Annotated in this window: 51 protein-coding genes and 2 tRNA genes (2 of these 53 running past the window's edge); 29 read left to right on the top strand and 24 right to left on the bottom strand. The window is 68.3% G+C overall.

From position 1 onward, the window contains the following. The 14 genes from A9977_RS05815 to A9977_RS34165 form a co-directional block, all read left to right on the top strand. Positions 1 to 469: the 3' end of a RecT family recombinase gene (locus A9977_RS05815; protein ID WP_183023933.1), read on the top strand. It extends 671 nt beyond the left edge of the window; only the last 469 of its 1,140 coding nucleotides appear in the window; the start codon falls outside the window, past its left edge; it ends in the stop codon at positions 467 to 469. Continuing rightward, positions 466 to 1,152 carry a YqaJ viral recombinase family protein gene (locus A9977_RS05820; RefSeq protein ID WP_183023934.1) on the top strand — a complete coding sequence of 229 codons (687 nt, stop codon included), beginning with the start codon at positions 466 to 468 and terminating at the stop codon, positions 1,150 to 1,152. Before A9977_RS05815 ends, A9977_RS05820 begins: the two co-directional genes overlap by 4 nt. Before the next feature lie 32 nt (positions 1,153 to 1,184). After that, the gene (locus tag A9977_RS05825) at positions 1,185 to 1,856 is read left to right on the top strand and encodes a hypothetical protein (RefSeq protein WP_183023935.1); all 672 of its coding nucleotides are present in this window, start codon (positions 1,185 to 1,187) and stop codon (positions 1,854 to 1,856) included. A gap of 5 nt (positions 1,857 to 1,861) precedes the next feature. Continuing rightward, a complete protein-coding gene (locus A9977_RS05830; protein ID WP_183023936.1) occupies positions 1,862 to 2,026 on the top strand; it encodes a hypothetical protein in 165 nt (54 codons plus the stop codon). Next, entirely contained in the window at positions 2,023 to 2,907 is an 885-nt protein-coding gene (locus A9977_RS05835) for a hypothetical protein (protein ID WP_220811539.1), read from the top strand. The genes A9977_RS05830 and A9977_RS05835 overlap by 4 nt, the downstream gene beginning before the upstream one ends. After that, positions 2,904 to 3,134 carry a hypothetical protein gene (locus A9977_RS05840; RefSeq protein ID WP_183023937.1) on the top strand — a complete coding sequence of 77 codons (231 nt, stop codon included), beginning with the start codon at positions 2,904 to 2,906 and terminating at the stop codon, positions 3,132 to 3,134. The genes A9977_RS05835 and A9977_RS05840 overlap by 4 nt, the downstream gene beginning before the upstream one ends. Positions 3,135 to 3,143: 9 nt before the next feature. Further along, positions 3,144 to 3,728, top strand: a complete 585-nt coding sequence (locus tag A9977_RS05845; RefSeq protein WP_183023938.1) for a hypothetical protein — start codon at positions 3,144 to 3,146, stop codon at positions 3,726 to 3,728. Next, entirely contained in the window at positions 3,725 to 4,309 is a 585-nt protein-coding gene (locus tag A9977_RS05850; protein WP_183023939.1) for a hypothetical protein, read from the top strand. Before A9977_RS05845 ends, A9977_RS05850 begins: the two co-directional genes overlap by 4 nt. Then, on the top strand, positions 4,306 to 4,563 hold the full coding sequence (locus A9977_RS05855) for a hypothetical protein (RefSeq protein ID WP_183023940.1): 258 nt from the start codon (positions 4,306 to 4,308) through the stop codon (positions 4,561 to 4,563). Before A9977_RS05850 ends, A9977_RS05855 begins: the two co-directional genes overlap by 4 nt. Beyond that, entirely contained in the window at positions 4,560 to 5,105 is a 546-nt protein-coding gene (locus A9977_RS05860; RefSeq protein WP_183023941.1) for a hypothetical protein, read from the top strand. Before A9977_RS05855 ends, A9977_RS05860 begins: the two co-directional genes overlap by 4 nt. Continuing rightward, positions 5,102 to 5,350 carry a hypothetical protein gene (locus tag A9977_RS05865; protein WP_183023942.1) on the top strand — a complete coding sequence of 83 codons (249 nt, stop codon included), beginning with the start codon at positions 5,102 to 5,104 and terminating at the stop codon, positions 5,348 to 5,350. Before A9977_RS05860 ends, A9977_RS05865 begins: the two co-directional genes overlap by 4 nt. Further along, positions 5,347 to 5,913, top strand: a complete 567-nt coding sequence (locus A9977_RS05870) for a DUF551 domain-containing protein (protein WP_183023943.1) — start codon at positions 5,347 to 5,349, stop codon at positions 5,911 to 5,913. The genes A9977_RS05865 and A9977_RS05870 overlap by 4 nt, the downstream gene beginning before the upstream one ends. 292 nt (positions 5,914 to 6,205) lie before the next feature. After that, on the top strand, positions 6,206 to 6,442 hold the full coding sequence (locus tag A9977_RS05875) for a DUF4224 domain-containing protein (RefSeq protein WP_183023944.1): 237 nt from the start codon (positions 6,206 to 6,208) through the stop codon (positions 6,440 to 6,442). Next, the gene (locus tag A9977_RS34165; RefSeq protein ID WP_259651830.1) at positions 6,439 to 7,470 is read left to right on the top strand and encodes a tyrosine-type recombinase/integrase; all 1,032 of its coding nucleotides are present in this window, start codon (positions 6,439 to 6,441) and stop codon (positions 7,468 to 7,470) included. The genes A9977_RS05875 and A9977_RS34165 overlap by 4 nt, the downstream gene beginning before the upstream one ends. A gap of 99 nt (positions 7,471 to 7,569) precedes the next feature. Here the strand turns inward: A9977_RS34165 and A9977_RS05885 are convergent. From A9977_RS05885 to A9977_RS05910, 6 genes are all read right to left on the bottom strand, one after another. Continuing rightward, positions 7,570 to 7,645: transfer RNA gene (locus A9977_RS05885), tRNA-His, on the bottom strand. A gap of 28 nt (positions 7,646 to 7,673) precedes the next feature. Further along, entirely contained in the window at positions 7,674 to 9,578 is a 1,905-nt protein-coding gene (locus A9977_RS05890) for a SurA N-terminal domain-containing protein (RefSeq protein ID WP_183023945.1), read from the bottom strand. A 329-nt stretch (positions 9,579 to 9,907) separates the two neighbouring features. Next, positions 9,908 to 9,983: transfer RNA gene (locus A9977_RS05895), tRNA-Val, on the bottom strand. Positions 9,984 to 10,008: 25 nt separating this feature from the next. Then, positions 10,009 to 10,281, bottom strand: a complete 273-nt coding sequence (locus tag A9977_RS05900; RefSeq protein WP_183023946.1) for an HU family DNA-binding protein — start codon at positions 10,279 to 10,281, stop codon at positions 10,009 to 10,011. Between the two features lie 308 nt (positions 10,282 to 10,589). Then, positions 10,590 to 11,675, bottom strand: a complete 1,086-nt coding sequence (locus tag A9977_RS05905) for a tartrate dehydrogenase (RefSeq protein ID WP_183023947.1) — start codon at positions 11,673 to 11,675, stop codon at positions 10,590 to 10,592. A gap of 2 nt (positions 11,676 to 11,677) precedes the next feature. After that, a complete protein-coding gene (locus tag A9977_RS05910; protein WP_183023948.1) occupies positions 11,678 to 12,592 on the bottom strand; it encodes an alpha/beta fold hydrolase in 915 nt (304 codons plus the stop codon). Positions 12,593 to 12,666: 74 nt separating this feature from the next. Here A9977_RS05910 and A9977_RS05915 point away from each other — a divergent pair, with 74 nt between their 5' ends. After that, positions 12,667 to 13,593, top strand: coding sequence for a LysR family transcriptional regulator (locus tag A9977_RS05915; protein WP_183023949.1), 927 nt, complete (start codon positions 12,667 to 12,669; stop codon positions 13,591 to 13,593). Here A9977_RS05915 and A9977_RS05920 read toward each other — a convergent pair. Genes A9977_RS05920 through uvrC form a run of 3 tightly spaced genes read right to left on the bottom strand, consistent with a single transcriptional unit; the run spans position 13,590 to position 17,042 of the window. Further along, positions 13,590 to 14,483: a DMT family transporter gene (locus A9977_RS05920; RefSeq protein ID WP_183023950.1), complete on the bottom strand. Its 894-nt coding sequence runs from the start codon at positions 14,481 to 14,483 to the stop codon at positions 13,590 to 13,592. The two genes, A9977_RS05915 and A9977_RS05920, sit on opposite strands and share 4 nt — an antisense overlap. After that, positions 14,480 to 15,046: a CDP-diacylglycerol--glycerol-3-phosphate 3-phosphatidyltransferase gene (pgsA, locus tag A9977_RS05925; protein WP_183024135.1), complete on the bottom strand. Its 567-nt coding sequence runs from the start codon at positions 15,044 to 15,046 to the stop codon at positions 14,480 to 14,482. The genes A9977_RS05920 and pgsA overlap by 4 nt, the downstream gene beginning before the upstream one ends. A gap of 46 nt (positions 15,047 to 15,092) precedes the next feature. Beyond that, positions 15,093 to 17,042 (bottom strand): excinuclease ABC subunit UvrC, encoded by a 1,950-nt coding sequence (gene uvrC / locus A9977_RS05930; RefSeq protein ID WP_183023951.1) that lies wholly within the window; start codon positions 17,040 to 17,042, stop codon positions 15,093 to 15,095. A gap of 169 nt (positions 17,043 to 17,211) precedes the next feature. Here uvrC and A9977_RS05935 point away from each other — a divergent pair, with 169 nt between their 5' ends. Both A9977_RS05935 and earP read left to right on the top strand, forming a co-directional pair. Continuing rightward, positions 17,212 to 19,230 (top strand): gamma-glutamyltransferase family protein, encoded by a 2,019-nt coding sequence (locus tag A9977_RS05935; protein WP_183023952.1) that lies wholly within the window; start codon positions 17,212 to 17,214, stop codon positions 19,228 to 19,230. 85 nt (positions 19,231 to 19,315) lie between these two features. Next, positions 19,316 to 20,419 (top strand): elongation factor P maturation arginine rhamnosyltransferase EarP, encoded by a 1,104-nt coding sequence (gene earP, locus A9977_RS05940; protein WP_183023953.1) that lies wholly within the window; start codon positions 19,316 to 19,318, stop codon positions 20,417 to 20,419. Here earP and A9977_RS05945 read toward each other — a convergent pair. Next, a complete protein-coding gene (locus A9977_RS05945) occupies positions 20,416 to 21,192 on the bottom strand; it encodes a fumarylacetoacetate hydrolase family protein (protein ID WP_183023954.1) in 777 nt (258 codons plus the stop codon). The genes earP and A9977_RS05945 overlap by 4 nt on opposite strands. Before the next feature lie 176 nt (positions 21,193 to 21,368). Here A9977_RS05945 and efp point away from each other — a divergent pair, with 176 nt between their 5' ends. From efp to A9977_RS05965, 4 genes are all read left to right on the top strand, one after another. After that, positions 21,369 to 21,923 carry an elongation factor P gene (gene efp / locus A9977_RS05950; RefSeq protein WP_183023955.1) on the top strand — a complete coding sequence of 185 codons (555 nt, stop codon included), beginning with the start codon at positions 21,369 to 21,371 and terminating at the stop codon, positions 21,921 to 21,923. A 388-nt stretch (positions 21,924 to 22,311) separates the two neighbouring features. After that, positions 22,312 to 23,370, top strand: coding sequence for a YncE family protein (locus tag A9977_RS05955; RefSeq protein WP_259651831.1), 1,059 nt, complete (start codon positions 22,312 to 22,314; stop codon positions 23,368 to 23,370). Positions 23,371 to 23,407: 37 nt separating this feature from the next. Continuing rightward, positions 23,408 to 24,505, top strand: a complete 1,098-nt coding sequence (locus A9977_RS05960) for a YncE family protein (protein WP_183023956.1) — start codon at positions 23,408 to 23,410, stop codon at positions 24,503 to 24,505. Positions 24,506 to 24,592: 87 nt separating this feature from the next. Beyond that, a complete protein-coding gene (locus A9977_RS05965; protein WP_183023957.1) occupies positions 24,593 to 25,459 on the top strand; it encodes a TIGR00730 family Rossman fold protein in 867 nt (288 codons plus the stop codon). Between the two features lie 12 nt (positions 25,460 to 25,471). Here the strand turns inward: A9977_RS05965 and A9977_RS05970 are convergent, their stop codons facing one another. From A9977_RS05970 to pncB, 8 genes are all read right to left on the bottom strand, one after another. Then, entirely contained in the window at positions 25,472 to 26,122 is a 651-nt protein-coding gene (locus A9977_RS05970) for a TetR/AcrR family transcriptional regulator (protein ID WP_310936092.1), read from the bottom strand. 10 nt (positions 26,123 to 26,132) lie between these two features. Further along, positions 26,133 to 26,588 (bottom strand): hypothetical protein, encoded by a 456-nt coding sequence (locus A9977_RS05975; RefSeq protein WP_183023958.1) that lies wholly within the window; start codon positions 26,586 to 26,588, stop codon positions 26,133 to 26,135. 82 nt (positions 26,589 to 26,670) lie between these two features. Continuing rightward, a complete protein-coding gene (locus tag A9977_RS05980) occupies positions 26,671 to 28,200 on the bottom strand; it encodes an MFS transporter (protein WP_183023959.1) in 1,530 nt (509 codons plus the stop codon). Between the two features lie 112 nt (positions 28,201 to 28,312). After that, positions 28,313 to 29,476 (bottom strand): MFS transporter, encoded by a 1,164-nt coding sequence (locus tag A9977_RS05985; RefSeq protein WP_183023960.1) that lies wholly within the window; start codon positions 29,474 to 29,476, stop codon positions 28,313 to 28,315. Next, the gene (gene rmuC, locus A9977_RS05990; protein WP_310936093.1) at positions 29,473 to 30,834 is read right to left on the bottom strand and encodes a DNA recombination protein RmuC; all 1,362 of its coding nucleotides are present in this window, start codon (positions 30,832 to 30,834) and stop codon (positions 29,473 to 29,475) included. The genes A9977_RS05985 and rmuC overlap by 4 nt, the downstream gene beginning before the upstream one ends. A gap of 15 nt (positions 30,835 to 30,849) precedes the next feature. Beyond that, entirely contained in the window at positions 30,850 to 31,845 is a 996-nt protein-coding gene (locus A9977_RS05995) for a D-glycerate dehydrogenase (protein WP_183023961.1), read from the bottom strand. A gap of 20 nt (positions 31,846 to 31,865) precedes the next feature. After that, positions 31,866 to 33,269 carry a sodium:proton antiporter gene (locus tag A9977_RS06000; protein ID WP_183024139.1) on the bottom strand — a complete coding sequence of 468 codons (1,404 nt, stop codon included), beginning with the start codon at positions 33,267 to 33,269 and terminating at the stop codon, positions 31,866 to 31,868. Between the two features lie 26 nt (positions 33,270 to 33,295). Next, positions 33,296 to 34,507: a nicotinate phosphoribosyltransferase gene (pncB, locus tag A9977_RS06005; protein WP_183023962.1), complete on the bottom strand. Its 1,212-nt coding sequence runs from the start codon at positions 34,505 to 34,507 to the stop codon at positions 33,296 to 33,298. Positions 34,508 to 34,707: 200 nt separating this feature from the next. Between pncB and A9977_RS06010 the strand changes: the two genes are divergently transcribed. Beyond that, positions 34,708 to 34,941: a CsbD family protein gene (locus A9977_RS06010; protein WP_183023963.1), complete on the top strand. Its 234-nt coding sequence runs from the start codon at positions 34,708 to 34,710 to the stop codon at positions 34,939 to 34,941. 54 nt (positions 34,942 to 34,995) lie between these two features. Beyond that, entirely contained in the window at positions 34,996 to 35,400 is a 405-nt protein-coding gene (locus tag A9977_RS06015; RefSeq protein WP_183023964.1) for a hypothetical protein, read from the top strand. A 52-nt stretch (positions 35,401 to 35,452) separates the two neighbouring features. On the opposite strand, the gene A9977_RS06020 is transcribed toward A9977_RS06015, so the two are convergent. Then, positions 35,453 to 35,902, bottom strand: a complete 450-nt coding sequence (locus A9977_RS06020) for a thioesterase family protein (RefSeq protein WP_183023965.1) — start codon at positions 35,900 to 35,902, stop codon at positions 35,453 to 35,455. A gap of 222 nt (positions 35,903 to 36,124) precedes the next feature. Between A9977_RS06020 and A9977_RS06025 the strand changes: the two genes are divergently transcribed. Together A9977_RS06025 and A9977_RS06030 are read left to right on the top strand one after the other, a co-directional pair. After that, complete coding sequence (locus A9977_RS06025; RefSeq protein WP_183023966.1) at positions 36,125 to 36,682, top strand: phasin family protein; 558 nt, start codon at positions 36,125 to 36,127, stop codon at positions 36,680 to 36,682. Between the two features lie 144 nt (positions 36,683 to 36,826). After that, complete coding sequence (locus tag A9977_RS06030) at positions 36,827 to 37,585, top strand: 3-hydroxyacyl-CoA dehydrogenase (protein ID WP_183023967.1); 759 nt, start codon at positions 36,827 to 36,829, stop codon at positions 37,583 to 37,585. Positions 37,586 to 37,685: 100 nt separating this feature from the next. Here A9977_RS06030 and A9977_RS06035 read toward each other — a convergent pair whose 3' ends face one another. Next, entirely contained in the window at positions 37,686 to 38,564 is an 879-nt protein-coding gene (locus A9977_RS06035; protein WP_183023968.1) for a YihY/virulence factor BrkB family protein, read from the bottom strand. An 89-nt stretch (positions 38,565 to 38,653) separates the two neighbouring features. On the opposite strand from A9977_RS06035, the gene dnaG reads away from it, so the two are divergent. The 3 genes from dnaG (at position 38,654) to A9977_RS06050 (ending at position 44,767) form a co-directional block, all read left to right on the top strand. Then, the gene (dnaG, locus tag A9977_RS06040; RefSeq protein ID WP_183023969.1) at positions 38,654 to 40,729 is read left to right on the top strand and encodes a DNA primase; all 2,076 of its coding nucleotides are present in this window, start codon (positions 38,654 to 38,656) and stop codon (positions 40,727 to 40,729) included. Between the two features lie 335 nt (positions 40,730 to 41,064). Then, positions 41,065 to 43,416: an RNA polymerase sigma factor RpoD gene (gene rpoD / locus A9977_RS06045; RefSeq protein ID WP_183023970.1), complete on the top strand. Its 2,352-nt coding sequence runs from the start codon at positions 41,065 to 41,067 to the stop codon at positions 43,414 to 43,416. 118 nt (positions 43,417 to 43,534) lie between these two features. Beyond that, entirely contained in the window at positions 43,535 to 44,767 is a 1,233-nt protein-coding gene (locus A9977_RS06050) for a multidrug effflux MFS transporter (RefSeq protein WP_183023971.1), read from the top strand. Positions 44,768 to 45,010: 243 nt separating this feature from the next. On the opposite strand, the gene phhA is transcribed toward A9977_RS06050, so the two are convergent. Further along, positions 45,011 to 45,907 (bottom strand): phenylalanine 4-monooxygenase, encoded by an 897-nt coding sequence (phhA, locus tag A9977_RS06055; RefSeq protein WP_183023972.1) that lies wholly within the window; start codon positions 45,905 to 45,907, stop codon positions 45,011 to 45,013. Between the two features lie 2 nt (positions 45,908 to 45,909). Beyond that, positions 45,910 to 46,998, bottom strand: a complete 1,089-nt coding sequence (gene hppD / locus A9977_RS06060) for a 4-hydroxyphenylpyruvate dioxygenase (protein ID WP_183023973.1) — start codon at positions 46,996 to 46,998, stop codon at positions 45,910 to 45,912. A gap of 121 nt (positions 46,999 to 47,119) precedes the next feature. On the opposite strand from hppD, the gene A9977_RS06065 reads away from it, so the two are divergent. Next, positions 47,120 to 47,602, top strand: a complete 483-nt coding sequence (locus tag A9977_RS06065) for an Lrp/AsnC family transcriptional regulator (protein WP_183023974.1) — start codon at positions 47,120 to 47,122, stop codon at positions 47,600 to 47,602. Between the two features lie 27 nt (positions 47,603 to 47,629). Here the strand turns inward: A9977_RS06065 and A9977_RS06070 are convergent, their stop codons facing one another. After that, positions 47,630 to 51,856, bottom strand: a complete 4,227-nt coding sequence (locus A9977_RS06070; protein ID WP_183023975.1) for an OmpA family protein — start codon at positions 51,854 to 51,856, stop codon at positions 47,630 to 47,632. A 62-nt stretch (positions 51,857 to 51,918) separates the two neighbouring features. Continuing rightward, positions 51,919 to 56,800 carry the 3' portion of an SdrD B-like domain-containing protein gene (locus tag A9977_RS06075; RefSeq protein ID WP_183023976.1) on the bottom strand. 3,107 nt of this gene lie beyond the right edge of the window, so only the last 4,882 of its 7,989 coding nucleotides appear in the window; the start codon falls outside the window, past its right edge; the stop codon is at positions 51,919 to 51,921.

Raw genomic sequence — 56,800 nt, forward strand, 5'->3', positions numbered from 1 at the left:
GCCGCGTGACATGGGCCCGGCCGAGGTGGTGAAGCCGACGATCCCCGACGAACTGCTGACCGCCGCCGAGGCTGCAGCCCAGCGCGGCGTCGCCGCGTATCAGAAGTTCTGGACCGACACCGGCAAGGACAACCGGAAGACGCTGGATGCCGAACACACGCGGCTCAAGGGCATCGCAGCCCAAGCGGACAAGGACCGAACCCTGGACAACGCGGCGTCGACGCCGGCTGCGCCCGCTGCCCCTGTCTCTACCGCAGCGCCCGCAGCAGCAGCTGATGCCGCCGTCTCCGACAAGCCCGACGACGGCCTGGTCGTCAGCTATGCGCACGTCATGGAACGCATGACGAAGGCCAAGACCCCGGACGCATTGAACGAAGCGGCCGACCTCATCAAGAGCGTCACCAACGGCGCCCAGCGCGCCGAGCTGCAGGGCAAGTACGACGAACTCATGAAGGAGATGGACCTGTGAAATTCATCGAATGCCAACAAGGGACGCCCGAGTGGCTCCACGCGCGCGCCGGCGCCATCACTGCCAGCTGCTTCGCAGAGGCGATCAGCGTTCTGCAGCGCGACGGTGCCAAGCGCAAGAAGGGCGAGCCCACCGCAGCGGCCGAGAAGTACGCCGGCGACGTCGCCATCGAGCGCATCAGCGGCAAGCCCTACGGCGAGCCGCCGAAGGCCTGGGTGTTGAACCGCGGCCACGAGATGGAAGTGCTGGCGCGCGCGGCGTACGAGACGCGCAGCGGCATGCTGGCCATGGAATCAGGCATCTGCAAAACCGATGACGACTGGTTCGGCTACAGCACCGACGGCCTCGTGGCCGACGACGGCCTGATCGAGATCAAGTGCCCGATCGCGAGCGACAAGATCATCGAGATGCTGGAGACCGGCGACATCTCCGAGTACCGCCACCAGATGCAGGGCGGCATGTGGATCACCGGCCGGAAGTGGTGCGATTTCATCATGTACGTGCCCGACCTAGAAAGTGTCGGCCGCGACCTGTTCGTCAAGCGTGTGCACCGCGATGACGAGTTCATCGACGACATGGTCGAGAAGCTGATGGCCTTCCGCGCCACCGTCGAACGCACCGAGGCCTTCTTCCGTACCGCGCCTGCGAACGACGCGAACTGGCCCTTCCCCGCTACCGCCTGACCCGGCCTCCACCACCTCACCGAAAGCCCCCCATGCTCGAACTCCTTGAACCCACCACCATGAAGCTCGCCAACGTACAGGCGCGCGTCGAGAAGCACGGCGATGAAGACGTGATGGCCATCGACTTGTCGGTGGTGTGGAACACCAACAACCGCAGCCTGACCGCCATCCAGAAGGAACTGCGCAACTGCCTGTTCTGCGACCGCCGCCAGGGCGACGACGGCGACCAGACCGAGATGGATCTGCCCGTCGACGAGATGCCCAACATCCGCGTGCCGGGCATGGACTACCCGGTGAAGCTGGACTTCCAGCAGGTCGGCGCGCGCGTCGAGGTCGCCTACGGCATCAGCGAGGTCTCGGCCATCGTGCTGAACCTCTGCAAGGTCGGGAAGATGCGCGTCACGCCGATCGAAGGTGGTAGCGCCGAAGTGAAGTTCTCGATCTCGTCGTCGGCCGACATCGACGACCACATCATCGGCACGCTGTCGGTGCTGCAGCAGCGCGAGATCTCGATCAAGCTGACGATGCCCGAAGTCGAGCAGCCGTCGGCGCCACTGACCGAAGACGATGTCTTCCCGGGCCTGGCCGGCGGCCCGCTCGACAGCGCCAAGAGCACGCCGAAGCTCACCAAGGCGCAGAAGGCCGCGGCTGCGAAGAGCGCGACGGAAGAGTTCCTGGGCGCGCACAAGGATGGCGAGGAGTGATCTTCATGGCCAAGCACAAGATCATCTCCGCCTACATCCGCTCACGCGAGCTGGCGCCCGGCCACGACCAGGCATGTGCGGCCGTGGCCCAGTCGCTCGGCCTCGAAACCGACACAGTGCGCGCCGTCGTCGACGAGCACCTGGCGCTGAGCCACGAGGAGCTGGCTTGACCAAGCTCACCAAGCAGCAATCGAAGCTGCACCAGCAGGCTATGGAGCTGGTGCATTCCGATAAAACGCTGAGCTGGGAGGATCGATCCTTCATCCTCGAGCACTATTTCGAAGCTCAAGGCCAGCTCAACGCCCTGGCCGGCGCATTCTTCACGCCTCACGGCCTTGCCCGCGACCTGTCTATCGAGGTGTGCTGCGGCAGCGGTCGGTTCAGCTTGGTCGACCTGTGCGCGGGCATCGGCATGCTGTCTTTTGCCTGCGAGCACAAGGACGCGGACATTACCTGCGTCGAGTTCTGCGAGGAGTACGTGTCCGTCGGGCGCCGCGTGGTGCCGTCGGCCAACTGGATTCACGCCGACGTTTTCACCGCAGAGCTGGGACGCTACGACTTCGCCGTCAGCAATCCGCCATTTGGCGCGATCAAAGGCGATCAGTTCGCCGGTCGCTATAGCGGTGGGCAGTTCGAATACAAGGTGATCGAGCGCGCCTCCTTGGTGGCAGACCACGGGGTCTTCATCCTGCCACAGCAGTCAGCACCATTCCGGTACTCGGGGGAGCGCGGTTATCGAGAGGAGATGACCGACAAGTGCCGCAAGTTCTGGCAACAGACTGGCATCGAGATGCAGCCGAGCTGTGGAATCGATACCGCCTACTACATTGGCGACTGGAAGGGCGTGAGCCCCATGTGCGAGGTCGTCTGCTGCGACTTCACGAACACGGAAACCATGCCGAAGGCCAATGGCGGCAGTCTGGTTTCTGCAGCAGAAGATTCGCAAGCTCATCAATTGGGTCTCGACCTGTTCGGCGAGTCCACGACAACTCGGCGCCAACGACTCGACCGCAAGGCCGAGGTCCGGCGGCGCGCAAGGACAGCGCTATGACCACCCCAGGTTTCATCGCCCTGTCCAGCGCCGTAGCGCGCACGAAGGACCAAATCTACCGCACGCACTGCGCTGCGACTGCTGGCGTGCCGCCGGTGGCCGTGCGCGCCTCCATGCGCTGCGTGCGCTGCTCGGGCCTGCTTACATACACCGTCTCGGCCATCGACGGCCGCACCACTGGCCGGTGCTCGAGCGCTGGCTGCCTGAACTGGGCGCTCTCCGCCTGAAAGAACCCAATGCCCAACACCAATGAACGAGATGCGCTGATCGCCGCGCTGAAATTCCACCCGAGCGCGTCGCACGTCAGCCCCGACTTCCGCGACCTGTTCAACAAGACGCTCGACCAGCACGCCGTCGCTCTCGCTGCCACCGCCCCCAATGCCGGGGCTCCGCTGGCCGATTCTCAGATCGTCATGCAAATCCTGAATGGCGGCGGCTGGGAGCTTTATCGCGCGGAGCCATGGGAGGCCCTCACCGACGAGGCCAACGCGGAGAAGGCATGGTTCGTCAAGCGCACCCGAGCTCCATTTTGTGACCAGCAGAGCATGCGCCAGTGGGCAGGTCCAACTGCCTTGTCTGCTTTCGCTACCGCGTTCTCTGCGCTGGGCCTCGTGATGCCGGCCGCCGCACCCGCGCAACAGGCCGGGGCTCCGCTGCCACTGGCGCCCAGCGAGGCGGCGCGCAGTTTCCGGCTGCTGCTAACCGCCGAGATCGGCGCGTCCATCGACGTTTCCGGAGACATCGCTCGCCAAGAGGCGCAAATCGACATGGCAGACCACCTGCTGGTCAAGTTCAACGAACTGTTCCCGGAGGCATCATGAGCGTTCCCGATTGGATGATCGACACACCGCAAGCATCGGTGGACGACTTGGCGGCGCTGGTTCGCAGACTCGCCCGGTCGCTCCGCAAAGCCGCGCCAGACAACGCTTTGCCAGACCAGGCACTGGACTACTTGCGCCGGCACGGCCTCGAAGCCTCAATCCTCCGCGCCACCCCACCCCAGGCCACACTCCCCGCCAGTGAGACGGTGGAGTTGGTTGCGAGCTATCGTGCGACCGCTGATGGCTTTGAAAAGATCACCACCCGCGCCCAGGCCCAGGCAGATGCGGCAGAGCCGGTGGGGGCGGACCTCTGGTATCTGCAAGACACCCGGCAATTCGTTGGCAACGATGTGCTGTGGTGGGCGAAGGACGGCAGGGGCTACACCACCGACCTGAGCAAGGCCCACGCCTTCGGTGCAGCGGAAGCGGCTCGACAGGAGGCGGCACGCGGCGTGGATCGCGCTTGGCCCAAGGCCTACATCGACGCCAAGGCCCGGCCTGCCGTCGACTTTCAGCACATCAACCACGCTGAGGCCCTTGCAGCCCAGGCCCCTGCTGTGCGGGGAGGTGAGCAGCAATGAACCTCTACCCCGAAACGATCACCAGCGAGGCAGCGCAGGCGGCCATGGAGGCTCACTCCAACATGGCACTGCTGGGTGCGATCACTGCCCTTTGCTCGAACAGTCTCAGCCACGGGGGCCGCATGCGCGCGGTCGAAAACCGAATCATGGCCATCTGCCACAAGGAATCCATCGCGCAACTCAAGATCATGGACCGGGCGCAAGGCCGGACTCAGGCACCCAGTGCAGCACTGCAGGCGGAGCAACCCAAATGAGCCGCAGCGGATACATCGACGACTACGACTATGAAGGCACTGGCGGCCTGTGGCGCGGCGCGGTCACACGGGCCATCAAGGGCAAGCGCGGACAGGCTCTGCTGCGCGAGACGCTGGCAGCACTCGACGCCATGCCGACGAAGGCCCTGGCGGCCGAGTCGCTGGTCACGGCGGATGGAGAGTTCTGCACGCTGGGCTCGGTGGGCGCGGTGCGCGGCCTGGACATGCTGAAGCTCGACCCCGAGGACTGGAATGCGGTGGCGAAGGCATTCAACGTCGCCCCTGCACTGGTGCGCGAGATCGTCTACGAGAACGACGAAGCCGGGGAGCACCTCGACGGGTGGCACTACATCGATGTTGAGGTCTATGGGCCTGTGCGCCCCTTCTATCCAGAGTACGGATCGCATCGCCATCCCCGCCGTGTCCAGTACTCCGAAGAAGAGGTGGCTCAGCGTCGATGGGCACGCATGCGCGCGTGGGTCCAAAGCCAAATCACGCCCACTCAGGCACCCAGCGCAGCGAAGAAAGAAGGCCAGCCATGACGACCACGATCAAGAAACGGGCCCCGATGCTCTGGATGCTCGTGAAGGTTCCTCAAATCACCGACGTTGGTAGCGGTGTCGACAAGACCGCTGGCAGCCTGCGCGCATGCATACGCGACAGCCATTTCGGCGGAGAGAAGGCTGCTGTTCGCAGGCTGACGAAAACCGAAGTGAAAGCCCTGCAATTTGTCGATGACAACAGGGCTCGAACGTGCACCGCAGACGACACCGAGGAACAGCCATGACCGCAGCACACGACACCCAGGCGCTGCTTCGGCAGGCACTGACTGCCCTGGAGTCTTGCGGCGCCGGCGCCGTGGAGGATGGCGGCCAGCAATGGTTCGATGACAAGCTGGTGGACGCGGCGCACGATGCCATTGAAAGCTATCTCGCCTCCCGCCTCCGGGAGCAGGAGGGGCATCCCGCGCCAATCGCTTGGGAAGCGACGACCTCGGCGTACATCAAGTTCATCACCCAGGAGCGCTACAGCCGCTTCGCGCCCGCCGTCCAGCGCTGGTACAAGCCCTACCGCTGCTCTTCCTGCGCCACCCTTGTCGCAGGCTCTCAAGCTGTGCAGGTGCCCGAGTGGAGGCCGATCGACAGCGCACCAATGGACGGAACCGCGGTGCTGGCCTTCTGGCAGCCGAGCATGTCCGACGTGGACGACCGCTGCTACGCGGTCACCCGTTTCGACGGCGCATGGCTCGACATGGAGGACGAAGAACTGAGCTACCGCGACCCGACGCACTGGCAGCCTCTCCCTGCCGCCCCTCTACAGCCTCTGGCTGGCGGGGAGGTGGGGAAGTGAGCTGCGAGTACTGCACCGACCCTGACGGCGCCCCATGCTTCCCGGCGTATGGCCTTGGGCCTCATCGCCATGTGCCCTATGGCAGCCCGCTGGGCCGCACCGTCATGCTGCCTGGCACCGAGCGCCCGGGCTTCACGCCGGACGCGGGCGACCCGTGCTACGGCACGCACTGGTGCCCGCACTGCGGCGACGGGAAGCCTGCTGCAGCCCTCGCACCCCACTCATCCAAAAGCAAGGGGGGCGTACCACCCATGGGTGGTATTTCCGATTCACCACCTGGAGGTAGTACGGCATGAGCGACCTGGTCCTCGCAGACGAAGAGCTGCGCACCGTGACGCACCTCAAGCAACCTGCGGCACAGGCGCGCTTCCTGGACCGCATGCGCGTACCCTACCGGCGCCGCGCCGACGGCACACTGCTGGTCGGCCGGTCGGCCATGGAGCGGGCCATGCTGGCCGACATCCCGCCGCCGGCGCGCGCACCGGCGAAGGCCGACACTTCCGGAATGAACTGGAGCATCCCTGCATGAATCGACCCCGCGACCGAGCTTCAGCCCTGGGCCTGCTGCCGCGCATGGAGGCGCGCCCGCTGAAGAATGGCGGTTTCGCGTACCGCTATCACCCCGTCGGAGGCGCCCCAATCCCGTTGGGACGCGACCGCGCGGCCGCGCTGCAGCAGGTGCTGGACCTCAACGGGCGCGCCAGCGACCAGGGCACGATCGGCCGGTTGTGGCGCCTGTACGAGCTCGGGCCGGACTTCAAGCGGCTGGCCGACGCGACGAAGGTGCAGTACCGCGACAACTGGAAGCAGCTGGCCAAGGTCTTCGAGAACAGCCTGGCCGTGGCCATCAAGCCGCCGCACGTGGTGCGCTACCTGCGCACCGAGCGCGCGTCAGCGCCGATCGTGGCCAACCGCGAGGTCGCGCTACTGTCGAACCTGTTCAACCTGGCCGTCGAGCTGGGCGAGGTCGACCGCAACCCCTGCAAGGAGGTGCGCCGCAACCCAGAGGAATCGCGCGACCGCCTGGTCGAGAAGAAGGAGCTGGACCCGTTCGTCGCGTGGGCCCTGCAACAGGGGCCGAGTGCGATGGTGCTGACCAGCATGGCGCAGTTCTCGGCGCTGGCCGGCAACCGGCGCGCCGAGTTCCTGGCGCTGCATTGGCCGCAGGTCGACGACGAGGTGATCCGCCTGCAGCGCGCAAAGCAGCGCAGCAAGAAGACGAAGCGGGAGCTCGTGGGGATGAGCGACGCGCTCCGGGTGGTGCTGGACCGCATGCGCGCGATGCCTGCCTACTCGCCGATGGGACCGGTCTTCGCCGCGCCGCGCACCGGGCGCGCCTACACCGAGAGCGGCTTCAAGACGATGTGGGGCCGGCTGATGGACAAGGCGCTGGAGGAAAAGGTCATCGAAACGCGCTTCACATTCCACGACTTGCGCGCGCACTACACGACCTATTTCAAGCTGCAGTTTGGCGAATTGCCCGAGCTGCATGCCGATCGGAAGACGACGGAAGGTGTGTACGAGCGGAGCCGCGAGGTGCGGCGCGAGGCGCTCTGAATTCCCAATTTGGGAATTAGTAGCCTGTCGCGGAGTGCCCTGCGGCTGCTGCGGGCAAAGAAAAAGGCACCTAAGTGCCTGATTCTGTTCTAGATTTTTTGGGGTGGCTGATGGGACTCGAACCCACGACGACCAGAATCACAATCTGGGACTCTACCAGCTGAGCTACAGCCACCGAAGAGTCTTCTATTCTAACGTGAAAATCAGCGTGCGGAAGCCTCGGCGGGCTGCGGCACGAGAATTTGTGCCTTGAAGCGTTCCTTGAGCAGCTCGTAGTACGCCAGGTTCTCGGCCGCCGTCACGACCTGGACGAACTGGGCGTTCTCCTGCTTGGCGCCGTCGGGCGTGGGCGCCACGCGCGCCACATCCTTGACCACGCGCACCACGGCATAGCCTTCGCTGCCCAGGTCCACACCCACCAGTGCCGGCAGGCGCGTGGCATCGGCGCGCAATGCGGCCTCGACCAGCGCTTGCGGCTGCGACTGCGCATCGAGGCGCGACAGCGTGAGCGGGGCGCCGAGCGCGGCGCTGGCCGGGGTGGCCTGCCAAGCGGCGAGCTTGGCCTCGCCCTCGGCCTTGGCCAGTGCCGCGGCGCGCTGCGCGATCAGCAGGGTGCGCACCGATTCCTTGACCTCGGCCAGCGGCAGCGCATGGGCGGCTTCGTACTTCACGACGCGGCCCGAGGCCAGCTGGTTGGGGCCGATCTCGATGGCCTCGGTGTTGTGCTTGCGGGACAGCGAATCGGCCGCGAACAGCGCCGACAGGAAGTTGGTGCTGGCCAACGGGCCGGTCGCGCCAGGCTGCGGCGTGCGGGCCACGTTGGCGGCGGTGCGGATCGTCAGCTTGAGCGCGTCGGCGGCCGGCTTAAGGCTGTCGGGCTGCTGGTAGACGGTGTCGGTGAAGGTCTCGGCGGCCTTGGCGAATTCCTGCGTGGCCTGCTGGCCGCGCACCTCGTTCTCGATCGTCGCGCGCGCCTGCTCGAAGGGCTGCAGCACGCCCGGCTTGATGTCCTTGAGCTGGATGATGTGGTAGCCGAACTCGCTCTCGACGATATTGCTGATCTCGCCCTTCTTGAGCGCGAACATCGCGTCCTCGAACGGCTTGACCATCGCGCCGCGCGTGACGAAGTCGAGGTCGCCGCCCTTCTCGGCCGAGCCCGGGTCCTGCGAGTTCTTGCGCGCCACGTCGGCAAAGGTCTCGGGCGCCTTCTTGACCTGGGCCAGCAGCTGCTCGGCCTTGGCGCGCGCGGCTTCGCGCTCGGACTTGGAGGCGCTCGCGGGTGCGGTGATCAGGATATGGCTCGCGCGGCGTTCCTCGGGCGTGCCGAAGCGCGCGCCGTTCTGCTCGTAGTAGCTCTTGAGGTCGGCCTCGGTCACATTGATGTTCTTCTTCGCGGCATCGAGGTCGAGCACCAGGTACTCGACGCTGGCCTGCTCGGGCGCCTGGAACTGCGCCGAATGGTCCTTGTAGTAGGCCTCGATGTCGGCATCGCTGACCGTGACCTTGGCCTTGAAGTCGGCCGGGTTGAAGCGCGCCAGCTGCACCTCGCGGCGATCGTAGAAGGCATTGAAGGTGGCTTGCGCCTGCGCGGGCGTTGCGAAGGCCGTGCCGGACACGCCCAGCAGCACCTGCTGCGTGGCGAGGTCGGAACGCACCGCGGCTTCGTACTGCTCCGGCGTGCGGCCGGTGGCCATCTGGAAGCGCTCGCGGTCGAACTTGCCGTCGGCGGTGCGGAACGAGGCCAAGCTGGTGTCTTCGGCGAACAGGCGGGCGAGTCGGTCTTCCGAGACGGTCATGTTCGACTTGGCGGCCGCGGCGGCCAGCACGCGGTCGCGCACCATGCGCTCCAGCGTGGCGTAGCGCGCGGCATCCGAATCGAGCACCGCGGGCTCGACGTTGGGCATCTGGCGGCGGATGCGGTCGACCTCGTTGCGGTGCTGCTGGTCCCACTCGGGGCGGGTGATGTCATGACCGTCGACGCGCGCCACCTTCTCACCCTTCTGGTCGCCCTGGTACCGGTCGACGCCGAACAGCACGAAGGACGGAATGATCAGCAAGAACAAGAAGCCCATGACGATCTTGTTGTACCTGCGGAAGAACTCAAACATGCTTGAAGACTCTCTGTGACGAATGCCGGAAGGCAAAACAAAAAGGCGAACATCTGTTCGCCTGGTTGCCGGGTGGTGAACGCCGAAGGCCTCGCGCCGCGGCTGGCTCCCGGCGAGGGAATTGGCAGGCCCGGCGAATCGACGACTCATCCAGGGCGGCCGACCAGCGTTGCGAACGGCCTGACGGGGCCTGCCCATTTTATCAGCATGGTCGGGCACCCCGCGATCAGCCTCGCGGCAGGGGGCGGTTTAAGCGCTGCGTGGCGTGCCCAAAGAAAAAGGGCCCGGATCGCTCCGGGCCCTTTCACATGGATTCACGCACAAACGGGTGGTGGGTGCTGACGGTCTCGAACCGCCGACCTGCGCCGTGTAAAGGCGACGCTCTACCAACTGAGCTAAGCACCCCCGCTGTGCAGCGAAGGATTGTCTCTCAGTTCAGCGCGTCTTTCAGCGCCTTGCCCGGACGAAACTTCGGAATTTTTGCAGCCTTGATCTTGATGGCCTCGCCAGTGCGCGGGTTGCGGCCCGTGCGTGCCGCGCGCTTGCCCACCGCGAAAGTACCGAAACCGACGAGCGACACGGAGTTGCCCTTCTTGAGCGTTGTACGAATGGCGCCGATGGTGGACTCGAGCGCGCGCGTGGCGGCGGCTTTGGAGATGTCGGCGTTTTTTGCGATGTGCTCAATCAGTTCGGTCTTGTTCACAAGGGCCCCTCAAAGGAAAAGTGGATCGGTTTTCATCAGATGCACGGCGGGCTCGCGGCGGAACACTCGGCGACGGATACGCAGGCGAATCTGACGTGTCGGCAGCGGACCGCCGACGATGATTACAACCACAGGGCTACGGGGTGTCAATAAGTCGCGCGCCCGTGCCGCCCTGCGGGGACGGCGATTCTAGGGCCTGTTCGCCCGGATTCCGGGATCGCGCGGGATGAACCCCGACCGATGACAGGCGCAAGCGCGCGGCAAGGCTTGCACCTTGCCGCGCGGGCAGCGCTGCGGACGGCTGCGGATCAGAGCGCTTCGGCGATCGCGCGGCCCAGGTCCGAGGTGCCGGCCGTGCCGCCGATGTCGGCCGTGCGCGGCGCGCCGCTGTCGGGTGCGAGCACCTTCTCGATTGCGCCCAGGATCGCGTCGTGCGCGTCCTTGTGGCCCAGGAACTCGAGCATCATCGCGCCGCACCAGATCTGGCCGATCGGGTTGGCGATGCCCTTGCCCGCGATGTCGGGCGCCGAGCCGTGCACAGGTTCGAACAGCGAGGGCGTGGTGCGCTCGGGGTTGAGGTTGGCGCTGGGCGCGATGCCGATGGTGCCGGTGCAGGCCGGGCCCAGGTCGGACAGGATGTCGCCGAACAGGTTGCTCGCCACCACCACGTCGAAGAAGTCCGGGCGCTGCACGAAGTGCGCGGTCAGGATGTCGATGTGGAACTTGTCGAGCGTGATGCCCGGGTAGTTCTTGGCCATCGCGGCCACGCGCTCGTCCCAGTAGGGCATGGTGATCGAGATGCCGTTGGACTTGGTGGCGCTGGTCAGGTGCTTCTTGGGCCGCGACTGCGCGAGCTCGAAGGCGAACTTGAGCACGCGGTCGACGCCGATGCGCGACATCACGGTCTCCTGCACCACGATCTCGCGCGACGTGCCTTCGTACATGCGCCCGCCGATGCTCGAGTACTCGCCTTCGGTGTTCTCGCGCACGATGTACATGTCGATCTCGCCGGGCTGGCGCGGCGTGCCGTCGCGGCGCACCACCGGCGCGACGATGCCGGGCATCAGGCGCGCGGGGCGCAGGTTGATGTACTGGTCGAACTCGCGGCGGAACAGCAGCAGCGAGCCCCACAGCGAGATGTGGTCGGCGATCTTCTCGGGCCAGCCGACGGCGCCGAAGTAGATCGCGTCATGGCCGCCGATCTGGTCCTTCCAGTTGTCGGGCAGCATCTTGCCGTGCTTCTCGCAGTAGTCCCAGCTCGAGAAATCGAAGTGGTCGAACTTCAGGTCGATGCCGAACTTGCGTGCGGCCGCGTCGAGCACGCGCACGCCCTCGGGCATGGTTTCCTTGCCGATGCCGTCGCCGGCGATGACTGCGATGCGATGGGTGCTCATGGTCAGATGTCCTTGGAAGAAGAAGAGTTGTCGTCTCTGGATTTTTGAAAGAAGGCCAGCGCCTCGCGCAGCAGCGCGTCGGGCGCTTCCTCGGGAAGGTAGTGACCGCAGGGCAGCGTGCCGCCCGTCACGTCGTCGGCGACCTCGCGCCACAGCGCCAGCACGTCGAAGCATTTTCCGACCACGCCGTGTTCGCCCCACAGCACGCGCAGCGGCTGCGCGAGGCGACGGCCGGCGGCGATGTCTTCGCGGTCGTGCACCAGGTCGATGGAGGCCGAGGCACGGTAGTCCTCGCACACCGCCTCGGCCGTGCCGGGCAATGCCGCGCAGCGTTCGTATTCGGCCAGGGCCTCGGGCGCGAAGGGCGCGAGGCCCGCATGCCGGCCGCCCATCACGCTGCGCACGTAGCGCGCCGGATCGGAGGACAGCAGGGCCTCGGGCAGCGGCGGCGGCTGGATCAGGAAGAACCAGTGCCAGTAGGCGCGCGCGAAGGCCTCGGAGGTGTTGGCGTACATGGCCAGCGTGGGCGCGATGTCCAGCAGCAGCAGGCGCTCGACCGCGGCCGGATGGTCGGCTGCGAGCCGATGCGCCACGCGCGCGCCGCGGTCGTGGGCCAGCACCTGGAAGCGATCGAAGCCGTGGTGCCGCATCACGGCCACCGCATCCAGCGCCATCTCGCGCTTGCTGTAGGCGATGTGTTCGGCGTCGGCCGCGGGCCGGCCCGAGTCGCCGTAGCCACGCAGGTCCATCAGCACCACGGTGAAATGCGCCGCCAGCGCAGGCGCCACGCGGTGCCAGATCGCATGCGTCTGCGGATGGCCGTGCAGCAGCAGCAGCGCCGGGCCGCGGCCACCGATGCGGCCGTGCAGCGCGACGCCGTCGCGTTGCAGGTCGAAGGGGGTGAAGTCTTTGAACACGCGTCGATTGTGCGTTGCCCTCCCCTTCTCTTCAAGCAACAATCATCGAATTGATTATTTCCCATGGGGCCTGAATGGAACGCGCCGATCTCGAACTCGTGACCACCGTGCGGCACCGCGGCAGCCTGGCCGCGGCCGCGGCGGCGCTGGGCGTCGCGCCCTCGGTGGTCACCAAGCGGCTGGCCGCGCTCGAGGGCCGGTTGGGCCAGCGCCTGTTCGAGCGCACCACGCGCCGGCTCAACCTCACGGTCGAGGGCGAGGCCGTGTGCCTGCATGCCGACAAACTGCTCGAAGGTTTCGCCGCGCTCGAGGCCGAACTCAGCGAGCGCCACAGCGCGCTGCGCGGCCGGCTGCGCATCGCCGCCACGCTGGGCTTCGGCCGGCGCTGGGTCGGGCCGGCGCTGGCCGAATTCCAGCAGCGCCATCCAGGGCTGCAGATCGACCTGCAGCTCAGCGAGCAGCTGCCCGACCTGGGCGCCGACGGCTACGACGGCGCGCTGTGGCTGTGGTCGGTGCAGGGGGCGCACAGCGCGCACTGGATTTCGCGCCGGCTCGCGCGCAACCAGCGCATCCTGGTCGCGTCGCCGGCCTACCTGTCGGCCCACGGCACGCCGCGTGCGCTGGAGGAACTCGCGACGCACGCCTGCCTGATCGTGCGCGAGAACACCGAGGCCCAGGGCGCGGGCCGGGAGCACTGGGCGCTCAAGCACGACAAGGAGAGCGCGCTGTCGCGCGTGCGGGTACAGGGGCCGCTGTCGAGCAATTCGGGCGAGATGGTGCGCGACTGGTGCCTCGCGGGCCGCGGCATCATGCTGCGCAGCCTCTGGGACATCGCGCCGCAACTGGCCGCGGGCGAACTGGTACGGGTGCTGCCGCACCACGCGATGCCCGACGCCGACATCCACTGGATCGCGCCCTGGCGGCCCAAGACGCCGCGCCGCGTGCGGCTGCTGATCGACTTCCTGGCCGAGCAGTTCCGCAGCGAGCCCTGGAAGCCCTAGCCGGGCCGGCTCTCGCGCACCACCAGGCCCACGCCCAGCGCCGTGACCGCGGTGCCGATCAGCGTCAGCGCCGTGATCTGCTCGGAGAACAGCAGCCAGGCCATCAGCGCGGTGGTGGGCGGCACCAGGTAGAGCAGGCTGGTGACGGCCGTGGCCGTGCCGCGCTGGATCAGCATGTAGAACAGCGAGCTGCCGCCCAGCGACAGCACCAGCACCGACCAGGCCATGGCGCCCCCCGAGTGCAGGTTCCATTGGATCGGCGCGGTCTCGAGCAAGGCCAGCGGCGCCGTGACCAGCAGGGCCGCGCCGAACTGCACCAGGCTCGCGCTGCGCACGTCGCAGGGCGCGACGAAACGCTTCTGGTAGAGCGTGCCGGCGGTGATCGACACCAGCGCGGCCAGGGCCAGGCTCATGGTCAGCAGGCTGACCTCGCCGCTGTCGCCGAACTTGCGCGACACCACCATCACCAGCCCCGCGAAGCCCAGCAGCAGGCCGGCCCACTGCCGCCGTGTGATCGTGCCGCCGCGCATCGACAGCCAGAGGCCGGTCAGCACCGGCTGCAGGCCCACCATCAGCGCCACCAGGCCCGCGCCCATGCCCGCATGGACCGCGGCCCAGACGCCGGCCAGGTAGCCCGCGTTCACCAGCACGCCGGTCACGGCCAGGTGCCCCACCTGCCCGCGCGTGGCCGGCAGGGCGACGCGGGCCAGGCCGACCCACACGGCGAAGCACAGCAGGGAGAGCAGGTAGCGCAGCGCCAGGAACTTGAGCGGCGGCGCATAGGGCATGCCGTAGCGCGCGACGATGAAGCCGGTGCTCCAGATCAGCACGAACACGCCCGGCAGCACGCGCAGCCAGCCCGCGGTGCGGGCGGCCACCGCCGCGGTCATTTGGTGCGGGCCCGGATCTCGGGGATGGCCTTCTGCAGGTAGTACACCATCGACCAGACGGTGAGCACGGCCGACACCCAGATCAGCCACTGGCCCCAGAGGCCGGTGTCGATGAAGCCGAACAGGTGGCCGTCGAACAGCAGGAAGGGAATGGCCACCATCTGGACCACGGTCTTGACCTTGCCGATCATGTGCACCGCCACGCTCTTGGCGGCGCCGATCTGCGCCATCCATTCACGCAAGGCCGAGATCGCGATCTCGCGGCCGATGATGATCAGCGCCACGAACACGTCGGCGCGCTGCAGGTGGACCAGCACCAGCAGGGAGGCGCAGACCAGGAACTTGTCGGCCACCGGATCGAGGAAGGCGCCGAAGGCCGAGGTCTGGTTGAGCTTGCGCGCGAGGAAGCCGTCGAGCCAGTCGGTGGCGGCGAACACGATGAACATCACCGTGGCGATGAGGTTGCGCATCGGCTCGGCGATGGGCAGGTAGAAGACGCCCACGATCAAGGGGATCGCGATGATTCGCGTCCAGGTCATGATCGTCGGCAGGGTCCAGAACATGCCACGATTGTGCATGACGCGAACGGATGTCATCGGGGGCGATCCATCAATGCAGTGCGCGGTAGATTTCCTCGGCCAGATCGGAGGCGATGCCCTCGACCGACGCGATGTCCTCCACGCTCGCGGCCGCCACGCCGCGGATGCCGCCGAAGCGCTGCAGCAGGCGGGCCCGGCGCTTCGGCCCGATGCCCGGGATGTCCTCGAGCTGGCTGCCGCCCACCCGCACCTTGGCGCGCTTGGCGCGCATGCCGGTGATGGCGAAGCGGTGCGCCTCGTCGCGGATCTGCGCCACCAGCATCAGCGCGGCCGAGTCCTTGCCCAGGTAGACCTTCTCGCGGCCATCGGCGAACACCAGTTCCTCCAGCCCGACCTTGCGGCCTTCGCCCTTCTCCACGCCGACGATCAGCGACAGCGGCAGGCCGAGTTCGCTAAACACCTCGCGCGCCATGGAGACCTGGCCCTTGCCGCCGTCGACCAGCACCAGGTCGGGCATGCGCGCGGCGCGGGTGGCCGGCGGCGCGTCGCTGCCCGCGCCGTCGGCATCGCCGGGCGTGGGCGCGTCGGTCTCTGACGCCATGGCCTCGGCCAGCTTGGCGTAGCGGCGGTGCAGCACCTGGCGCATGGCCGCATAGTCGTCGCCCGGCGTGATGCCCTCGATGTTGTAGCGGCGGTACTCGCGGTTCTGCATCGCGTGGTGCTCGAACACCACGCAGGAAGCCTGCGTCGCTTCGCCCGCGGTGTGCGAGATGTCGAAGCACTCGACGCGGAAGCTGTCGAGGTCGTCGGGCGCGAGCTCCAGCGCATCGGCCATCGCGCGGGTGCGGGCCTGCTGCGAGCCCTCCTCGGCCAGCAGCCGCGCGAGCTGCAGGTCGGCGTTGGTCTGGGCCATCTCGAGCCAGTGGCGGCGCTGCTCGCGCGGCTGGAACACGGCCGTGATGCGCACGCCGGCCTGCTGCGAGATCGCCTCGACCAGTTCGCGGCCCACGGGCTGGCCCAGCACCAGCGTGGCCGGCACCGGCACGTCGATGTAGTGCTGGGCGATGAAAGCCTCGAGCACCTGCACCTCGATCGGATCGGCGACCGCCGATTCGCCGTCCAGCTCGCCCTCGTGGATCTGGGCCGCATCCTCCACGTGCACCGGAAAGTAGGCGCGGTCGCCCAGGTGCCGGCCGCCGCGCACCATCGCGAGGTTGACGCAGGCCTTGCCGCCCTGCACCTTGACCGCCAGGATGTCGACGTCCTTGTCGGAGGCGATCTCGATCGACTGCTGATGCAGCACGCGCGAGATGGCCGACATCTGGTTGCGCAGCTCGGCCGCCTGCTCGAACTCGAGCTTCTCGGCATGGGTGGTCATGCGCTGCTCGAGCTTGGAGAGCACGGCCTGGGTGTCGCCCATCAGAAAAGCCTCGGCGCTGGCCACGTCCTGCGCGTAGGCCTCGGGGCCGATGTGGCCGACGCATGGGGCGCTGCAGCGCTTGATCTGGTAGAGCAGGCAGGGCCGGGTGCGGTTGGCGTAGACCGTGTCCTCGCAGGTGCGCAGCTTGAAGACCTTCTGCAGCAGCTGGATCGATTCCTTGACCGCCCAGGCGCTCGGGTACGGACCGAAGAAGCGGTGCTTGCGGTCGGTCGCGCCGCGGTAATAGGCCAGGCGCGGAAAGGCGTGCGCCGCGATCTTCAGGTAGGGGTAGCTCTTGTCGTCGCGGAACAGGATGTTGTAGCGCGGCTTGAGCGTCTTGATCAGGTTGTTCTCGAGCAGCAGCGCCTCGGCCTCGGAGCGCACCACGGTGGTCTCCATGCGCACGATCTTGGAGATCATGTGGCCGATGCGGGTGCCGCCATGGCTCTTCTGGAAATAGTTGGCGACCCGCTTCTTCAGGTTGCGCGCCTTGCCCACGTAGAGCACGGCGCCGGCCGCGTCGAAATAGCGGTAGACGCCCGGCAACTGCGGCAGGGCCGCGACTTCGCTGAGGAGTTGATCGGAATGCACGTCGGACATGGCGGCTATTGTGGCTTGCAGGAAAAACCGTGGTCGCCGCAAGTCGGGACCTCCCCGCTGTGCCACAGGTGAAAGCTGGGGCAAGATCGAAGGGTTGGCACGACACGTGCTCAACGAAGAAGTCGCGTCATGCGACTTTTGTTTTTCAAGAAATCCCAAAAAAATACCAATGAAGAAAAATCAGCCCTGGTGGGTTCTCACGCCGATCGCCCTGTCGCTCTCGCTCTTCGGATGCGGTGGCAGCGACAACAACGGTCCCGTCACCGTCACCCCGCCGATCACTGTCACGCCCCCGGTCGCGGTCGACAACAGCTGCCTCACGACCAACCCCGGCACCACGCCCGTGGTGGTCGGCTCCGGCGTCCCCGGCGACCCGGCCGCGCCCGAACCGGCCTCCGGCTATGTGCTCGGCCACAAGCTGGTCACGGCCAAGAGCTACATGGTGGTGGCCAACCACCCGCTGGCCACCAAGGCCGGCTGCGACGTTCTCAAGGCCGGCGGCAGCGCCGCCGACGCGGCGATCGCGGTGCAGGCCGTGCTCGCGCTGGTCGAACCTCAGTCGAGCAGCCTGGCCGGCGGCGCCTTCATGCTCTATTACGACGTGAAGACCAACAAGGTCCAGGCCTACGACGGCCGCGAGACGGCCCCGGCCGCCGCCACCGCCGACTACCTGCGCTACATCGACGCGTCCAACCAGACGGTCCCGAAACCCAACGCGCGCGGCAGCGGCCGCTCCATCGGCACGCCCGGCGTGATGCGCATGCTCGAGATGGCGCACGGCGACCACGGCAAGCTGGCCTGGAAGGACCTGTTCGGCGAAGGCACGCGGCTCGCGACCGACGGCTTCAAGATCGGCGGGCGCATGGCCGCGGCCATCGAAGGATCGAAAGATGCGCTGAAGCGTGATGCCGAAGCCACCGCCTACTTCTTCGATGCAGCCGGCGCGCCCAAGCCGCTCGGCGCCACGCTGACCAACCCGCCCTACGCCGCGGTGCTCAAGGCCATGGCCAGCCAGGGCGCAGACGCGCTGTACACCGGCAAGATCGCCGAAGACATCGTCGCCAAGATCGGCATCACGCAGGCCGTCGACGGTTCGCCCATCACGCCCGGCCTGACCACGCTGGACGACCTGAAGAACTACCGCCCCAAGCGCCGCGATCCGGTCTGCACGACCTACCGCGCCTACTACATCTGCAGCATGTCGCCGCCGTCCTCGGGCGGCATCGGCGTGCTGTCGGCGCTGGGCATCCTGGAAAACTTCAATCTCGACCTGTACAAGCCGACCAACGTGGACCTCGAAGGCGGCAAGCCCACGGTGATGGGCGTGCACCTGGTGACCGAAGCCGAGCGCCTGGCCTATGCCGACCGCGACAAGTATGTGGCCGACACCGACTTCGTGCCCCTGCCCGGCGGCAGCGCGAACACGCTGCTCAACAAGGACTACATGCGTCTGCGCGCCGACCTGATCCGGACGACCAAGACCATGGGCGTCGCGCCGGCCGGTGACTTCGGCCTGCCGCCGATCGGCGTGGACACGACCGTCGAGCATGGCACGACCCACTTCTCGATCGTCGACAAGGAAGGCAACGTGGTCACGATGACGACCACCGTCGAAGGCTCGATGGGTTCGTTCCACATGAGCCACGGTATCCTGCTGAACAACCAGCTGACCGACTTCAACGCCTCGCCCACCGACAGCACCGGCGCGCTGGTGCCCAACCGTGTCGCACCGGGCAAGCGCCCGCGCAGCACGATGGCGCCCACCATGGTCTTCCGTGGCAGTGGCCCTGGCGATTTCGTGATGGCCACCGGTTCGCCGGGCGGCGGCACGATCATCCAGTACGTGGTCAAGACCGTGGTCGGCGCCCTCGACTGGGGCCTCGATGCACAGCAGGCGACCTCGCTGGTCGATTTCGGTGCCAGCAACTCCAACCCGCCCTCGACCTCGGTCGGCCGTGAGCATCCGAACATCGTCAAGACCCCGCTCGGCAACGGAACAGACGATGCCGGCGCCAACGATCCGCTGGTGCTCGGCCTCAAGGCCCTCGGCCACAACGTCTCGACCAGCGCGCAGTCCAGCGGCATCAGCACCATCATCCGCGTGAAGAACAACACCGGCTCGGTGCTGACCGGCGGCGCCGACCCGCGCCGTGAAGGCATCGTGCTGGGCGACGTCGTCACGCCCTGACAACGCGCCGCACACCGTGCGGCAATGCGCTAGGCTCCCGCGATCGACAGGCCGCGGGGGCCTTTTTCATTTGCGGACCGACTTCATGCGCTGGGACATCTTCTGCCGGGTCATCGACAACCATGGCGACCTGGGCGTCTGCTGGCGCCTCGCGCGCCAGCTGGCCGCGCGCGGTGAAAGCGCGCGCCTGTGGGTCGACGACGGCCGCGCGCTGGCCTGGATGGCGCCTGGCGGATGCCCGGGCGTGGCGGTGGTCGACTGGTCGGACGCCGAGGCGGTCGAAGCGGCTGCACAGGCGGCCCCGCCCGACGTGCTGGTCGAGGCCTTCGGCTGCGAGCCGGCCCCGGCGCTGATCGCACGCTACGCCGAACATGCGCGCACGCCCGGCTTTCGCGGCGCTTGGATCAACCTCGAATACCTGTCGGCCGAACCGTATGTCGAGCGGCTGCACACCCTGCCCTCCTCGGTCTTCCGCGGGCCGGGCGAAGGACTGACCAAACGCTTCTTCTATCCCGGTTTCAGCCCGCGCACCGGCGGCCTGCTGCGCGAGCCCGAACTGGCCGCGCGCCAGGCCGGCTTCGACCGCGCTTCCTGGCTGGCCGCGCAGGGCATCGGATGGCAGCCCGGCGAACGGCTGGTGTCGCTGTTCTGCTACGAGCCGGCACGACTCGCGGCGCTGCTCGGGCAATGGGCCGCGGGCGAGGCACCGGTGCGCCTGCTGGTCACGGCCGGCCGCGCCGCGCAGGCCGTGCGCACGGCGCTGGCGCTGGCGGCGGACGCCCCCGCCGCGACCGCGGGCCGCCTGTCGGTCCACTTCCTGCCGCTGCTGACGCAGGACGACTTCGACGCGCTGCTGTGGAGCTGCGACCTCAATTTCGTGCGTGGGGAAGACTCGCTGGTGCGCGCGCTCTGGGCCGGCCTGCCCTTCGCCTGGCAGATCTACCCGCAGGACGACGATGCGCACCACGTCAAACTCGAGGCTTTTCTCGATGCCATCGAGGCGCCGCCCAGCCTGCGGGCGTTCCATCGCGCATGGAACGACACCCACGATGCCGATCCATCGGCGCCGGATGCGGCCACGCTCGACGACTGGGCCCGGGCCGCGCAACGCGCGCGTGACGCGCAACGGGCCCAGGACGACCTGCTGACGCAGCTGATGCGCTTCGTCGACGCGCTGCCCCGACCCTAGACCAGGGTCAGCGTCGCCTCGCCGATGCCCTCGAAAGCCGCGTGCACCACGGCCGGCCCCTCGAGCCAGACCATGCCGCACCACGAACCGGTGGTCAGCACGCTGCCGGCCGGCAGCCGGTCGTGGCGCGCCACGCCGTGCTGCAGCCACTGCGGCGCCATCCACATCGGGTCGCCGCAGGGGTGCGCGCCCTGGTAGCGCCCGCGCTGCACGCCGTCGACGGTGAGCGTGGCGACCTGCTGCTGCCAGTCGACGGCCTGCATCGGCCGCCACTCGCCCAGCACCAGCGCGCCATTGGACTGCAGGTCGGCCATGCGCAGCGGCGCCGGCGCATGCTCGCCGCCCTGCCAGCGGTAGTCGACCAGTTCGATCGACACGGCCATCGCGTCGAACAGCGCGGCCGGATCGTGCACCGCGCGGGCCGCCAGGTCGACCGCCGAGACGTCGCGCGCCAGCCGGAACGCGACCTCGATCTCGATGCCCAGGCGGTGGAAATCGGCCACCGCGAGGCGGCCTTGCGAAGGGCGCACCCACACGGGCGGCAGCCGGGCGAACGCCGCGACCGAGGTCGGCGTCGGACCGCCGCCCTTCCAGGCGCCGGGCGCCTCGGGGTCGTCGGACCAGCCGAGTTCGGCGGCCACGCGTTCCTGCACGGTGTGGATGTCTTCGGGCGTGAGCGCCGTGTCTTTCCAGGGGGTCTCGTCCGCGGCGATGCCGCTGCGACGGGCCGCGACGAGCGCGGCGGCGATGTCGTTGAGGGTGTCGTTTTGCACCCGCCAAGTCTGCCCGAAATGGGAAGGCTTCGTGAAAACCGCTAAAATCAGCGGCTATCCAAAATTTGCCGCCGCTGTCCAACTGCGAATGTTCAAGTCCGCAGCGTTGCAATCGTTGATTGCAAATAGCTTCGACGGCCTGCCGCAACCCTGCGGCCAACCAGCCAGACAACGTTATGAAAATCGCTCAAGAAATCCGCGCCGGCAACGTGATCATGCACGGCAAGGACCCGATGGTCGTCCTCAAGACCGAATACAGCCGTGGCGGCCGCAACTCGGCCACCGTGCGCATGAAGCTCAAGAGCCTGATCGCCAACTTCAACACCGAACAGGTGTTCAAGGCCGACGACAAGATCGACCAGATCGTGCTCGAGAAGAAGGAGTGCACCTACTCCTACTTCGCCGACCCGATGTACGTCTGCATGGACACCGAGTACAACCAGTACGAAGTCGAAGCCGAGAACATGGGCGACGCGCTGAACTACCTCGAAGACGGCATGCCGGTCGAAGTGGTGTTCTACGACGGCAAGGCCATCTCGGTCGAACTGCCGACCAGCGTCGAGCGCGAGATCACCTGGACCGAACCCGCCGTCAAGGGCGACACCTCGGGCAAGGTGCTCAAGCCCGCCAAGATCTCGACCGGCTTCGAAGTGCCCGTGCCGCTGTTCGTGTCGCAAGGCGACAAGATCGAAATCGACACCCGCACCGGCGAATACCGCAAGCGCGTCTAAAGAGAAACGGGGCCCTCCGGGCCTTTGCTCCGCACATCCCCAAGGGCTCCGCAAGGAGCCCTTGTCGTTTGTGCACCGGCCGGCACCCCGAGGCCGCCCCTGCCTGCCGCGCAAGCAGCGCGGCCCTGCTCATTTGTCATCGGTTCGTTTCGCCGATGCCGCGCGCGCCTGCCGGTCGTCGCCACCCCTTCCAAAGCGTGATGGATTTGCAGCCCGACGGCCTCCTCTGTCGTCGGCGGGACGTTTCACGGCTTCGATGCGCTCCTACCATCGCCGCCGCTTGCACCGTCCTCCAACGCACTCCAAAAAGGTTGCTTTCATGCCATCGCTTCACATCGACCACGGCCGACACTCATCGCGCCGGCCCTCCCTTCTGCATACCCTGCTCATGGGCCTGTGCCTCGCGGCCGGCCTGGCCCAGGCCCAGGCCCCCGCGCCGGTCGGACCACCCGGCAGGCTGTACCTGCCCGAGGTGGCGAACAACACGATCGCGGTGATCGACACCGCCACCGCCAAGATCACCGAACGCATCCCGGTGACCTTCCCCGCGGCGCGCCCCGCGGTGATGGCCGCCACGCTCGACGGCAGCAAGATCTACGTCGACAACTTCGGCCTGGTGCCCGCCACCATCTCGGTGATCGACCGCAAGAGCGGCGGCGTGAAAACGGTGCCGGTCGAAAGCACCCCGCTGGGCGCCTTCACCTCCCTGGACGGCAGCGAGATCTACCTGCCCGAGGTCGGCTTCGTGGTCGAAGTCGTCAGCACCAAGACCGACGCCGTGGTGCGCCGGCTGCGCTTCCCGGACATCCCGGTGTCCTCGATCAGCGGACCCGACGGCAAGCTCTACGTGGGCTTCCAGTCGGGCCTGCTGGGCGTCTACGACCCGCTGACCGGCGCCGAGATCAAGAGGCCGATCTGGAGCGGCGGCCTCGGGCCCTTCTGGTTCAGCTTCACCGCCGACGGCAGGAAGCTCTATGTCGACACGGTCAACCAGATCGGCGTGATCGACGTCGCGAACTGGATGCTGACCAAGACCCTCAGCACCCACACCAGCGGCGTCTACCGGCCCTCCGATCCGGGCGCCTTCGTCTCCACCCTGTCGCCCGACGGCACCAAGCTCTACGTCACGGTGTTCGGCGACACCGGGCTGCGCGTGCTGGACGTGGCCACCGACAAGATCATCAAGGTCATTCCCACCACCGGCTCCACCACCAGCGTGATGTTCAGCGCCGACGGCACGCGCGGCTACATCAGCGACCTGGGCCCCAGCTCGGCCAAGTTCAAGGGCCCGCTGGGCGAGGTGGTGCTGTTCGGCAACCTCGTGACCCTGGGCCTGCTGGGGTCCGGGCAGGTGATCGTGTTCGACCCGAAGACCGACCAGACGGTGGGCGCGCCGATCCCGACCGAAGCAGGTCCGGGCGTTCCGGCCTGGGTGCCCCTGCTCTGAGCGCTTTCGCGCCGCGAACCATCCAGGAGTCCTGACCATGAACATCCCACACGCCTTGGCACGCTGGCCGCAGGCGGCCGCCTTGGGGCTGGCGATCGCGCTGATGCTGCCCGCGGCACGACCGGCAGCCGCCGATCCAAGCACATTAGCCGCCGCCGTGCGCCAGCGCGGCTATGTGCCGGTCTCCGGCGAGGGCGCCGTCTATGTGATCGACACCGCGGCCCAGACCCTGCTGAAGAAGATCCCCGACGTCGGCTCGCACCCCACGGTGCTGCGCATGCTGCCGGACCGCTCGAAGATCTACATCGACAACTTCGGGCCGGAGCGCGGCGAGATCGCGGTCATCGACACGCGCACCGACACCGTCGCCAAGAAGATCCCCACCCACGGCCTGCCCTTCGCCTCGATCCAGCTCGCGCCCGACGGCCGCTTCCTGTACGTGCCCACCTCGGCCTCGCTGATGCAGGTGATCGACACCCGCAGCGACCAGGTGGTGCGCAGCTTCGCCCTGCCGGGATCGCCCATCGCCATCGAGATCAGCCCCGACGGCCAGCGCCTCTACGTGTTCTTCTCCGACAGCACGGTGGCGCCCTACGATGCGCAGACCGGCGCCCCGCTCCGGCCTCGCCTGCCGGTGCAGGGCGTGGGGCCCGACTGGGGCGCCATGAGCGGCGACGGCCGCAAGCTCTATGCGATGAACGAGTTGAGCGACAGCATCTCGGTGATCGACACCGAGGCCTGGGCGGTGGTCAAGACCCTGACACTGCCGCCGGGCAGCGCGCCGGTCTCGGGCACGCTCACGCCCGATGGCAGCCAGCTCTACATCTGCAATGTCGGCACCCGCAACATCTCGATCGTCGACACGCGCACCGACACCGTCGTCAAGGTGATCCCGACCGAGCACGCGCCGGTGGTCGCCACCTTCAGCGCGGACGGCCAGCGCGCCTATGTGAGCGACCTGGGTGCGGCATCCAGGGCTTTCGCCGCACCGCTGGGCGGCACGATCGGACTGGCGTTCTTCTCGTTCCAGCCGGGCCTGCCCGGCAACGTCGTCACCTACGACACGCGCAGCCACCAGCCGGTCGGACGCGCGGTGGTCACCGGCACCGGACCGATCGTCGGCGTGTACGACTGAGTGCAGGCATGGGCAAGGTCTTGGGAGGGCCGTCCGGGGCGCCGACGGCCAGGCGGCACAATCGGATGCTTCTCGTTCGATTCACCCATGACCAACAGCACACACGACCTCCACGACAAGCGACTGGCCGATGCCTGGGCCACGCTGCAGGCGCATTCGGACAAGGGCCTGCCCCTGGACCAGGATCCGTCGCGCCTGGCTTTCGCCGATCCCGAGTTCCTGCTGCGCCGCGAGACCCGCGGCCTGCGCATGCAGCTCGAGCTCATGAAGCCCGACCTGCAGATGCGCGAGCACGGCATCGAGAACACCGTGGTGGTGTTCGGCAGCGCGCGCTTCCGCAGCCAGGAAGAATCGGCCGCCCTCATCGCCCAGGCCGAGGCGGTGGGCGACACCGTGGCGGCCGAGCGCTGGCGCAAGCTGTCGCGCAACTCGCACTACTACGAGGAAGCGCGCGCCTTCGGCAAGCTGGTGGCGCAGTACAGCAACGACAAGGACCCCGAGGACAAGCTGTTCATCTGCACCGGCGGCGGCCCGGGCATCATGCAGGCCGCCAACCGCGGCTCGCATGAAGGTGGCGGCCTCAACATCGGCCTGGCGATCGCGCTGCCGATGGAGGAGGAACCCAACCCCTACGTCACGCCGGCGTTGAGCTTCAAGTTCCACTACTTCGCCATCCGCAAGATGCACTTCATGATGCGGGCCAAGGCGCTGGTGGCCTTCCCCGGCGGCTTCGGCACGCTCGACGAGCTGTTCGAGGTGGTCACGCTGGTGCAGACCCGCAAGTCCAAGGCGGTGCCGATCGTGCTGTTCGGCTCCGAGTACTGGAAGCGCCTGATCGACTTCGATTTCCTGGTCGAAGAAGGCGTGATCTCGCCCCAGGACATCGACCTGTTCCGCTACGTCGACACGCCCGAGGACGCCTGGGCCGCGGTCAAACGCTTCTACGCACTCTGATCGCGCCGCGCCTCAGGCGTCGACGTCGTCGGCATCGGGGTGCAGCGCCTGCTCGAAGAAGCGCGTGAGCGCACGCACCCGCCGCCGGCGATCGGCCACCGGGTCGGCCGCCGGTCCCATGGCCACCGCATCGTCGGCCACGCCGTGCAGCGCGTTGAACAGAATCACGGCAGTCAGCGTCGCGTCTTCCACGTCCCAGACGCCCGCCGCGTCGCCCCGTTGCAGCAGCCCCACGAGCTGGGTGATGACCGCGTTGTCGTTGCGCATGCGCCGGTCCTCGGGCCGGTACTCGTGGAACACCACGTCGTGCAGCGCGACGTTGTCGAGGTAGGTCTCCAGGCCCGTCGCCACCCAGGCCCTCAGGCGCGCGCGGTGGTTGTCGGCGCGGTGCCGGTCCATGGCTTCCTGCAGCCGCGTGCAGAAGCTGTCGACGAAGCGCTGCTGCAGTGCGCCGAGCAGCGCCTCCTTCGAGGGAAAGTACAGGTAGAAGGTGCCCTTGGCCACCTGCGCACCGGCCGCGATGTCGTCGATGCCGGTGGCGGCAATGCCCTTGGCGATGAACAGCCGCTCGGCCGCATCCATCAGCGCGAGCGCGCGGGTCTCGGGAGCCTTGGTGCGACGGCGCGGCGCGGCCTCGCCCTCGGGCATCGGGGTCGGGTCCACGGCGCCCGCCTCAGGCCACGCCGGCCGTCGCGCGTGCCGCGGCGAGGGCCGCTCGCACCGCTGCCAGATCGAAGGGCAGGCCGCGCGGCACCATCACGCGCTCGCCGATCCAGGCCAGCGCATCGTCGCTGTCGGAAAAGGTGCTCGCGGGCACGCCGAAAAGCTTCTCGACATTCATCTTCCGGACCCTCTCGTACTGGTCGGCCGGCACCACGCTGGCCATGCCCATCATCTGGCGGCGGATGTCGGCGCCCCGCGCCTGCAGCCACTGCTTCGCATTCTGGGCGCCGCCCTCGGGATGCACCAGCGCATCGGCGTCGGCGAACACGCGCAGCGACACGAAGGGTTCGCCGCGGTCGAGCCAGCGGTTCCAGTCGTCGGTGAAGGCCTGCATGGCCTCGAGGGTCTGCAGTCCGGCCGAGACGCTGATGACCAGGGGCCACTGGCCGAGTTCGTGATGGATCATGGAAAAGTCCTTGGAAAAAAGAGCGCGAAGCGGGGCGCCGAGGCGCCACGGCACGAGGGCGGCGGGCATGCGGCGCGGCGCCTCAGGCCCGGACCGGCAGCACGGCGCCGCGCGGCCGGACCCGCAGCAGCAGCCCCGCCGCCAGCAGGCCGGCCAGCCCGGCACAGGCCATCGCGGCCTGGAAGCCGCCGGTGAGCGCGTCGGCCAGCAAGCGGTGCGCGGTGGCGGCATCGAGCGAGGCCAGCGCCCCCAGTTCGTGCCGCGAGACCGCGGCCACCGCCGCCTGCCGCGCATCGGGCAAGCCCGCCTGGGCGAGCGCATCGGCCAGCCGCAGCGTGGCGCGCGTGCTCATCAGCGTGCCCAGCAGCGCGATGCCGATCAGCATGCCGGCCTGGCGCAGCGCATTGGTGGTGGCCGAGGCCATGCCCGAACGCTGTGCCGGCACCGAGGCCATCACCGCCGTGCTCGTGGCCGGCACCGCCAGGCCCGAGCCCGCGCCCAGGACGACGAACAGCAGCGCCAGCAGCAGGTACGGACTGTCGGCCGAGAACAGCGTCAGCAGCAGCATCGCGCCACCGATCAGCGCATAGCCCGCGACCATCAGCGTGTGCACGTCGTACCGCCTGGCGAGGCGGCCGAACTGCGAGGCCACGATCCCGGTCGCCACGAACTGCGGCACCAGCCGCCAGCCGGTCTCGCTGGGCGACCAGCCCTGCACCTGTTGCAGGAACAGCGAGAAGAAGAACAGGCTGGCGTACGACGAAAAGCCCAGCACGAAGGACGCCAGGCTGGTGACCGCGAAGCGCGCATCGCGGAACAGCGCAAGCGGCAGCAGCTGCCGTTCGACGCGCGCCTCCACCCCCAGGAATAGTGCCAGCCCGACCACGGCCGCCAGCAGCGCGGTCGTGGCCTGTGCCGAGCCCCAGCCGTGCTCGCCGGCGGCGATCAGGCCGTAGGTCAGCGCGCCGAGCCACAGCACGCTGAGCACCTGGCCCACCGGGTCGAGCGCCGCATGTTCGGGATGCGCGCTCTCGCGGATGCCCCAGAGCCCGAGGCCCACGGTCAGCAGGCCGATCGGCAGGTTGATGAGGAAGATGCTCTGCCAGCCCGCATGGTCCACCAGCAAGCCACCCAGCAGCGGCCCGAGGATCAGCGAGAGCGCGGTGAAGGACGACCAGCCACCGATCACCCGCGCCCGGGCCGCGGGCTCGGGGAAGGCATGGGCCAGCAGCGACAGCGCGCCCGGGATCATCAAGGCCCCGGCCACGCCCTGCACCGCCCGCCCGGCCAGCAGCATGGGCAGGCTGCCGGCCAGCGCGCACAGCGCGGAGCCGAGGGTGAACACGCCCACGCCGGCCAGCCAGGCGCGCTTGCGGCCGAAGCGGTCGCCCAGCGGGCCGGCCGACAGCATGAACGCCGACAGGCACAGCGCGTAGATGTCGATCACCCACTGCAGGCCGGCCAGGTCGGTGGCGAGCGCGCGCTGCAGGGTGGGCAGCGCGACGTTGACGATGCTCACGTCGAGCGTGGCGATGAAGCTGCCGAGGTACACGGCCGCGACGAGCGCGAGGCGCCGGCGCGGATCGGTGGCCGGCGTGGAAAGCGGGTCCATGGACGCCTTAAAGGTCATTGAGGAAGGCGTCGATACTGACTCGAAGTCAGTATTTCGTCAACCAAATGAGAATTGCTCTCATTTGAAACATGGTTTTCCAGGCGCGCTCAGCTCAGAGCTTCAGGCCCCAGGTCGCGCGCGCCCCGACCACCAGCACGCCCCCCACCACCCAGAACACGCCGGTGATGCCGATCAGCGCGCCGAGCGAGCCGAACAGCATGGGCATGGCCACGCTCGAGGCGTTGATGGTCATCAGGCGCAGGCCCAGCGCCTCGCCGTGCCGTGCATGCGGCGTGATCTGGTGCAGCATGCTCATCACCATCGGCTGCACCGCCCCCAGCGCGAAGCCCAGCATCACCGAGCACAGGCCCATGGTCCAGGGCGACACCAGCAGCGGATAGATCGAGAACATCGCCGCCGTGACCAGCGTGGAGGTCAGGATCACGCTGCGCTCCGAGGCGCGCGAGGCGATCAGCGGCAGCACCACGCGGATGAAGGCGGCCGCGATCGCGAAAGCGCCGAGGATCGAGCCGATCACCGAGGCGCTGATGCCGCGCTCGTGCCCCAGCACCGGCAGCACGAAGGCATGCACGTCCCAGCTCGAGGACTGCAGCCAGTTGACGAACAGCAGGCGCCTGAACATCGGCTCGCGCAGCAGGTCCCAGGCGCGCGTGGGCACGGCGCCCGCGGCAGCGACGATCAGCGGCGGCTCATCGGCACCGCGCGCCATCAGCCAGCACAGGATCGGCAGCACCGCCATCACCCCGAAGCAGATGCGAAAGGCCATCAGGTCCGCCGGTGCCAGCCCGGCGTGGTCGATCAGCATGCCGGCCAGGAAAGGGCCGACGAAGTTGGCCGCGGCCGGCGCGATGGCCAGCCAGCTGAACACGCGCTTGAGCTGCGTCGAGTCGGTGGCCGAGCGCCCCACGTGGCGCTGCAGCGCGATCACCGTCGCGCCGGTGGCGCCGCCGGTCAGCAGGGCCGCCAGGCACATCACGGGGAAGAACGGGAAGACCATCACCAGCCCGGCGCCCAGCGAGGCCGCGATGACCGAGAACCACAGCGGCCGCTTGAAGCCGTAGCGGTCGGCGAAGCGGCCCGCGGGCAGTGCCAGGAAGACCTGGGTGAGCGCGAACAGCGCGATCAGCACGCCGACCGCGGCCGCGCTGTAGCCCTGCTGCAGCGCCAGCAGCGGCGTGGCCAGCCGCATGCCCGCCATGGTGGCGTGCAGGCAGACCTGGGCCCCGATGACGCGCAGGAGTTCGGCGCCCTTCACGGCGTACCGTCGCCGTCGGTGTCGGCGGTGCTCGGCAGCAGCACCTGCGATTGCGCCTCGGGCAGGGCCTCGACCTTGCGCAGCGCCAGGCGCATCTGCTTGGCGCGCGTGTCGGCCTTGTCGAGCGTGTCGGAGGCCTTGGCCACCTGCTCCTTGATGCGCGCCACCCATTCGCCGTAGCGCTCGAACTCGGTCTTGACCGCGCCCAGCACCTTCCACACCTCGGAGGCCTGCTGCTCCAGCGCCAGCGTGCGAAAGCCCATGTGCAGGCTGTTGAGCATGGCCAGCAAGGTGGTCGGGCCGGCCAGCGTCACGCGGTGCTGGCGCTGGATCGCGTCCATCAGGCCGGGCCGGCGCAGCACCTCGGCATAGAGGCTCTCGACCGGCAGGAACAGGATCGCGAAGTCGGTGGTGTGCGGCGCCGCGAGGTAGTTCTCGGCGATGGACTTGGCCTCGGCGCGGATGCGCGCCTCCAGCGCCTTGGCCGCGAGCTCGGCGCCGGCGGCATCGGCGCGTTCGTGGGCGTCGATCAGGCGCTCGTAGTCGTCGCGCGGGAACTTGGCGTCGACCGGCAGCCAGACCGGTGCCCCGTCCTCGCCGCGCCCCGGGAAGCGGATCGCGAAGTCGACGCGCTGGTTGCTGCGCGGCTTGGTCTCGACCTGCTTGGCGTACTGGTCGGGCGTGAGCACCTGCTCGAGCAGGGCCTCGAGCTGCACCTCGCCGAACACGCCGCGGGTCTTGACGTTGGTCAGCACGCGCTGCAGGCTGCCCACGCCGACGGCCAGCGTCTGCATCTCGCCCAGGCCCTTGTGCACCTGGTCGAGCCGGTCCGCCACCTGCTTGAAGCTCTCGCCCAGGCGCGCCTCCAGCGTGGTCTGCAGCTTCTCGTCGACCGTCCGGCGCATCTCGTCGAGCTTGGCGGCATTGCTCTGCTGCAGCTGCGCGAGTTGCGTCTCCATGGTCGCGCGCACTTCGGCCAGCCGGCGTGCGTTCGACTCCGACAGGCCCTGCAGCTGCGTGCTGAGGGTGTCGGCCAGCGTCTTCTGCAGCAAGGTGAGCTGCTGCGCGAAGGCGTCGATCTGCGCGTTCTGCGTGCGTGTGGCCTCGGCCCCCTGCTGCACCAGCGCGGCCTGGAAGCTGGCGAAGTTCTGGCCCAGCTCCTGCCGCGTGGCGCGCGCGGATTCGCCGATCTCCTGGCGCAGCGCGCGGGCCGTGCGCTCGTTGCCGGCGGCGAGCGCGTCCGCCAGCTCTGCATGGCGGTCCGCCGGCGGGCGCCGCAGCAGCAGCACGACCAGCAGCACGAGGTTCAAGGCCACCAGGGCCAGCAGGATCCAGAGTCCGGTTTCGGCAGTCGGCACGTGGGGGTGCCTCGCTTACTTGCTGGCGGCGATGGCGGGCGCGACGGGAACGATCGGCGTCAGCGGCCCCTTGCCGCCCAGGAAGGAGATCAGGTTGTCGGCCGCCAGGTTGGCCATGGCCAGGCGCGTGGGGATGGTCGCGCTCGCGATGTGCGGCGTGAGCACCACGTTGGGCACGGTGAGCAGCTCGGGGTGCACCGAGGGCTCGCCCTCGAACACGTCCAGGCCGGCGGCCGAGATGGTGCGCTCGCGCAGCGCCGCAGCCAGCGCGGCGTCGTCCACGATGCCGCCACGCGCGATGTTGATCAGCGTGGCGGTGGGCTTCATCTGGCGCAGTTCGGCGGCGCCGATCGCATGGTGCGAGGACGGCGAATAGGGCAGCACCAGCACCAGGTGGTCGGCCGACTTCAGCAGCGCTTCCTTGCTCACATAGTCGGCCTTGAGCTCGGCCTCGATGCCGGCGTCGAGGCGCGAGCGGTTGTGATAGATCACCTTCATGCCGAAGCCCAGCGCCCCGCGCCGCGCGATGCCCTGGCCGATGCGGCCCATGCCTAGGATGCCCAGCGTGCTGCCGTGCACGTCGGAGCCGGCGAACATGTCGTAGCGCCAGGTCTTCCATTCGCCGCGGCGCAGGAAATGCTCGCTCTCGGTCACGCGGCGCGCGGTGGCCATCAGCAGCGCGAAGCCGAAGTCGGCCGTGGTCTCGGTCAGCACGTCGGGCGCGTTGGTGGCCATCACGCCGTGGCGCGTCATGGCCTCGATGTCGAAGTTGTTGTAGCCCACCGCCATGTTGGCGCAGATCTTGAGTTCGGGGCAGCCGGCCAGCACCGCCGCGTCGATCTTGACGCCGCCGGTGGTGAAGGCGCCCTGCTTGCCCTGCAGCCGGCGCACCAGTTCCTCGCCCTGCCATTCGACATCGTCCGTGTTGGCCTCCACCTCGAAGTGAAGCTTGAGCTTCTCGATGATCTCGGGGAACACGGCGCGGGTGACGAGGATATGGGGCTTGGGCATCGGTCGGGACTCCTGGAGGTTCAGCGGAAGAAAATGAAGGTGACGAGGACGAACAGCGGCAGCAGGCACACGCCCGACCACGCCATGTAGCCGAAGAAGCTGGGCATGCGCACGCCGCGGTCTTCGGCGATGGCCTTGACCATCAGGTTGGGCGCGTTGCCGATGTAGGTGTTGGCGCCCATGAACACCGCGCCGGCGGACACCGCCGCCAGCGTGCTGGCATAGGTGGTCATCAAGGCCACCGGATCGCCGCCGGCGGTGTTGAAGAACACCAGGTAGGTCGGGGCGTTGTCCAGGAAGGAACTCAGCGCGCCCGTGGCCCAGAAGTACATCGCCGGATCGGGCTGGCCGTCGGCGCGCGTGACGGCCGCCACCACCGCGCCGAAAGGCCCGTTCGCGCCCGCCTTGAGCATCGCGATCACCGGCACGATGGTCAGGAAGATGCCGGCGAAGAGCTTGGCCACCTCGGCCATCGGCGCCCAGCCGAACTGGTTGGCGGCATGCACCGCGCGCGGCGTGATCCTGAGCGACAGCAGCGTCAGCGCGACCAGGCCCAGGTCGCGCACCAGGCCGGGCAGGCCGACCGGCGTGCCGTACACGTCGAACACCAGCGTCGATTTCCAGGTGCCACTCATGAGCACCAGCGCGACCACGCCGCCGAGCAGCCAGAAATTGAGCGCGCCGTCGAAGCCGATGCGCCGCGTGTCCGGGGTCGGATCGACCGGCAGCACGCCTTCCTTGCGGTAGAAGTGGCTATCGATCAGCCAGAACATCGCCAGCAGGGCCGCGGTCACGAACAGCGTCTCGGGCAGGATGTTGCGCGCCGTCCAGAAGAAGTCGACGCCCTTGAGGAAGCCCAGGAACAGCGGCGGATCGCCCAGCGGCGTGAGCGAGCCGCCGATGTTGGACACGATGAAGATGAAGAACACCACCACGTGTGCGCGTTGCGCGCGGTTGTCGTTGGCGCGGATCAGCGGACGGATCAGCAGCATCGAGGCGCCGGTGGTGCCCATGAAGCTCGCCAGCACCGCGCCGAGCGCGAGGATCGCCACGTTGAGGCCGGGCGCGCCCTTCAGGTTGCCGCGGATGTGGATGCCGCCAGCCACCGTGTAGAGCGCCGTGAGCAGCAGGATGAAGGGCACGTACTCGGCCAGCAGCGCATGCACGAACTCGGCGCCGGCCACGGGCAGCCCGAACACCAGGCCGAAGGGGACCAGGAAGGCCAGCGCCCATCCCGCCGTGACCTTGCCGTAGTGGTGGTGCCAGAAGGCCGGCACCAGCAGCGGCATCAGCGCGATCGACAGCAGCATGGCGGCGAAGGGCAGGCCCCACCAGGCCGACAGCTGGCTGCCGTCGAAGGCCGCCGCCTGCGCCAATGCGGGGCACAGCAGCAGAAGCAGCGCCGGCAGCGCCACACGTCGCAACGCCGGCGCGGCAAGAGCGCCGTGGCTCACGCGGCGGGCTGCGCGATCTCGAAGACCTGGCGCAGGTAGGCCAGGTACTTCTCGTCTTCGCACATGTTCTTGGAGGGGGTGTCGGACAGCTTGGCGACCGGCTGGTCGTTGCAGCGGATCATCTTGATCACGATCTGCAGCGGTTCGTGGCCCAGGTCGTTGGTCAGGTTGGTGCCGATGCCGAAGGCCAGCTGGCAGCGGCCGCGGAACTGGCGGTAGAGCTCGATGGTGCGCGGCACCGTGAGGCCGTCGCTGAAGATCAGCGTCTTGGTCAGCGGATCGACGCGGTTCGCGATGTAGTGCGCGAGCATGCGCTCGCCCCACTGGAAGGGATCGCCGCTGTCGTGGCGCGCGCCGTCGAAGAGCTTGCAGAAGTACAGGTCGAAGTCGCGCAGGAAGGCGCTCATGCCGTAGACGTCGGACAGCGCGATGCCCAGGTCGCCGCGGTACTCGCGGGCCCACGACTCGAAGCCGAAGATCTGGCTGTCGCGCAGCCGCGGCCCCAGCGCCTGGCAGGCCTGCAGGTACTCGTGCGCCATGGTGCCCAGCGGGATCAGGCCCAGCTTCATCGCATAGAGCACGTTGCTGGTGCCGGCGAACTGCGGCGGCTTGGCGCCGAGCTCGGGCGGCGAGACGACCGGGCCCAGCCGCGCGCTGAGGGTGCGCAGCACCTCCTCGTGCCAGGACTTGGAGAAACGGCGCCGCGTGCCGTAGTCGGCGATCTTGAGGTCCGACAGGCCCTCGGCCTGCAGCTCGCCGATCTTGGTCTCGAGCCGGCGGCGCCCCTCGGCCACGTCGGCCGAGCGTTGCGTGTTGCGGAAGTAGACCTCGTTGACGATGGCCAGCACCGGGATCTCGAACAGGATCGTGTGCAGCCAGGGGCCCTTGATGCTGATGTCGAGCTCGCCGCTGGGCAGCGGCGTGATGTCGATGTACTTCTCGTTGAGCCGGAACAGCCCGAGGAAGTCGACGAAGTCGCTCTTGATGAAACGCATCGAGCGCAGGTAGGACAGCTCGGCGTCCTTGAACTGCAGCGAACAGAGCCCCCGCACCTCCTCGCGGATCTCGCTGGCGAAGCGCGCCAGGTCGACGCCGGGGTTGCGGCACTTGAAGCGGTACTCGACACGCGCACCCGGGAAGTGGTGCAGCACGACCTGCATCATCGTGAACTTGTAGAGGTCGGTGTCCAGCAGGCTGTGAATGATCATGGTTCGGCGCGCTTGTCTCGGTGTCGTTAACGGCGTGCGCTCGATTATCACGGTCCCCGTCGGCTTGTGCCTACGGTTGCATCCCCGGGCGTCCTACCGGGTCGGGAATGCCGCTGCTTCTACAGTGACTTCACGCCGGCCACACAGCTCCACCGCAAGGCAGAGCGGCCATCGATTCACCGACCCTGAAGGAGACCGTCATGAACAAAGACACCATCGAAGGCAACTGGAAGCAGCTCAAGGGCAAGGTCAAGGAGCAATGGGGCAAGCTGACCGACGACGACTTCGACGTCATCGCCGGCAAGCGCGACCAGCTGCTCGGCCGCATCCAGGAACGCCACGGCATCAGCCGCGATGAAGCCGAACAGCAGGTCAAGGCCTGGGAATCGGCCGACGGACGCACCCCCAGCGCGCTCTGGTTCGAAAAGTACTGAGCACCGACGAATTTCCCTTTCTCCAAAACCCACCCAACTCCAAAGAGAACTCTCATGAAAAAACATCTGCTCATGCTCGCCATCGCCTCGACCTGCTTCATCGGCGTCCAGGCCAGCGCCCTGACCAAGGACGAATACAAGGTCGCCAAGGAAAAGATCGAAGCCGACTACAAGGTCGCCAAGGCGCAGTGCGACACCATGAAGGACAACGCCAAGGACGTCTGCAAGAAGGAAGCCGAAGGCACCGAGAAGGTCGCCAAGGCCGAACTGGAACAGCAATACAAGCCCACTGACGCCCACGCCCGCAAGGTCGCCGAGGAAAAGGTCGCGATGACCTACAACGTCGCCAAGGAAAAGTGCGACGACCAGACCGGTGACGCCAAGAGCGCCTGCGTGAAGCAAGCCAAGGCCGACGAAGCCAAGGGCAAGGCCGACATCAAGGCCATGAAGAAGATGTAATTCGTCCGTCCCCGGACGGTTCGACGCGGCGCCTTCGGGCGCCGTTCGTCTTTCAGGCCCGAAGCGACTCGACCACCTGGCGCAGCGCGTCGGGCAAAGGCACCGGCCGCTGCGTGGCACGGTCGACATACACATGGACGAAATGCCCCTGCGCCGCCGCCTCGGCGGCGCCCTCGGCGAACAGGCCGATCTCGTAGCGCACGCTCGAGCCCCCGGCATGCGCCACCCGGATGCCGGCTTCCACCGTCTGCGGGAAGGCCAGGGGCGCGAAGTAGTTGCAATGCGTCTCGACCACGAAGCCGATTGTCTGCCCCTGGTGGATGTCCAGCGCGCCGCGCTCGATCAGCAGGGCGTTGACCGCGGTGTCGAACCAGCTGTAGTAGACGACGTTGTTGACGTGCCCGTACATGTCGTTGTCGGCCCATCGGGTCGAGATGCGGCGGAAGGCGCGGTAGCTGTCGCGGTGCTCGGGCCGGGGGCGGGGGGACGGAGAAGACGTCATGGCGCGGCATTCTGCCAGCCCGCTGCGGAGGGAGCGCCACCCCGACCTGGCGCAAACTGGCCCGGTTTTAGACAGCGCTTCCTAAACTGCGGCAACAGGCGTCCAAACCCTTGCTTGCCGCGCGCATCTCCCTATACTTGAGCCCATGCTGCACCGCAACATAGACGAGACAGGCGCAGCGCAAACGTGATCCATCCATCCACCATTTCTGGAGCTAATACCATGGCACTGACCGCTGACCAAATCCTCGCCGCCCAAAAAGCCAACCTCGAAACCCTGTTCGGCCTGACCTCCAAGGCCTTCGAAGGCGTCGAGAAGCTCGTCGAACTGAACGTGACCGCTTCCAAGGCCGCCCTGAGCGAAGCCGCCAACACCACGCAAGCGGTGCTGAGCGTCAAGGACGCCCAGGAACTGCTGGCCCTGCAAGCCAGCCTGTTCCAGCCCCTGGCCGAGAAGACCGCCGCCTACAGCCGTCACCTGTACGACATCGCCCAAGGCGCCGGCAGCGAATTCGGCAAGGCTTTCGAAGCCAAGGCCGCTGAAGCGCAGCAATCCTTCGTCGGTCTGGTCGACAGCGCCGCCAAGAACGCACCGGCCGGCTCGGAAACCGCCGTCGCCGTGATGAAGAGCGCCGTCGCTGCCGCCAACAACGCTTTCGAGTCGGTCCAGAAGGCCGTCAAGCAAGCCTCGGACGTCGCCGAAGCCAACTTCAACGCGGTCTCGACCACCGCCGCGAACGCTGCCAAGACCACCGCCCAGACCGCTTCGCGCAAGCGCTGAGCCCCCGACGCAAGTTGTCTCCGGGTCCTCCGCGGACCCTTTCAAGGCCCCGTCTTTCGACGGGGCCTTTTTTCATGGGCGCGGGCGTGGCCCCCGGCCGGGCCAGTCTTCGATAATCGTCGCTCTACATCAGGAGATACGAACATGCAGATCGAAGGCAAGGTTTTCATCGTCACCGGCGCCGCCTCGGGGCTGGGCGAGGGCACGGCCCGGATGCTGGCGGCCCAGGGCGCCAAGGTGGTGGTGGCCGACATGCAGGCCGACAAGGGCGAGGCCGTGGCCCGCGAGATCGGTGGCGTGTTCGTGCGCTGCGACGTGACGCAGGAAGCCGACGGCCAGGCCGCCGTGGCCGCGGCCCTGAAGCTGGGCAAGCTGTTCGGCCTGGTCAACTGCGCCGGCATCGCCATCGGCGAGAAGACGGTCGGCAAGAACGGCCCGCACGCGCTGGCGGCCTTCAGCAAGACCGTGACCATCAACCTGATCGGCAGCTTCAACATGATCCGCCTGGCCGCCGACGCCATGGCGAAGAACGAACCCGAAGCCACGGGCGAGCGCGGCGTGCTGATCTCGACCGCCTCGGTCGCGGCCTACGACGGCCAGATCGGCCAGGCCGCCTACGCCGCCTCCAAGGGCGGCGTGGTGGGCATGACGCTGCCGATCGCCCGCGACCTGGCGCGCAGTGGCATCCGCAACATGACCATCGCCCCCGGCATCTTCGGCACGCCGATGCTGTTCGGCATGCCCCAGGAGGTGCAGGACGCGCTGGCCGCCAACGTGCCCTTCCCTTCGCGCCTGGGCACGCCCGAGGACTACGCCAAGCTGGCGAAGCACATCATCGAGAACGAGATGCTCAACGGCGAGGTGATCCGCCTGGACGGCGCGATCCGTCTCGCGCCGAAGTAAGCGGCCCCCCCGAAGGCGTCGCGGCACTTCGTGTCCGCGTCGCCCGCACCGGCGGCCCGGCAAAGCCGGTTCCGCGGTGTCCCTGGCACTTTCCTGCGCGCTACGCCGTGGCCTGCTTGGCCTCCAGCCGCTCGTACTGCGCGATCACCTGGGCGCCGAAGAGCACCAGGGTGGCGGCGATTTCCAGGCTCAGCAGGACCACGATGGCGGTGGTGAGCGAGCCGTAGACCACGCTGACCTGCGACAGGGTCGAGAAATACCAGACCAGCACGCGCCGCGTGACCTCCCAGAGCAGCGCGGCGGTCACGCCGCCCAGCAGGGCGTGGCGCAGCGACAGGTGGCCCACCGGCATCACCAGGTAGAGCGAGGTCAGCATGAAGATCTCGCCCGCCAGCCCCAGCAGGTAGAGCAGCACGCCCGAAACCCCGGACAGCGACCAGCTGTAGCCGAACAAATTGACGCTTTCCTGGCCGATCAGCTGCAGCGCCCCCGACACCAGCGTCACCAGCAGCAGGCCCACGCACAGGAACAGGATGTAGAGGTAGGGCATCACCGCCGACACCAGGAAGTGCCGCGAACGCTCGGCTTTCCGGTGGTGGAAGATGTTCGCCATCGCGCTCTCGAGCACGGTGAAGGCCAGCGAACTGAAGAAGATCATGGTCACCAGCAGCACCGGCCCGAGCACGTCGCGGTGGGCCAGGAAGTTGCGCAGCTCGTCGACCACCGCCCGAGACTGGCCGGGCAGCAGCCATTCGAGGTAGCGGCCGACCGTGGTCAGCAGTTCGGCCTGCTCGATCACGTGCGACAGCGCGATCACGCTCAGGATCAGCAGCGGCACCATCGACAGCAGCGCGTAATAGGCCACCGCCCCCGCCAGCAGCAGGCCCTGGTTGGCCTTGAAGCCCTTCAGGGCCGACCACAGGAAGCGCAGCGGGTGCTGGAGCAGCGGCGTGAGGTGGGCGAGGCGGAGGCTGGGCATGGAATGGGCGGGATGTCGAGCGCAGTATGCCGGGATGCCCGCGCGCGCCGTGTCAGCCGCTTGCGTATGATTTGCCGCTCCCCGCCACCATGACCATCCCCGCTTCTTTCATCCAGGAACTCATCGCGCGCGCCGACGTGGTGGAAATCGTCGGGCGCTACGTGCCGCTCAAGAAGGCCGGCGCCAATTTCATGGGGCTGTGCCCCTTCCATGGCGAGAAATCGCCCTCCTTCTCGGTCAGCCCGACCAAGCAGTTCTATCACTGCTTCGGCTGCGGCGTGCACGGCAACGCCATCGGTTTCCTGATGGAACACGCGGGCATGGGCTTCGTCGAGGCGGTGCACGACCTGGCCGGCCAGTACGGCCTGCAGGTGCCCGAGGACGACGCCTCGCCCGAGGAGCGCGCCCGCGCCGCCAACCAGCGCCAGAAGCAGGCCACGCTGACCGACGTGCTCGAGAAGGCCGGCGAGGCCTTCCGCAAGCAGCTGCGGCAGGCGCCCGGCGCCATCGAATACCTCAAGGGCCGCGGCGTCTCGGGCGAGGTCGCCAAGCAGTTCGGCATCGGCTATGCGCCGCCGGGCTGGCGCACGCTGGCCAGCGTGTTCCCCGAGTACGACAACCCGCTGCTGGCCGAAAGCGGCCTGGTGATCGTGGGCGAGGACGGCGAGGACAAGCGCTACGACCGCTTCCGCGACCGCGTGATGTTCCCGATCCGCAACGTCAAGGGCGAATGCATCGGCTTCGGCGGCCGGGTGTTGGGCGACGAGAAGCCCAAGTACCTCAACTCGCCCGAGACACCGGTCTTCAGCAAGGGCCGCGAGCTCTACGGCCTGTACGAGGCCCGCGCCGCCTTCCGCGACCGCGGCTACGCGCTGGTCACCGAGGGTTACATGGACGTGGTGGCGCTGGCGCAGCTGGGCTTTCCCAATGCCGTCGCAACGCTGGGCACGGCCTGCACCACCGAGCATGTGCAGAAGCTGTTCCGCTTCACCGATTCGGTGGTCTTCAGCTTCGACGGCGACGCCGCGGGCCGGCGCGCGGCGCGCAAGGCCCTCGATGGCGCCCTGCCCTATGCCACCGACGTGCGCAGCGTCAAGTTCCTGTTCCTGCCGGCCGAGCACGACCCCGACAGCTTCATCCGCGAGCACGGCGCCGAGGCCTTCGCCCGCTTCGTCAGCGAGGCCACGCCACTGAGCCGCTTCATGATCGAGGCCGCGCGCGAAGGTTGCGACCTGGGCAGCGCCGAGGGCCGCGCCCACATGACGGCCAACGCCCGCCCGCTCTGGAGCGCCATGCCCGACGGCGCGCTCAAGCGGCAGCTGCTGGGCGAGATCGCCGAACTGGTGCAGCTGGGCGCCGCCGACATCGAGGCGTTGTGGTCCGCCGCGGCCCCGGCGCGCGGCGGGGCCCGCCGTGACGCGCCCCGCGAGGCCTCGCGCGACGCGCCGCCGGACTACCTCGACTTCCCCGATGCACCTTCCTCGGACTACCAGGGCTACCAGGCCCACCCGGGCCCGCAGGAGGGCGGCGGCCAGCGCTACGAGGACGACGGCACGCCGATCAGCGCGGGATGGGGCAAGCGCAAGGACCGCGGCAGCTGGGGCGGCAAGGGCAAGGGCAAGGGCAAAGGCCAGGGCGGCGACTGGCGCAGCGCACGCGGCAGCTTCGGGTCCACCGAGGGCTCGGCGACCCGGCCGCGCCTGCGCCCGCCGGGCCGGGCCGACGTGGCGGCGCGGCTGCTGCTGTCGAACATGCACGAATGGGAAGCCCAGTCGCACGAATTGCACGAGCTGCTGTGCGCGCTGCCGGGCGAGCACGGCCAGCTGTTCACCTGGCTCGACGGCCAGATGCACGAGCATGGCGTCCAGCCCTGGGCCGCGCTGCGCGAAGGCCTGCGCGGCCAGCCTTTCGAGCCCATGGTCGAACGCCTGATGAGCGGGCCGGACGGTGGCCCCGTCGCCGATCCCGAGGGCGAGCAGGCGGCCGATGCCGCCAAGGAATTGCGCAACGTGCTCGACTTCATGCTCGACGACCTGCTCAAGGCCCGCCAGAGCGAGGCGATCGCCGCCGTGGGCAGCGATCCGCAGGCGCTGGAGCGCTACAAGGCGCTCGAGAAGCGGCGCCTGGAACTGCGCCATCGCCTCAAGCCTTCGGTGCCCGGATAGGGCCCCCAGGGTAAACCACCCCTTGAAAAAGGGCTTGGCGCTATAATGTAAGGCTTCGCCTCGCGGCGAATGAAGCAAGAGCGACAGCAACACCTCCGGGCCGGCCCCACGCGCAACGCACTTCCCAACGGGAAACGGGTCAATACACCGCAAGGATTGCATACCAAATGTTCGCCCTACATCTTGCTTCTTGAGAGGACTTCGGTTCGCTCGCACGACAGAGCCCTGCTCCCTCGTGTCGACGTGACCTGCTTCCTCGTGACTTGTGTCCGTGCCCGCGCCGGGTCAGTGGCGCCTGTGATTCCGCTTGTTTCATTCTTGTCCTACGAGGTCGTATGCCCAGTTCAAAGAAGCCTGCCGTGTCCGTCGCCAAGAAACCCGCCGGGGCCAAACCGTTGAAAGCGGCAGCATCGCCGGCACCTGCAAAGAAGAGTGCCACCGCGTCCAAGGCGACTGCCGCAACGAAAGTGAAACCCGTGCCCACGAAAACAGCTCCTGCCGACCCGACCAAGACCGCCGCCGCCAAGGCCGCCGCCCCCGCCACCGCCAAGAAGGTCGGTCGTCCTCCCAAGGCCGCCGGCACCGCCACGGCCGCCACCGGCGCCAAGCGCGGTCGCAAGCCCAAGGCCGGCGCCGACGCCGGTGAGATCGAAGAGGACTTCTCCGACGTCGAAGCCGAGTTCGCCGAGGAAGAGACCGCCGCCGCCGGCACCGAGACGGCCACCGTCGAGAAGGTCAAGCCGCTGCGCATGAAGATCAGCAAGGCGAAGGAACGCGCCTTGATGAAGGAGTTCGGCCTGGACGAAACCGTCCTGTCCGAAGAGGACATGGCCAAGCGCCGTTCGCGCCTCAAGACCCTGATCACGCTGGGCAAGACCCGCGGCTACCTGACGCAGGGCGAAATCTCCGACCACTTGCCCGACAAGCTGGTCGATGCCGAGACCATGGAAGTCGTGGTCACGATGCTCAACGACATGGGCGTGGCCGTCTACGAGCAGACGCCGGACGCCGAGACGCTGTTCCAGAACAACGTCGCGCCGACCGCCGCCACCGTCGAGGAAGCCGAAGAAGAAGCCGAAGCCGCGCTGTCCACCGTGGACAGCGAATTCGGCCGCACCACCGACCCGGTCCGCATGTACATGCGCGAAATGGGCACGGTCGAGCTGCTGACGCGCGAAGGCGAAATCGAGATCGCCAAGCGCATCGAAGGCGGCCTGATGGCCATGATGGAGGCGATCTCCGCATCGCCCGCGACCATCGCCGCGATCCTGGAAATGGCCGGCACCATCCGTGAAGGCAAGGTCGTGATCTCGACCATCGTCGACGGCTTCTCGAACCCCAACGAGGCCGACGACTACGTGGCCGAGGAAGACTTCGACGAATTCGACGAGGAAGACGACGACGACGGCAAGGGCGGCTCCAAGGCGCTGACCAAGAAGCTGGAAGAACTCAAGCGCGACGCGCTCGAGCGCTTCGACCGCATCGCCGCCATGTTCGAGAAGATCCACAAGATCTACGAGAAGGAAGGCTACGGCACGCCGGCCTACGACAAGGCGCAGCAAGCCATGTCCGACGAGCTGATGACCATCCGCTTCACGGCCAAGACCATCGAGAAGCTGTGCGACCTGGTGCGCACGCAGGTCGACGACGTGCGCAAGAAGGAACGCGAACTGCGCCGCATCATCGTGGACAAGTGCGGCTTCCCGCAGGAAGACTTCATCCGCGACTTCAGCGGCTACGACAAGAACGGCAACCGCATCGCCTCCAACCTGCTGAACCAGAAGTGGGTCGAGAAGCAGGCCGCGGCCGGCAAGCCCTGGAGCACGGTGCTCGCGCGCAACATCCCGCCGGTGCAGGAATTGCAGCAGAAGCTCGCCGACATCCAGTCGAGCGTGGTGGTGCCGCTGACCCAGCTCAAGGACATCAACAAGCGCATGAACGACGGCGAACGCTCGTCGCGCGATGCCAAGAAGGAAATGATCGAGGCCAACCTGCGCCTCGTGATCTCCATCGCCAAGAAGTACACCAACCGCGGCCTGCAGTTCCTGGACCTGATCCAGGAAGGCAACATCGGCCTGATGAAGGCGGTCGACAAGTTCGAATACCGTCGCGGCTACAAGTTCTCGACCTACGCCACTTGGTGGATCCGCCAGGCCATCACGCGCTCGATCGCCGACCAGGCGCGCACCATCCGGATCCCGGTGCACATGATCGAGACGATCAACAAGATGAACCGCATCTCGCGCCAGCATCTGCAGGAGTTCGGCTTCGAGCCCGACGCCGGCATCCTGGCCGCCAAGATGGAGATCCCGGAAGACAAGATCCGCAAGATCATGAAGATCGCGAAAGAGCCGATCTCCATGGAAACGCCGATCGGCGACGACGACGATTCGCACCTGGGCGACTTCATCGAGGACAGCAGCAACACGGCGCCCATCGAGGCCGCGATGCAGGCCGGCCTGCGCGACGTGGTCAAGGACATCCTCGACTCGCTGACGCCGCGCGAAGCCAAGGTGCTGCGCATGCGCTTCGGCATCGAGATGTCGACCGACCACACGCTGGAAGAAGTCGGCAAGCAGTTCGACGTGACGCGTGAACGCATCCGCCAGATCGAGGCCAAGGCGCTGCGCAAGCTCAAGCACCCGTCGCGTTCGGACAAGCTGCGTTCCTTCATCGACACGCTGTAAGCTCGCCGCGAACACCCGCGGCCCGGCCCCAGGCCGGTTCCGCGGGGTTTCTGGCAGATACCATGAGCGCCTTCGGGCGCTCTTTCTTTTTCCGCCCCGATCAGCCGGAACCGCCTGCATGAATCCCGACGCTCAAACCCTTTGGAAAGCGCCCCGCTGGGCCCTGGCGGTGCTGCTGGCCGTGCTCGGCATGCTGGGCCCGTTCTCGATCGACACCTACATCCCGGCCTTCTCGGGCATCGCGCGCTCGATCGGCGCCACGCCGGTCGAGATGCAGCAGACGCTGTCGGCCTACCTGTTCGGCTTCGCCTTCATGAACCTGTTCCACGGCGCGCTGTCGGACAGCTTCGGTCGCCGGCCGGTGGTGCTGTGGGGGCTGGCAGTGTTCACCCTCGCCTCGCTGGGTTGCGCGCTGTCGCAGACCATCGGCCAGCTGGTGCTGTTCCGGGCGCTGCAGGGCCTGTCGACCGGCGCGGGCATCGTGGTGTCGCGCGCGGTGATCCGCGACATGTTCCCGCCGGCCGAGGCGCAGAAGGTGATGGCGCAGGTCACGATCTACTTCGGCGTGGCGCCGGCGATCGCGCCCATCGTGGGCGGCTTCCTGTTCGTGCACGCGGGCTGGCACAGCATCTTCTGGTTCCTGGTCGGCGTGGGCGTGGTGCTGTTCGTGGCCAACTGGAAGCTGCTGCCCGAGACGCTGCACCCCACGCATCGCCAGCCCTTCCATGCGCGCCACCTGATGCGCGGCTACTGGGACCTCTGCTCCGACCCGCGCTTCCTGCTGCTCGCGCTCGCGAGCGGCGTGCCCTTCAACGGCATGTTCCTCTACGTGCTGTCGGCGCCGGCCTTCCTGGGCGACCACCTGCAGCTCGCGCCGACCCAGTTCTTCTGGTTCTTCCTGCTGACCATCGGCGGCATCATGGCCGGCGCCTGGGCCAGCGGCCGCATGGCGGGCAAGGTGCCGCCCAAGCGGCAGATCCGCGACGGCTTCGTGATCATGCTCGCGACCTCGATGGTCAACGTGGCGGCCAACGCGCTGTTCGCGCCGCATCCGGCCTGGGCCATGTGGCCGATTGGCTTCTTCGCCTTCGGCTGGGCGCTGATGGTGCCGGTCGTGACCCTGCTGGTGCTTGACCTGCACCCGGAGCGCCGCGGCATGGCCTCGTCACTGCAGGCGGTGATCGGCTCGACCGCCAACGGCCTGGTGGCCGGCCTGATCGCGCCGCTGGTGATGCATTCGACGCTGGCCCTGGCCATCACCTCGATCCTGATGATGGGGATCGGGCTGGTGGCGTGGGTGTGGTTGCACCGACGGTGGCCTGAAATCGGGCGCAAGGTGGCGGAGTACTAGCCCCCCCGAAGGCGATGCGGCACTTCGTGTCCGCGTCGCCCTCCCCCCCAGGGGGGCGGCACCGGCGGCCCGGCGAAGCCGGTTCCGCGGTAGCACCTGGCTCTCCCCCGAAGGCTCGCGGCACTGCGTGTCCGCTTCGCCCTCCCCCTTCCGGGGGCGACACCAGCGGCCCGGCAAAGCCGGTTCCGCGGTGTCCCTGGTAAAGAAGAGAGAGAGGGCGCGAAGACGACGGCGGCTGCGCGCTCAGGCCGGCTTGGCCTGCTTGCGCTTGGCGTCGTGGTACTGCCCCGTGCCGCGCACCAGCACGCGGTCGCTGGGCAGCACGTCGCCGGGCTGGTGTTCGGGTTGGCCGGCGATGCGGTCGTAGATCGGCGCGAAGTCGATCTTGGCGAGTTCGAGCAGCTGGGCCAGGCTGTCGATGACGAAGTAGCTTTCCTGGAAATCGTCGATGCGGTAGTTCGTACGCATCACGCGTTCGAGGTCGAAGCCGATGCGGTTGGGCGAGGCGTCCTCGAGCGAGAACACGCTCTCGGTGCGCGAGGACGCGATGCCCGCGCCGTAGATGCGCAGGCCGTCGCTCTGCTGGATCAGGCCGAACTCCACCGTGTACCAGTAGACCCGCGCCAGCTTGTCGAGCACGCCCAATTCCTTCGCGCGCAGGCCGCCCTGGCCGTAGGCCTGGATGTAGTCGGCGATCGACGGGTTCATCAGCATCGGCACATGGCCGAACACGTCATGGAACACGTCGGGCTCTTCCAGGTAGTCGAGCTCGTGCGGTTTGCGGATGAAGTTGCCCGACGGGAAGCGCCGGTTGGCCAGGTGCTCGAAGAACACCTCGTCGGGCACCAGGCCGGGCACGGCCACCACCTGCCAGCCGGTGCGCTGCATCAGCACCTCGCTGAGTTCCTCGAAGTCGGGAATGCGCTCGGCACCGATGGGCAGGTTCTTCATGCCCTCGACGAATGCGTCGCAGGCGCGGCCGGGCAGCAGTTTCGTCTGGCGCTCGAACAGCGTCTTCCACACCGCATGCTCGGCCGGCGTGTAGTTCTGCCAGCCCTGGTCGATGGTCCAGTCCGGACGCTCGGGCTTGGCCGCATCGCCGGCCGCGAGCCCGTGCTTCGTCGCTTCGGCGGCCAGCATGTTCAGGCCTCGGTGGTGTCGAGGACGCCGCGGCGGATCTGGTCGCGCTCCAGCGATTCGAACAGCGCCTTGAAGTTGCCCTCGCCGAAGCCTTCGCGGTAGTTGCCCTGGCGCTCGATGAACTCGAAGAACACCGGGCCGAAGGTCGGCGTGGAGAAGATCTGCAGCAGCAGGCGGGCATGGCCGCCCTCGGTGGTGCCGTCCATCAGGATGCCGCGCGCCTGCAGTTCCGCCACGTTCTGGCCGTGGCCCGGCAGGCGGCCGTCGAGCATCTCGTAGTAGATGTCGTTGGGCGCGGTGGCGGTCTGCACGCCGGCCATCGCCAGCTTGTCGACCGCGTCCTGCAGGTTGTCGCAGATCAACGCGATGTGCTGGATGCCTTCGCCGTTGAACTGCATCAGGAATTCCTCGATCTGGCCGCCGCCCTTCTTCGATTCCTCGTTGAGCGGGATGCGGATCATGCCGTCGGGCGCCGACATGGCCTTGGAGGTCAGGCCGGTGTATTCGCCCGAGATGTCGAAGTAGCGGATCTCGCGGAAGTTGAACAGCTTCTCGTAGAAGTCGGCCCAGAAGGTCATGCGGCCGCGGTAGACGTTGTGCGTCAGGTGATCGATCAGCTTCAAGCCATGGCCGACCGGGTGGCGGTCCACGCCCTCGATGAACTCGAAGTCGATGTCGTAGATCGACTTGCCTTCCTCGAAGCGGTCGATCAGGTACAGCGGCGCGCCGCCGATGCCCTTGATGGCCGGCAGGCGCAGTTCCATCGGGCCGGTGGGGATCTCGATCGGCTGGGCGCCGAGTTCGAGCGCGCGGTTGTAGGCCTTGTGGGCATCCTTCACGCGGAAAGCCATGCCGCAGGCCGAGGGACCGTGCTCGGCCGCGAAGTAGGCGGCGGCGCTCTTGGGTTCGCGGTTGACGATGAAGTTGATGTCGCCCTGGCGGTACAGCACCACGTCCTTCGAGCGGTGCTTGGCGACGAGCGTGAAGCCCATCATCTCGAACACCGGCTCGAGCACGCCCGGCGTGGGCGATGCGAACTCGACGAATTCGAAGCCTTGCAGGCCCATGGGGTTGTCGAACAGATCGGCCATCGTGTGTCTCCAGAAAATGCGGGTGGGGTTGCCCTCGATGCTAGGCGCTCGCCACACACGATTCCTGCAACTTGGGCTCGCGCCGAGGCAGGCAACGCAAGATTCCTGCAAAATGTAGCGCATGAGCGCTCCAGTCGAACTCGACACCATTGATTTGCGCGTGCTTCGCGCGTTGCAGGCCAACGGCCGCGCCACCTACGACGAGCTGGCGGCGCAGGTCAGCCTGTCCTCGTCCGCCACCCTGCGGCGGGTCAAGCGGCTGGAGGAATCGGGCGTGATCCAGGGCTATGTGGCGCTGCTGCGGCCCGAGCGCGTGGGCCTGCCGCTCACGGCCTACATCAACGTGCGGCTGGAAAAGCACACCGAGAGCCACAAGCGCAACCCGATGGACGCCTTCCGCGCGTCCATCCAGGGCTGGCCCGAGGTGATCGAGTGCGCCTCGCTCACCGGCGACATGGACTACCTGCTGCGCGTGGTGGTGGCCGACATGGCGCACTACTCGCGCTTCGTGATGGACACGCTGCTCAAGCACCCCAGCGTGCAGGACTGCAAGACCAGCTTCGTGCTCGACAAGGTCAAGACAACGACTGCCCTGCCCATCTAGCCCCCGCCCGCGGCGGGAGCCTCCGAATCAGAACTTGCCAAGCACGTTCAGGAAGAAGCCCTTGCTGCGGTAGCTCAGGTCGGTCAGGTCGTCGGAGTAGTCGGTGAAGTTGTAGCCCACGCCGACCTTGAAGTTCTCGTTGACGTGGTAATACCCGGCCGTGAGCCAGCCGGTCTTGCGGTCCTGCAGTTCCTTGGCGCGCAGCGAGCGCAGTTCCAGCATCCAGTCCCAGTTGCGCACCAGCTTCCAGTCGACGCGGACCACGGCGAGTTCGGCCGTGCTCTTGAACCAGGGCGCCGAGTTGTCGCGGCTCGCGCGCAGGTCGCCGCGGCGCCAGGCGTACTTGCCGCCGATCGTCCAGCGCTGGTTGATGTCGTAGGTCGCATCGACCGCGAACACGTGGCTGCGCTGCTGGTAGTCGATGCCGGTGCTGTTGACCGTGCCCATGTTGCTGTCCAGCCCGGTGTTGACCACCTGCCCCGGCGACGAGAGGTCGTAGAGGAAGGTGTACTTGAACAGCAGGTTCAGCTTGTCGTTGAGCGCCGGGCGCAGGCCGTAGCCGACCATGGCCTCGGTGTACTTGGCGGCGTTGAGCGCGCCGCTGCTGCTGTCGCTGTCGGCCCAGTTGAGCTTGCCGATCCAGCGCGCGTCGCGGTCCACCTTCCAGCTGAAGGAATTCTTCAGCAGCCAGCTGGTGCGCTCTTCCACCGCGCCCGCGTCCTTGCGGTACTCGATGCCGCCGCTGTACTTGACGGTCTCGCTCGAATAGCCGGCCGTGGTGGCCACAGCCTCGCGCTTCATCACGCCCAGGGTCTCGGCACCGATCCAGCCGTTCTCGAAGTTCAGGCCGAAGGTCCAGCGCGTGTCGGGCGCGTACTGCACGCCGTAGGCATGGGTCAGGCCCGGCTGGGTGCCGGTGCTCTGGCGGTGCTCGGTGAACAGCGTGAGCCCGTCGCCGACGCGCGAGCGCGCACCGGTCACGAGGTTGCCGCCGCGGCCGATCAGGTTCTCGTCGGTGCGGCCGGTGTCGGCCACGTAGGTCATGTAGACGCTGGAACGGTCGTCGTACTGGTAGTCGACGCCGGCCTTGCCGGCCGCGCCGCCGTCGCCGCCCGAGAGCTCGGCGCGCAGCGCCAGCTTGTCGTTCACGCGGTACTTGCCGCCCAGGCCCAGGCGGTCGTTCTCCTGCCGCGTGCCGGTCGTGCGCAGGCTCTTCTGCGCGAAGCCGTAGAGGCTGTAGCGCTCGGCGCCGGTGTACTCGAGCTGCACCGCGGCATCGGTGCGTTCGCCGTGCACCGCCTGCGTGCTGGGCAGCGAGGGGCTGGTGATGACCGCGTCCCCACTCTTCTCGTCATGGCGCAGGCCCAGGCCCAGCTTCCACGCCGGCGCGAACTGCCAGCCGTACTGCACATCGAGCACGTCGCTGTTGTAGCCGTCGCGTTCGTCGCGGCGGTCGGCCTTCAGGCGCAGCTCGCCGGTCTCGCCGATCGGCACGTTGGCGGAGGCGCCCACCTGCGTGGTCTGGTTGCTCGCGTACTGGCCGGGCGCGGAGAAGCCCGCGTCGCGCGACTGGGTGTAGGCGCCGATGCGGCCGCCCGAGGCGATGCCGAAGTCGCGCAGGTCGCCCTGGCCTTCGAGGCGCCAGGCGTTGGCCCGGCCCGAGGGGCCGTTGCCGAACTGCGTCGAGCTGAAGTTGAAGCCGCCGTCCAGCGAGTTGAGCTGGTGCGTGCCCGGGCCTTCGCTGCGCGCCACCTCGGCCTTGAGGTAGGTGCTCTCGGTCTTGCGCAGCGTGAGGTCGGCACCGGCCAGGCGCTGGTCGGCGCCGATCTGGTCCTGGCGCGCGGCCGTCACGCCCACACCCACGTGGTCGTTGGCCCACCACGACACGCGCGCGCCCGTCGCCATGGTGTCGAGCGAGCTGGTCAGCGGCGTGTATTCGTAGTCCACCACCAGGTAGACCGGCATGCCCGCGAAGCCGCCGGCGCGCACCAGCGAGCCGTCGTCGGCCAGGCTCGACAGCGGCGAGGACAGCAGCACGCGGCCCTGCAGGTAGTCGATCTCGTAGTCGGAGGTCGGCACCAGCTGCGAGCGCTTGAGCACGAAGCCCGAGTCGCGGTCGCGGATCTCGATGCTCACGCGCTCCGCACCGCGCGTGATGTCCTGGTTGCGAAGGTAGTAGAGCGAGCCGCCGGTGCCGCGGAATTCCTCGCGTGCCGCCAGCGTGCCGGGCTCGGCCGCATAGGCGTCGACCTTGAGCCGCGCCTCGCCGAAGGAGGTCGTCTCGTCGCCCAGGTAGCGGCCGTAGAAGCCGTAGAGGCCGCGGCTGATGCGGGTCAGTTCGGTGTCGCCGAAGTTGAGCTTGAAGTTGCCCCACATCGCCTGCGAGCGACCGTCGTCCACGCGCAGGTAGAAGCGGCCCTGGGTCGGCGCGTCCTCGATCGAGGTCGAGTCGTCGCCGAAGGTGCTCCACGACTCGGTCGGGTCGAAACGCCGGAACAACGAGGTCGGGTCCTTGTGGTCGAGGTTGCGGAACATCTCGTCGAGCGGACGCTCCTCGGTGTCGAGGCTGGCCGTGAGTGTCCAGCGCTCGTTGAGCTGGCCCTTGGCGTAGCCCGCGAGCCGGCCCTCGCTCCAGCTGCCGCCGCCGTAGCGGTTGCGGTCGTTGGTCACCAGCGCGGCCGGGCCGCTGACGCTGTTCTTGCCGATCGTGAGGTCGGCCTGGCCGATGAAGAACCAGTCGCTGGTCGGCAGGTCGAAGTCGCGGCGGTAGATGCGCGCGGCGCCCTGCGCGTCGACCACGGCGATCTCGCCGGTCTGCACGCTGCGCGGCACCAGCTGCTGGAACACGAAGCGTCCGTTGTCGTCCACCGGCACCGCGAAGCCCAGTGCGCGCACCGTCTCGCCCGGGCGGATCGACGCGCCGCTGGCGGTCACCGTGCCGGCCTGCAGCGGGATGTTGGCGATCGCGAGGTTGCTCTTGCCGTAGGCCTGCAGCAGCTCGCGCTCGGGCTCGGGCGTCTTCAGGTCGGGGACATGGCGCTCGGCCACCGACAGCGAGAGGTCGTCGGTCTCGTCGAAGCGGCCCTGGCGGTCGTAGACACGCAGGCGGTAGTAGATCTTGCCGCCGCCGGCGTCGGCATGGCGCTCGAGCAGGCCCGCGGGCACGGTCCACTCGCCGCGCATCTCCGCATCCAGCGGCACGGTGGCCAGCGGGCGGCGCTGCATCACGTCGTTGGCAGTGAACAGGCGCAGCTCGGCCTTGGCGGTGAACAGGCGGTAGTTGCTGTAGCCGGCGAAGCGCACGGTGTCGCCGGCCACCACGGTGGCGGGCCAGGCCGAGGCGCTCAGGCGGCGCGGTGCCGACAGGTTGTCGTACTGCAGGCGCAGCTGGTTGCGCTCGAGCTGCACGTCGACGCAGCGCTGGCGGTCGGCGCTGGTGGCGGCGATGCCGTCGGCGCCCAGCAGCTGGCCGTCAACCGTGATGCGCAGCGGCGCCTCGTCGGTGCCGAAGGCGGTCAGTGTGCCGCAGGCCGTGGGGTCGGTGGCGGGCGTGCCGGGGCGCACGATGGCTGGCGTCACCTCGGTCCAGTAGACGCGCACCTCGACGCGCCGGTTGGCGGGCCAGTTGGCCGGGTCCTGCGCGGGCACGGCCAGCGGCTCGCTCTCGCCGCGCGAGGCGGCACTGGCCGCGCCCGCGGGCAGGCCCAGCTGCTGCGTCAGGTAGCGGCCCACCTGCTGGGCGCGCGCCAGGCCCAGGGCCTGGTTGTCGGCGAAGCGCGGCTTCAGCTGCGGGCTGATGCGCTGCACGTCGGTGTGGCCGACGATCTCGAAGCGCAGGCCGGTGCGGCCCTTCACCTGCGCCACGATCTGGTCAAGGCGCTCGCGGTCGTCGGGCCGCAGCAGGTCGGCGCCGGAGGCGAAGCGCGGCGTGCTGCTGTCGCTGCGCGGCACGGGCTGCGCGGCGATGGTGCTGGCGGGCGTGCCGCCCACGCGCTCGCGCTTGTCGCCCAGCACGAAGACGGCCTTCGGCAGTTCGCGCTCGGCGCTGCGCGGAATGACGTCGGTGCCGGAGATCTCCACCGCGCGTGGGTCGGCCGCGCTGCGGTCGAGCATGCGGCCGCGCACTTCGGCGCTGCCGTGGCGGGTGTCTGATCCCGAGGTCTGGGCCGGCGTCTGGGCCGCGGCCCAGCCCATGGCGAAGCAGGCACTGGTGACGGCGCTCGCCAGGGCGATGCGCTTCGGAAGCTTTCTCATGGAGGCTCGCTGGGTCGAAATCGGTTGCGGGGTGTCGTTCATGGCGGTGGGGGCTCCGGGCCTCATGGCGTCACGGAGGCGGGCACCAGCTCGACCTCGATGTCCAGGTTGAAGAGAGGCGCGTCCCCCTTGTCGGCGCGCTCGCGGCCCAGCTGTTTCCAGCGCGCCAGCAGTTCGGCCTTGAGCGCCGAGGTCCGGGCCTCGCCCAGCGACGCCGGCTCGCCGGCCGCGGCGCGGTAGGCCAGGCGCAGCACCGAGGGCTTCTCGGCCAGCGCGGTCACGGTCTGCGCGATCTGCGCCGCGTGCTCGGCGCGCAGCGCGTTGCCATTGGCTTCGAAGGCGTTCGACTGCAGCGCCAGGCGCACCACGCGGTGCACGGTGGCGCCGAAGTTGACCTTCAGCACCTTGCCGCGCGTCGCGCGTTCGGCCGCCGGGTTCTCGCTGGTGGTGCGGTAGCCCGAGGGCAGCGTGCGTTCGTCGACCTTGAGCACCAGGTTGCTTCCGGTGCCTTCCTTCGGGATCGCGGCGCAGGCGATGTGGTAGCGGCCTTCGGCATCGGTGGTCACCAGCACGCCGTTGACGGTCGCGACGCGCACATTGGCCAGGCCCGGTTCGCCCTCGTCCTGGTAGCCGTTGGCGTTCTTGTCGTCGTACACGGTGCCGATCACGTCGGTGCAGTCGAAGAGCGCATCGGGGATCACGCGCACCGCCGCCGTGGCGAGGTTCGACAGCACGCGGCCGCCCACGCCCTGGTTGACGATCACCTGGTTGACGTACTCGCCCTCGCCCACGCCCACCCCGACGCCGGCGACCATCACGTATTCCTTGGTCTCGTTGCCGGCGAAGTTCTGGCCGGGCACGATCAGCTGGCGGCCGTTGACCTGCGGCACCACCGGCAGCGCCACGCCGCCGGGCAGCGTGCGCACCGAGAGCGAGCCCTGCACGTAGCGGAAGCCCGGCGGCAGCGTGTCGACCACCGCCAGGTTGCTCAGCGGCACGCCGCGCGTGTTGCGCGCCGTGATGCGGTAGGGCAGCAGCTCGCCCTTCTTCACCGTCAGCTTCGAGGTGGTCTTGCGCAGCTCGATCAGGGTCGAGTTGGCCGGGTCCAGCGGGATGTTGTTGGCCACCACGCGCTGTCCGCCGCCCGCGGGCATCTGGAAGCTCAGGTAGTAGCCCGCGCCCGCGACCAGCGCACCGCCCGGACTCATCACGCAGGGGTTGGTCTGCGCCGGCACCGGACCGTTGGCCGGCGCCGAGCAGTTCTGCGTGCCGAAGGTGCCGGCCGCGGCCGGGAAGATCGACGACGGCAGGTAGGCGCCCGGCGGCGTGATCGCCAGCCGGTACTCGCCCGCCGGCGCGCCCGGCAGCAGGAAGAAGTCGTAGCCGCCGGCCACGCCGGTGGTGTAGCTGTCGCGGCCGTCCAGCAGGTGCTGGGCCGGGTCGAAGCCGGGCGGGCCGACCAGGGTCACGACCGCGCCGGGCACCGGCGTGGCGCTGATGCTGTCGTACACCACGCCACCCGGGTCGTAGGGCAGGTCCTGCTGGACGATGTTGGCGCCCGCCGTCACGCGCACCTTGATCGAGTAGCGCGGATCGCTGGCCGGCGGCGTCGGGTAGGCACCGCCCGCGCCGTTCTGCGCCGGGTCGGTGGGCCAGGTGCCGCCGACGATGCGGCCGTCGGGCGTGCGGAAGCGCACGCGGTACTCGCCCGGCGTGAGGTCGCCGAAGCGGTAGCTGCCGTCGGCGCCGGTGACCACGCTGTACTGCGGCACCAGCGCGTTCTCGGCGCAGGCGTTGCCGCCGTCGGCGCAGCGCATCAGCTCGACGGTCCAGCCTTCGCCGCCGCCCTCGCCGCCGTCCTTGGTGCGGTTGTGGTTGGCGTCGAGCCAGACCTTGCCCGAGAGCGCCGCCGGCTGGTTGCTGCGTTCGCTGAAGTCGTAGCCCGTGCCGTCGACGGCCGGGGTGTTGAACTTCACCACGATCACGTTCGGGCCCTGCGCCATGCCGCCCAGCGTGCCGGGCTTGGCGATGCCTTCGTCGTAGCCCGCGGGCTGCGTCTCGGTCAGCGTGTAGCCGTTGCCGTCGGGCATCGGCAGGTTGGGCAAGGTGTACTTGCCGTTGGCGTCGGTGACGGCGGTGCGCGTCACCGGGTTGCCGGCCGCGTCGGTGCCGGTCAGCGTGATGGTCACGCCGGCGATCGGCAGGTCCTGCGGGTCGCGCGTGCCGTTGCCGTTCGCGTCGTTGTAGACCGTGCCGGCCAGCGAGGCGCCGCGTTCGCCGAAGTTGTAGTCGTCGCCGTTGCCGCCCGCATAGGCGATGGCGCCGATCACGTCGTTGCCCAGCGTGCCGCTGCGCACGCCCTCGAGCGTGCCGACCGCGTCCAGGCCGTCGGCATAGGTCACGGGCTGCGTCTCTCGGATGGTGTAGCCCGCCGCGTCGGCCGGCAGCAGGCCGGTGAAGACGTAGCGGCCGGTGGCGTCGGTGACAACGGTGGCGTTCACCGCCAGGCCGCTGGCGGAGCGGCCGGTGAGCGTCAGCGTCACGTTCGGGATGCCGGGCTCGCCCGGCTGGCGCACGCCGTCGTTGTTGCCGTCGACGTAGACCCAGCCGGCGATCTGGCCGCCGAGTTCGCCGAAGTCGTAGCCGATGCCCGCCTCCTCCGAGGCCAGCACGATGTCGCCGATGCGGTCGTTCACGCCGCCGGGGTTGGCGGTGCCGCGCGGCACGCCGCCCACGGTGCCGACGCTCTCCCTGCCGTCGGCCATGCCGGCGGGCTGGGTCTCGTCGATGCGGTAGGTGCCGGGCAGCAGCGTCTTGGTGCTGTAGAGGCCGTCGACGTCGGTCGTCAGCGTCTGCGTCACGGTGTTGCCGAGGAAGTCGGTGCCGCTGACGGTGACGGTCACGCCCGCGATGCCGGGCTCGCCCGCATCGCGCACGCCGTTGGCCGGCGCCACGTCGGCATAGACATGGCCCGACAGGCTGGCCGGCTTGACGGCCGAGAAGTTGTTGCCGGTGGAGCCCGCGCCGTTCGCGCCCAGCACGATGCTCTGGATCACGTTCGAGGTCGAGCCGCGCGGGCCGGAGGTGGTGCCGTTGCCGGTGGCCGGCACGCTGCCCGGCGCGCTGTTCGTGCCGCTGACGGTGCCGGCGCGCGTGAGGCCCGGCTCATAGCCCGCGGGCCGGGTCTCCGTCAGGGTGTAGCTGCCCGGTGCGAGGTTGGGGAAGCTGTAGTCGCCGTTGGGCGCGGTGGTGGTCGTGCGCGAGACCGCATTGCCGTTGGCGTCGGTGCCGCTCAGCGTGACGGTCACGCCGCCCAGGCCGGGCTCGGTGCCGGTCTGCACGCCGTCGCCGTCGCGGTCGTAGTAGACCCGGCCGCTGATGCCGCCCGGCACCAGTTCGCCGAAGTAGTAGGGGCCCTGCGACAGCGGCGGTGCCGTGCCGGAGACCGTCACGCCGGTGATCACGTCGCCGCCGGGCTGCGCCGTGCCGGGGTTGCCGTTGGCGTTGGCCTTGCCCGGCGCGTAGTTGGCGGGCTGGGTCTCGGTGATGGTGTAGCCGGTGCCGTTCGAGGGCGGCACGTTGCGGAACTCGTAGCCGCCCGGCGTGCCGGTGGGCACGGCCAGCAGGTTCACCGGGTTGCCCGCGGCGTCGGTGCCGGTCAGGCGCACGACGACGTTGGGGATGCCGTTCTCGCCGGCCTGCGGCACGCCGTCGTTGTTGTCGTCGACGAAGACCTGCACCGGGATGCGGGTCAGCAGTTCGCCGAAGTCGTAGCCGGTGGCGACCACGCCCGAGCCCAGCGCGATGGCCGTGATCTGGTCGCTGGTCGCGGTGCTGCCGCCCGCGCTGCCCGCGGTGTCGGGACCGTCGGCGAAGTTCGCGGGCTGCGTCTCGGCCAGCGCATAGCTGCCCGGCTGCAGGTTGGGGAAGCTGTAGTTGCCGGTGCTGGCCGCCGTGGTGAGGACGATCGGCGTGATCGCGTTGCCGAACATGTCGGTACCGCTCAGCGTCACCGTCACGTTGCCGATGCCCGGGTCGCCCGCGCTCGACGCGCCGCTGTAGTCGGCGTCGTGGTAGACCCGGCCCGCGATCGATGCGAGGCGCACCTCGCCGAAGTTGTTGCCGCTGGAGGAGGCGCCCGCGCCCAGCACGATGTTCTGCACCGTGTTGGCGTTGGAGCCGTTAGGCCCGCTGGTGACGCCCGCGCCGGTGGTCGGCACGATGCCGGCGTTGCCGGTGCCGGTGACGGCGCCGGCGCGCGTGATGCCCGGCTGGTAGGCCGCGGGCTGGGTCTCGGTCACGGTGTAGGTGCCGGGCGGCACGGTGAAGGACCAGTTGCCGCTGGCGTCGGTCACGACCGTCATCGGCGGCACGGTGTTGCCTTGGGCGTCGGTGCCGGTGAGCGTGAGGGTCACGCCCGCGATGCCGGGCTCGCCCGCGTCGGGCTGGCCGCTGCCGTTCAGGTCCTCGTAAACCCGGCCGCTCAGCGTGCTGTTCTGCACCGTCACCTGGCCCGCGTTGTGGTTGTTGCCCGCCATCGGGTCGCTGCCGCCGTTGGTGTCGCCCGAACCGGTGGTGACGATGGTCGCGGTGTTGGTGAAGACCGCGTTCTGCGCCGGCAGGTTGGCCGGCGTGAAGCGCACCGGGATGCGGACCGTGGCCGTGCCGCCATTGGGCATCGAGGTGATCGCGCAGACCACGCTGTTGCCGCCGATGGCAGCGACGCAGCTCGGCGCGGCCGGCGTGAAGCTGCCGCCGGTCACGGTGAACACCGGCGCCGCGGCAACCTGCATGCCGCCGGGCAGTGTGTCGCGGAAGGTGGTGTCCTCGGCCGCCTGCGGCCCGTTGTTGCGCACCTGCACCAGCCAGTCGAAGACCTGGGTGCCGGCCACGGTCGTGAGCGGCGTGGTGGTGCCGCTGGCGACAGCCTGCTTGCCCACCACC

Origin of the sequence: Variovorax sp. UMC13 (assembly GCF_014170375.1) — a bacterium.
In the GTDB taxonomy this organism is placed as follows: Bacteria; Pseudomonadota; Gammaproteobacteria; order Burkholderiales; family Burkholderiaceae_C; genus Variovorax.

Bases quoted from the DNA above. Each gene is read 5' to 3' on its own strand.
- A9977_RS05825 (WP_183023935.1), top strand. From the start codon at position 1,185: ATGCTCGAACTCCTTGAACCCACCACCATGAAGCTCGCCAACGTACAG.
- A9977_RS05830 (WP_183023936.1), top strand. From the start codon at position 1,862: ATGGCCAAGCACAAGATCATCTCCGCCTACATCCGCTCACGCGAGCTG.
- A9977_RS05840 (WP_183023937.1), top strand. From the start codon at position 2,904: ATGACCACCCCAGGTTTCATCGCCCTGTCCAGCGCCGTAGCGCGCACG.
- A9977_RS05845 (WP_183023938.1), top strand. From the start codon at position 3,144: ATGCCCAACACCAATGAACGAGATGCGCTGATCGCCGCGCTGAAATTC.
- A9977_RS05850 (WP_183023939.1), top strand. From the start codon at position 3,725: ATGAGCGTTCCCGATTGGATGATCGACACACCGCAAGCATCGGTGGAC.
- A9977_RS05855 (WP_183023940.1), top strand. From the start codon at position 4,306: ATGAACCTCTACCCCGAAACGATCACCAGCGAGGCAGCGCAGGCGGCC.
- A9977_RS05860 (WP_183023941.1), top strand. From the start codon at position 4,560: ATGAGCCGCAGCGGATACATCGACGACTACGACTATGAAGGCACTGGC.
- A9977_RS05865 (WP_183023942.1), top strand. From the start codon at position 5,102: ATGACGACCACGATCAAGAAACGGGCCCCGATGCTCTGGATGCTCGTG.
- A9977_RS05870 (WP_183023943.1), top strand. From the start codon at position 5,347: ATGACCGCAGCACACGACACCCAGGCGCTGCTTCGGCAGGCACTGACT.
- A9977_RS05875 (WP_183023944.1), top strand. From the start codon at position 6,206: ATGAGCGACCTGGTCCTCGCAGACGAAGAGCTGCGCACCGTGACGCAC.
- A9977_RS34165 (WP_259651830.1), top strand. From the start codon at position 6,439: ATGAATCGACCCCGCGACCGAGCTTCAGCCCTGGGCCTGCTGCCGCGC.
- A9977_RS05890 (WP_183023945.1), bottom strand. From the start codon at position 9,578: ATGTTTGAGTTCTTCCGCAGGTACAACAAGATCGTCATGGGCTTCTTG.
- A9977_RS05905 (WP_183023947.1), bottom strand. From the start codon at position 11,675: ATGAGCACCCATCGCATCGCAGTCATCGCCGGCGACGGCATCGGCAAG.
- A9977_RS05915 (WP_183023949.1), top strand. From the start codon at position 12,667: ATGGAACGCGCCGATCTCGAACTCGTGACCACCGTGCGGCACCGCGGC.
- A9977_RS05920 (WP_183023950.1), bottom strand. From the start codon at position 14,483: ATGACCGCGGCGGTGGCCGCCCGCACCGCGGGCTGGCTGCGCGTGCTG.
- pgsA (WP_183024135.1), bottom strand. From the start codon at position 15,046: ATGTTCTGGACCCTGCCGACGATCATGACCTGGACGCGAATCATCGCG.
- uvrC (WP_183023951.1), bottom strand. From the start codon at position 17,042: ATGTCCGACGTGCATTCCGATCAACTCCTCAGCGAAGTCGCGGCCCTG.
- A9977_RS05935 (WP_183023952.1), top strand. From the start codon at position 17,212: ATGAAGAAAAATCAGCCCTGGTGGGTTCTCACGCCGATCGCCCTGTCG.
- earP (WP_183023953.1), top strand. From the start codon at position 19,316: ATGCGCTGGGACATCTTCTGCCGGGTCATCGACAACCATGGCGACCTG.
- efp (WP_183023955.1), top strand. From the start codon at position 21,369: ATGAAAATCGCTCAAGAAATCCGCGCCGGCAACGTGATCATGCACGGC.
- A9977_RS05955 (WP_259651831.1), top strand. From the start codon at position 22,312: ATGGGCCTGTGCCTCGCGGCCGGCCTGGCCCAGGCCCAGGCCCCCGCG.
- A9977_RS05960 (WP_183023956.1), top strand. From the start codon at position 23,408: ATGAACATCCCACACGCCTTGGCACGCTGGCCGCAGGCGGCCGCCTTG.
- A9977_RS05965 (WP_183023957.1), top strand. From the start codon at position 24,593: ATGACCAACAGCACACACGACCTCCACGACAAGCGACTGGCCGATGCC.
- A9977_RS05975 (WP_183023958.1), bottom strand. From the start codon at position 26,588: ATGATCCATCACGAACTCGGCCAGTGGCCCCTGGTCATCAGCGTCTCG.
- A9977_RS05980 (WP_183023959.1), bottom strand. From the start codon at position 28,200: ATGGACCCGCTTTCCACGCCGGCCACCGATCCGCGCCGGCGCCTCGCG.
- A9977_RS05995 (WP_183023961.1), bottom strand. From the start codon at position 31,845: ATGCCCAAGCCCCATATCCTCGTCACCCGCGCCGTGTTCCCCGAGATC.
- pncB (WP_183023962.1), bottom strand. From the start codon at position 34,507: ATGATCATTCACAGCCTGCTGGACACCGACCTCTACAAGTTCACGATG.
- A9977_RS06010 (WP_183023963.1), top strand. From the start codon at position 34,708: ATGAACAAAGACACCATCGAAGGCAACTGGAAGCAGCTCAAGGGCAAG.
- A9977_RS06015 (WP_183023964.1), top strand. From the start codon at position 34,996: ATGAAAAAACATCTGCTCATGCTCGCCATCGCCTCGACCTGCTTCATC.
- A9977_RS06020 (WP_183023965.1), bottom strand. From the start codon at position 35,902: ATGACGTCTTCTCCGTCCCCCCGCCCCCGGCCCGAGCACCGCGACAGC.
- A9977_RS06025 (WP_183023966.1), top strand. From the start codon at position 36,125: ATGGCACTGACCGCTGACCAAATCCTCGCCGCCCAAAAAGCCAACCTC.
- A9977_RS06030 (WP_183023967.1), top strand. From the start codon at position 36,827: ATGCAGATCGAAGGCAAGGTTTTCATCGTCACCGGCGCCGCCTCGGGG.
- A9977_RS06035 (WP_183023968.1), bottom strand. From the start codon at position 38,564: ATGCCCAGCCTCCGCCTCGCCCACCTCACGCCGCTGCTCCAGCACCCG.
- dnaG (WP_183023969.1), top strand. From the start codon at position 38,654: ATGACCATCCCCGCTTCTTTCATCCAGGAACTCATCGCGCGCGCCGAC.
- rpoD (WP_183023970.1), top strand. From the start codon at position 41,065: ATGCCCAGTTCAAAGAAGCCTGCCGTGTCCGTCGCCAAGAAACCCGCC.
- A9977_RS06050 (WP_183023971.1), top strand. From the start codon at position 43,535: ATGAATCCCGACGCTCAAACCCTTTGGAAAGCGCCCCGCTGGGCCCTG.
- phhA (WP_183023972.1), bottom strand. From the start codon at position 45,907: ATGCTGGCCGCCGAAGCGACGAAGCACGGGCTCGCGGCCGGCGATGCG.
- hppD (WP_183023973.1), bottom strand. From the start codon at position 46,998: ATGGCCGATCTGTTCGACAACCCCATGGGCCTGCAAGGCTTCGAATTC.
- A9977_RS06065 (WP_183023974.1), top strand. From the start codon at position 47,120: ATGAGCGCTCCAGTCGAACTCGACACCATTGATTTGCGCGTGCTTCGC.
- A9977_RS06070 (WP_183023975.1), bottom strand. From the start codon at position 51,856: ATGAGAAAGCTTCCGAAGCGCATCGCCCTGGCGAGCGCCGTCACCAGT.